This is a genomic window from Haladaptatus caseinilyticus, from assembly GCF_026248685.1.
Classification (GTDB): domain Archaea; phylum Halobacteriota; class Halobacteria; order Halobacteriales; family Haladaptataceae; genus Haladaptatus; species Haladaptatus caseinilyticus.
Genome location: NZ_CP111036.1, coordinates 330,485 through 385,985, shown reverse-complemented (window position 1 = coordinate 385,985; position 55,501 = coordinate 330,485). Strand labels below are relative to the sequence as shown.

The 55,501-nt window shown below is 59.7% G+C and carries 58 protein-coding genes and 1 tRNA gene (1 of these 59 only partly in view); 27 read left to right on the top strand and 32 right to left on the bottom strand.

The features are described 5' to 3' along the window. Positions 1-45 precede the first annotated feature (45 nt). Positions 46-969 (bottom strand): HhH-GPD family protein, encoded by a 924-nt coding sequence (locus OOF89_RS02170; RefSeq protein WP_266078022.1) that lies wholly within the window; start codon positions 967-969, stop codon positions 46-48. A gap of 152 nt (positions 970-1,121) precedes the next feature. Here OOF89_RS02170 and OOF89_RS02165 point away from each other — a divergent pair, with 152 nt between their 5' ends. Both OOF89_RS02165 and OOF89_RS02160 read left to right on the top strand, forming a co-directional pair. Further along, positions 1,122-1,397, top strand: a complete 276-nt coding sequence (locus OOF89_RS02165; protein ID WP_266078021.1) for a hypothetical protein — start codon at positions 1,122-1,124, stop codon at positions 1,395-1,397. Between the two features lie 50 nt (positions 1,398-1,447). Continuing rightward, the gene (locus OOF89_RS02160) at positions 1,448-1,771 is read left to right on the top strand and encodes a hypothetical protein (protein WP_266078020.1); all 324 of its coding nucleotides are present in this window, start codon (positions 1,448-1,450) and stop codon (positions 1,769-1,771) included. Between the two features lie 9 nt (positions 1,772-1,780). Here the strand turns inward: OOF89_RS02160 and OOF89_RS02155 are convergent, their stop codons facing one another. The 4 genes from OOF89_RS02155 to OOF89_RS02140 form a co-directional block, all read right to left on the bottom strand. Continuing rightward, positions 1,781-2,140, bottom strand: coding sequence for a DUF7344 domain-containing protein (locus tag OOF89_RS02155; RefSeq protein ID WP_266078019.1), 360 nt, complete (start codon positions 2,138-2,140; stop codon positions 1,781-1,783). A gap of 68 nt (positions 2,141-2,208) precedes the next feature. Continuing rightward, the gene (locus OOF89_RS02150; protein ID WP_266078018.1) at positions 2,209-2,871 is read right to left on the bottom strand and encodes a helix-turn-helix domain-containing protein; all 663 of its coding nucleotides are present in this window, start codon (positions 2,869-2,871) and stop codon (positions 2,209-2,211) included. Positions 2,872-2,911: 40 nt separating this feature from the next. Then, a complete protein-coding gene (locus OOF89_RS02145) occupies positions 2,912-4,243 on the bottom strand; it encodes an aminotransferase class III-fold pyridoxal phosphate-dependent enzyme (RefSeq protein ID WP_266078017.1) in 1,332 nt (443 codons plus the stop codon). A 46-nt stretch (positions 4,244-4,289) separates the two neighbouring features. Continuing rightward, positions 4,290-5,561: an MgtC/SapB family protein gene (locus tag OOF89_RS02140; protein ID WP_266078016.1), complete on the bottom strand. Its 1,272-nt coding sequence runs from the start codon at positions 5,559-5,561 to the stop codon at positions 4,290-4,292. A gap of 93 nt (positions 5,562-5,654) precedes the next feature. Between OOF89_RS02140 and OOF89_RS02135 the strand changes: the two genes are divergently transcribed. After that, entirely contained in the window at positions 5,655-6,932 is a 1,278-nt protein-coding gene (locus OOF89_RS02135; RefSeq protein WP_266078015.1) for an AI-2E family transporter, read from the top strand. Positions 6,933-6,982: 50 nt separating this feature from the next. On the opposite strand, the gene OOF89_RS02130 is transcribed toward OOF89_RS02135, so the two are convergent. After that, positions 6,983-7,258 carry a PadR family transcriptional regulator gene (locus tag OOF89_RS02130; RefSeq protein WP_266079831.1) on the bottom strand — a complete coding sequence of 92 codons (276 nt, stop codon included), beginning with the start codon at positions 7,256-7,258 and terminating at the stop codon, positions 6,983-6,985. Positions 7,259-7,360: 102 nt separating this feature from the next. Between OOF89_RS02130 and OOF89_RS02125 the strand changes: the two genes are divergently transcribed. Then, positions 7,361-7,639 carry an amphi-Trp domain-containing protein gene (locus OOF89_RS02125; protein WP_266078014.1) on the top strand — a complete coding sequence of 93 codons (279 nt, stop codon included), beginning with the start codon at positions 7,361-7,363 and terminating at the stop codon, positions 7,637-7,639. Between the two features lie 309 nt (positions 7,640-7,948). Here OOF89_RS02125 and OOF89_RS02120 read toward each other — a convergent pair whose 3' ends face one another. The 3 genes from OOF89_RS02120 to OOF89_RS02110 all read right to left on the bottom strand — a co-directional run bounded on the left by OOF89_RS02120 (position 7,949) and on the right by OOF89_RS02110 (position 9,542). Then, positions 7,949-8,095 carry a hypothetical protein gene (locus tag OOF89_RS02120; RefSeq protein WP_266078013.1) on the bottom strand — a complete coding sequence of 49 codons (147 nt, stop codon included), beginning with the start codon at positions 8,093-8,095 and terminating at the stop codon, positions 7,949-7,951. A gap of 91 nt (positions 8,096-8,186) precedes the next feature. Next, positions 8,187-9,110 (bottom strand): DUF1028 domain-containing protein, encoded by a 924-nt coding sequence (locus OOF89_RS02115; RefSeq protein ID WP_266078012.1) that lies wholly within the window; start codon positions 9,108-9,110, stop codon positions 8,187-8,189. Positions 9,111-9,143: 33 nt separating this feature from the next. Beyond that, complete coding sequence (locus OOF89_RS02110; protein WP_266078011.1) at positions 9,144-9,542, bottom strand: DUF7528 family protein; 399 nt, start codon at positions 9,540-9,542, stop codon at positions 9,144-9,146. Positions 9,543-9,831: 289 nt separating this feature from the next. Here OOF89_RS02110 and OOF89_RS02105 point away from each other — a divergent pair, with 289 nt between their 5' ends. Next, on the top strand, positions 9,832-10,548 hold the full coding sequence (locus OOF89_RS02105) for a DUF7117 family protein (protein WP_266078010.1): 717 nt from the start codon (positions 9,832-9,834) through the stop codon (positions 10,546-10,548). Positions 10,549-10,658: 110 nt separating this feature from the next. After that, entirely contained in the window at positions 10,659-11,666 is a 1,008-nt protein-coding gene (locus OOF89_RS02100) for a peptidoglycan hydrolase (RefSeq protein ID WP_266078009.1), read from the top strand. Positions 11,667-11,714: 48 nt separating this feature from the next. Here the strand turns inward: OOF89_RS02100 and OOF89_RS02095 are convergent, their stop codons facing one another. The 3 genes from OOF89_RS02095 to glyA all read right to left on the bottom strand — a co-directional run bounded on the left by OOF89_RS02095 (position 11,715) and on the right by glyA (position 14,338). Next, entirely contained in the window at positions 11,715-12,608 is an 894-nt protein-coding gene (locus OOF89_RS02095) for a bifunctional methylenetetrahydrofolate dehydrogenase/methenyltetrahydrofolate cyclohydrolase (protein ID WP_266078008.1), read from the bottom strand. Positions 12,609-12,851: 243 nt separating this feature from the next. Beyond that, complete coding sequence (locus OOF89_RS02090) at positions 12,852-13,022, bottom strand: hypothetical protein (protein WP_266078007.1); 171 nt, start codon at positions 13,020-13,022, stop codon at positions 12,852-12,854. 68 nt (positions 13,023-13,090) lie between these two features. After that, positions 13,091-14,338, bottom strand: coding sequence for a serine hydroxymethyltransferase (glyA, locus tag OOF89_RS02085; protein ID WP_266078006.1), 1,248 nt, complete (start codon positions 14,336-14,338; stop codon positions 13,091-13,093). A gap of 105 nt (positions 14,339-14,443) precedes the next feature. On the opposite strand from glyA, the gene OOF89_RS02080 reads away from it, so the two are divergent. The 4 genes from OOF89_RS02080 to OOF89_RS02065 all read left to right on the top strand — a co-directional run bounded on the left by OOF89_RS02080 (position 14,444) and on the right by OOF89_RS02065 (position 19,949). Next, complete coding sequence (locus tag OOF89_RS02080) at positions 14,444-16,564, top strand: hypothetical protein (RefSeq protein WP_266078005.1); 2,121 nt, start codon at positions 14,444-14,446, stop codon at positions 16,562-16,564. A gap of 472 nt (positions 16,565-17,036) precedes the next feature. Further along, positions 17,037-17,861 (top strand): transcriptional regulator TbsP, encoded by an 825-nt coding sequence (gene tbsP, locus OOF89_RS02075; RefSeq protein WP_407661577.1) that lies wholly within the window; start codon positions 17,037-17,039, stop codon positions 17,859-17,861. 81 nt (positions 17,862-17,942) lie between these two features. Continuing rightward, entirely contained in the window at positions 17,943-19,655 is a 1,713-nt protein-coding gene (locus OOF89_RS02070) for a YcaO-like family protein (protein ID WP_266078003.1), read from the top strand. A gap of 123 nt (positions 19,656-19,778) precedes the next feature. Then, on the top strand, positions 19,779-19,949 hold the full coding sequence (locus OOF89_RS02065) for a hypothetical protein (protein WP_266078002.1): 171 nt from the start codon (positions 19,779-19,781) through the stop codon (positions 19,947-19,949). Here OOF89_RS02065 and OOF89_RS02060 read toward each other — a convergent pair. The 3 genes from OOF89_RS02060 to OOF89_RS02050 all read right to left on the bottom strand — a co-directional run bounded on the left by OOF89_RS02060 (position 19,946) and on the right by OOF89_RS02050 (position 22,474). Continuing rightward, positions 19,946-21,079, bottom strand: coding sequence for a DUF63 family protein (locus tag OOF89_RS02060; RefSeq protein ID WP_266078001.1), 1,134 nt, complete (start codon positions 21,077-21,079; stop codon positions 19,946-19,948). The two genes, OOF89_RS02065 and OOF89_RS02060, sit on opposite strands and share 4 nt — an antisense overlap. 39 nt (positions 21,080-21,118) lie before the next feature. Next, entirely contained in the window at positions 21,119-21,586 is a 468-nt protein-coding gene (locus OOF89_RS02055) for an Lrp/AsnC family transcriptional regulator (RefSeq protein WP_266078000.1), read from the bottom strand. A gap of 87 nt (positions 21,587-21,673) precedes the next feature. Beyond that, on the bottom strand, positions 21,674-22,474 hold the full coding sequence (locus tag OOF89_RS02050; RefSeq protein WP_266077999.1) for an inositol monophosphatase family protein: 801 nt from the start codon (positions 22,472-22,474) through the stop codon (positions 21,674-21,676). Between the two features lie 88 nt (positions 22,475-22,562). Here OOF89_RS02050 and OOF89_RS02045 point away from each other — a divergent pair. Further along, a tRNA-Leu gene (locus OOF89_RS02045) sits at positions 22,563-22,647 on the top strand. A 189-nt stretch (positions 22,648-22,836) separates the two neighbouring features. Here the strand turns inward: OOF89_RS02045 and OOF89_RS02040 are convergent. Continuing rightward, positions 22,837-23,037: a hypothetical protein gene (locus OOF89_RS02040; RefSeq protein WP_266077998.1), complete on the bottom strand. Its 201-nt coding sequence runs from the start codon at positions 23,035-23,037 to the stop codon at positions 22,837-22,839. Positions 23,038-23,132: 95 nt separating this feature from the next. On the opposite strand from OOF89_RS02040, the gene OOF89_RS02035 reads away from it, so the two are divergent. Next, positions 23,133-23,498, top strand: coding sequence for a HesB/IscA family protein (locus tag OOF89_RS02035; RefSeq protein WP_266077997.1), 366 nt, complete (start codon positions 23,133-23,135; stop codon positions 23,496-23,498). Between the two features lie 133 nt (positions 23,499-23,631). Here the strand turns inward: OOF89_RS02035 and OOF89_RS02030 are convergent, their stop codons facing one another. The 5 genes from OOF89_RS02030 to OOF89_RS02010 form a co-directional block, all read right to left on the bottom strand. Next, positions 23,632-23,832: a dodecin gene (locus OOF89_RS02030; RefSeq protein ID WP_266077996.1), complete on the bottom strand. Its 201-nt coding sequence runs from the start codon at positions 23,830-23,832 to the stop codon at positions 23,632-23,634. Between the two features lie 67 nt (positions 23,833-23,899). Further along, positions 23,900-24,565 (bottom strand): hypothetical protein, encoded by a 666-nt coding sequence (locus OOF89_RS02025; protein ID WP_266077995.1) that lies wholly within the window; start codon positions 24,563-24,565, stop codon positions 23,900-23,902. Further along, entirely contained in the window at positions 24,562-25,173 is a 612-nt protein-coding gene (locus tag OOF89_RS02020; protein WP_266077994.1) for a hypothetical protein, read from the bottom strand. The genes OOF89_RS02025 and OOF89_RS02020 overlap by 4 nt, the downstream gene beginning before the upstream one ends. A gap of 33 nt (positions 25,174-25,206) precedes the next feature. Beyond that, positions 25,207-26,154 (bottom strand): metal-dependent hydrolase, encoded by a 948-nt coding sequence (locus tag OOF89_RS02015; protein WP_266077993.1) that lies wholly within the window; start codon positions 26,152-26,154, stop codon positions 25,207-25,209. 193 nt (positions 26,155-26,347) lie between these two features. Next, positions 26,348-26,968: a four-helix bundle copper-binding protein gene (locus OOF89_RS02010; RefSeq protein ID WP_266077991.1), complete on the bottom strand. Its 621-nt coding sequence runs from the start codon at positions 26,966-26,968 to the stop codon at positions 26,348-26,350. Positions 26,969-27,161: 193 nt separating this feature from the next. Between OOF89_RS02010 and OOF89_RS02005 the strand changes: the two genes are divergently transcribed. After that, positions 27,162-28,346, top strand: a complete 1,185-nt coding sequence (locus tag OOF89_RS02005; RefSeq protein ID WP_266077989.1) for a pyridoxal-phosphate-dependent aminotransferase family protein — start codon at positions 27,162-27,164, stop codon at positions 28,344-28,346. A 29-nt stretch (positions 28,347-28,375) separates the two neighbouring features. Here OOF89_RS02005 and OOF89_RS02000 read toward each other — a convergent pair whose 3' ends face one another. The 6 genes from OOF89_RS02000 to OOF89_RS01975 all read right to left on the bottom strand — a co-directional run bounded on the left by OOF89_RS02000 (position 28,376) and on the right by OOF89_RS01975 (position 34,782). Continuing rightward, complete coding sequence (locus tag OOF89_RS02000; protein WP_266077988.1) at positions 28,376-28,711, bottom strand: HalOD1 output domain-containing protein; 336 nt, start codon at positions 28,709-28,711, stop codon at positions 28,376-28,378. Positions 28,712-28,771: 60 nt separating this feature from the next. After that, entirely contained in the window at positions 28,772-29,425 is a 654-nt protein-coding gene (locus OOF89_RS01995; RefSeq protein ID WP_266077986.1) for a helix-turn-helix domain-containing protein, read from the bottom strand. 85 nt (positions 29,426-29,510) lie between these two features. Continuing rightward, a complete protein-coding gene (gene hisD, locus OOF89_RS01990) occupies positions 29,511-30,779 on the bottom strand; it encodes a histidinol dehydrogenase (RefSeq protein ID WP_266077985.1) in 1,269 nt (422 codons plus the stop codon). Between the two features lie 217 nt (positions 30,780-30,996). Next, the gene (locus tag OOF89_RS01985) at positions 30,997-32,487 is read right to left on the bottom strand and encodes an extracellular catalytic domain type 1 short-chain-length polyhydroxyalkanoate depolymerase (protein ID WP_266077983.1); all 1,491 of its coding nucleotides are present in this window, start codon (positions 32,485-32,487) and stop codon (positions 30,997-30,999) included. Then, positions 32,484-33,476 carry an extracellular catalytic domain type 1 short-chain-length polyhydroxyalkanoate depolymerase gene (locus tag OOF89_RS01980; protein WP_266077981.1) on the bottom strand — a complete coding sequence of 331 codons (993 nt, stop codon included), beginning with the start codon at positions 33,474-33,476 and terminating at the stop codon, positions 32,484-32,486. Before OOF89_RS01980 ends, OOF89_RS01985 begins: the two co-directional genes overlap by 4 nt. Positions 33,477-33,585: 109 nt before the next feature. Then, positions 33,586-34,782: a glycoside hydrolase family 18 protein gene (locus OOF89_RS01975; protein WP_266077979.1), complete on the bottom strand. Its 1,197-nt coding sequence runs from the start codon at positions 34,780-34,782 to the stop codon at positions 33,586-33,588. 65 nt (positions 34,783-34,847) lie between these two features. Between OOF89_RS01975 and OOF89_RS01970 the strand changes: the two genes are divergently transcribed. Next, complete coding sequence (locus tag OOF89_RS01970; protein ID WP_266077977.1) at positions 34,848-35,012, top strand: hypothetical protein; 165 nt, start codon at positions 34,848-34,850, stop codon at positions 35,010-35,012. Between the two features lie 239 nt (positions 35,013-35,251). On the opposite strand, the gene OOF89_RS01965 is transcribed toward OOF89_RS01970, so the two are convergent. Beyond that, positions 35,252-36,622 (bottom strand): NAD(P)/FAD-dependent oxidoreductase, encoded by a 1,371-nt coding sequence (locus tag OOF89_RS01965; RefSeq protein ID WP_266077975.1) that lies wholly within the window; start codon positions 36,620-36,622, stop codon positions 35,252-35,254. A gap of 109 nt (positions 36,623-36,731) precedes the next feature. Here OOF89_RS01965 and OOF89_RS01960 point away from each other — a divergent pair, with 109 nt between their 5' ends. From OOF89_RS01960 to OOF89_RS01945, 4 genes are all read left to right on the top strand, one after another. Further along, positions 36,732-37,511 (top strand): enoyl-CoA hydratase/isomerase family protein, encoded by a 780-nt coding sequence (locus tag OOF89_RS01960; protein WP_266077974.1) that lies wholly within the window; start codon positions 36,732-36,734, stop codon positions 37,509-37,511. A 77-nt stretch (positions 37,512-37,588) separates the two neighbouring features. Further along, the gene (locus tag OOF89_RS01955; RefSeq protein ID WP_266077973.1) at positions 37,589-38,791 is read left to right on the top strand and encodes an amidohydrolase; all 1,203 of its coding nucleotides are present in this window, start codon (positions 37,589-37,591) and stop codon (positions 38,789-38,791) included. Between the two features lie 192 nt (positions 38,792-38,983). Then, positions 38,984-39,301, top strand: a complete 318-nt coding sequence (locus OOF89_RS01950) for a hypothetical protein (protein ID WP_266077971.1) — start codon at positions 38,984-38,986, stop codon at positions 39,299-39,301. A gap of 71 nt (positions 39,302-39,372) precedes the next feature. Continuing rightward, positions 39,373-40,356 (top strand): D-2-hydroxyacid dehydrogenase, encoded by a 984-nt coding sequence (locus OOF89_RS01945; protein ID WP_266077970.1) that lies wholly within the window; start codon positions 39,373-39,375, stop codon positions 40,354-40,356. A 239-nt stretch (positions 40,357-40,595) separates the two neighbouring features. Here OOF89_RS01945 and OOF89_RS01940 read toward each other — a convergent pair whose 3' ends face one another. Further along, positions 40,596-40,748: an HVO_A0556 family zinc finger protein gene (locus OOF89_RS01940; RefSeq protein ID WP_266077968.1), complete on the bottom strand. Its 153-nt coding sequence runs from the start codon at positions 40,746-40,748 to the stop codon at positions 40,596-40,598. A gap of 87 nt (positions 40,749-40,835) precedes the next feature. Between OOF89_RS01940 and msrB the strand changes: the two genes are divergently transcribed. From msrB to OOF89_RS01915, 5 genes are all read left to right on the top strand, one after another. Next, the gene (gene msrB / locus OOF89_RS01935; RefSeq protein WP_266077966.1) at positions 40,836-41,237 is read left to right on the top strand and encodes a peptide-methionine (R)-S-oxide reductase MsrB; all 402 of its coding nucleotides are present in this window, start codon (positions 40,836-40,838) and stop codon (positions 41,235-41,237) included. A 128-nt stretch (positions 41,238-41,365) separates the two neighbouring features. Continuing rightward, positions 41,366-43,462: a ribosome rescue protein RqcH gene (gene rqcH / locus OOF89_RS01930; RefSeq protein WP_266077963.1), complete on the top strand. Its 2,097-nt coding sequence runs from the start codon at positions 41,366-41,368 to the stop codon at positions 43,460-43,462. Between the two features lie 104 nt (positions 43,463-43,566). Beyond that, positions 43,567-44,259 carry a DUF4013 domain-containing protein gene (locus OOF89_RS01925; protein WP_266077961.1) on the top strand — a complete coding sequence of 231 codons (693 nt, stop codon included), beginning with the start codon at positions 43,567-43,569 and terminating at the stop codon, positions 44,257-44,259. 418 nt (positions 44,260-44,677) lie between these two features. Further along, positions 44,678-45,763, top strand: a complete 1,086-nt coding sequence (locus OOF89_RS01920; protein ID WP_266077959.1) for an mRNA surveillance protein pelota — start codon at positions 44,678-44,680, stop codon at positions 45,761-45,763. 73 nt (positions 45,764-45,836) lie between these two features. Further along, positions 45,837-46,391: a hypothetical protein gene (locus tag OOF89_RS01915; protein WP_266077957.1), complete on the top strand. Its 555-nt coding sequence runs from the start codon at positions 45,837-45,839 to the stop codon at positions 46,389-46,391. Here the strand turns inward: OOF89_RS01915 and OOF89_RS01910 are convergent. Continuing rightward, positions 46,388-47,119 carry an MBL fold metallo-hydrolase gene (locus tag OOF89_RS01910; protein WP_266077955.1) on the bottom strand — a complete coding sequence of 244 codons (732 nt, stop codon included), beginning with the start codon at positions 47,117-47,119 and terminating at the stop codon, positions 46,388-46,390. The genes OOF89_RS01915 and OOF89_RS01910 overlap by 4 nt on opposite strands. Before the next feature lie 61 nt (positions 47,120-47,180). On the opposite strand from OOF89_RS01910, the gene OOF89_RS01905 reads away from it, so the two are divergent. The 4 genes from OOF89_RS01905 to OOF89_RS01890 all read left to right on the top strand — a co-directional run bounded on the left by OOF89_RS01905 (position 47,181) and on the right by OOF89_RS01890 (position 52,390). Further along, positions 47,181-47,303 carry a hypothetical protein gene (locus OOF89_RS01905; protein ID WP_266077953.1) on the top strand — a complete coding sequence of 41 codons (123 nt, stop codon included), beginning with the start codon at positions 47,181-47,183 and terminating at the stop codon, positions 47,301-47,303. Positions 47,304-47,359: 56 nt separating this feature from the next. Beyond that, the gene (locus tag OOF89_RS01900; RefSeq protein ID WP_266077952.1) at positions 47,360-47,773 is read left to right on the top strand and encodes an SRPBCC family protein; all 414 of its coding nucleotides are present in this window, start codon (positions 47,360-47,362) and stop codon (positions 47,771-47,773) included. A gap of 111 nt (positions 47,774-47,884) precedes the next feature. Then, entirely contained in the window at positions 47,885-50,677 is a 2,793-nt protein-coding gene (locus OOF89_RS01895) for an ATP-dependent helicase (RefSeq protein WP_266077951.1), read from the top strand. 108 nt (positions 50,678-50,785) lie between these two features. After that, positions 50,786-52,390, top strand: a complete 1,605-nt coding sequence (locus OOF89_RS01890; RefSeq protein ID WP_266077949.1) for an SLC13 family permease — start codon at positions 50,786-50,788, stop codon at positions 52,388-52,390. A 63-nt stretch (positions 52,391-52,453) separates the two neighbouring features. Here the strand turns inward: OOF89_RS01890 and OOF89_RS01885 are convergent, their stop codons facing one another. Together OOF89_RS01885 and OOF89_RS01880 are read right to left on the bottom strand one after the other, a co-directional pair. Next, the gene (locus OOF89_RS01885) at positions 52,454-53,665 is read right to left on the bottom strand and encodes a lactate racemase domain-containing protein (protein ID WP_266077947.1); all 1,212 of its coding nucleotides are present in this window, start codon (positions 53,663-53,665) and stop codon (positions 52,454-52,456) included. 33 nt (positions 53,666-53,698) lie between these two features. Continuing rightward, positions 53,699-55,501, bottom strand: partial view of an AAA domain-containing protein gene (locus tag OOF89_RS01880; protein ID WP_266077945.1) — the 3' portion only. Its footprint extends 846 nt past the window's final position; only the last 1,803 of its 2,649 coding nucleotides appear in the window; its start codon lies off the right edge, out of view; its stop codon occupies positions 53,699-53,701.

Genomic DNA, 55,501 nt, shown 5'->3' with positions numbered 1-55,501 from the left:
AGGCGTGGAAAATGAATATAGCTACGTGTCAAATAGATTGTTCCCCTACTGTCTGAGACTGGCGACCCACTCTCCACTGTCGCCGTCTTCCCCGCCCTCCAATTTCACCAGCCCGTCGCCGTCCAAATCCGAACACAACTCGCGAAGCCACTCCTCGCCGTGTTCGCCGCCGTAATCGACGCGGACGCGCGGTCCGAGTTTCGAGAGCGGAAGTTCGTCGTACTCCTTCAGAATCGAGATGACGCGCCCGCGGAACTGCCTTCGAGAGCCGTCGAATTTCGGCTGTGTTGGAACGTCGGGGGCGGTAAAGTCGCCGATTTCGTATGCGTGACACCACTCGCGCCACGGGCATCCAGCGGCGTCGCAGGACGGTGTTTTCTCGCAGGCGACCCCTCCGAGTTCCATGATGGCGTTGTTCCAGACGCGCGAGCCGCCGTCCGGCATGAGTTCGCTCGCGGCCTCCTCGAAGGCGGTGTCGTCGTCCGGTACGTCGAAGGCGCGGTAGAGGACGCGCTTGACGTTCGTATCGACCACGGCGTTCCCGTTGTTGAAGGCGAACGAGGCGACCGCGTTCGCGGTGTAGGGGCCGACACCCTGGAGGTTTTGGAGTTCCTCGGGTGTCTCGGGGAATTCGCCGTCGTACTCAGCCGTGACCTGTTTCGCCGACTCGTGGAGATATTTCGCCCGGTTGTTGTAACCGAGGCTGTGACTCGTCCAGAAGCCGACCACGTCCGAGCGGTCCGCGTCCGCGAGGGCCGTGGCGGTCGGCCAACGGTCGAGAAACGCCTCCCACGCGGTGACGACGCGTCCGAGTTGCGTCTGCTGGCTCATCACCTCGGAAACGAGGATGGCGTAGGGGTTGTCCGTTTCGCGCCACGGGAACGTCCGGTGGTCGTCTTCGTACCACGAGACGAGGGTGTCGCGCACCGCTTCGATATCGTCAGGTAGCGACCACGACGTGTCGGTCATTACCGGCGCTTTGGGCGGGTTCGGTTTACCGGTAGCGATTCGGGAAGGCGTATCCTCCCGTTCGACCCGCCACGCCGATACCACGAGAACGCGTGACACGCGGAATCGAACAACCTGAAGGCTTATTGCCCGGTCGTCTCAATCTTCGGAAAATGCGCGTACGGCCCTCCACACTTTTTCTCATCGGCGTGGGTATCATCGTTGTCCCCGTTGCGCCGGTCGTCTTCTTCCGTAGTCCGACCGCGTGGCTGGCGCTGGGTGGTGCGTTCATTCTCGCCGGAATCGGAACGGCGCTCCACCGAAACCGCAGACCCCGGTCGGCGCGCGAGTCGAGCCCACAGTCCCAGCACTTTATCATCTGTCCGTACTGTGCGACCCGCAACTTCGCGAGCAGGGACGTCTGTCGATACTGCGACGAGGAGTTTTAGCGCGACCCGAGAGCGAAAGCGGTATCCCGCGCCCGCTCTACCTCCCGGCCATGAGCCTGGACGACCTGAACGACGATGTAAAATCCGCCTACACCGACCTCGACGACGAACTATCGGTCTCACTCGATCGGGAAACGCGCAACGAACTCGCCATGCTCTCCGCGTCGCTCGACCCCGACGACCCCGACGAACTGGTTCGCAGGGCGGTTCATCTGCTCTTCCAATCGACCGTCGAAACCGGGAAACTGGATTTCCATCTCCGAAACGCCTACGACGTAACGTACGACGAGTATCTCTCGGGAATGACCTTCGAGGAGATGACTGGTGCGACCCAGTATCCCCAGCGGGACGATGAGCGCCGCTATCAGTTCTAACCGACGACTTCACTCGTGGACGTGCCCGAACACCACGGTCTCGCCTCGGGGCGTCCATTCGACGAACCCCTGCTCGGCGAGTTTCGGGAGGTGATTGTGTCGGAGTGCGACCCGTGCTCGGTGTTCGTCCGCCTCGACATCCGTCGTGACGAGGTGCGTAGCCAACTCTCCCACCGTGGTTCGGCTATCTACTTCGTATCCGTAGCCGAGGACGGCACGTCGATGCTCCGACGCCAACGTTTCGTACACCTCCGAAGGAAGACGAAGGAGCGCGTTCACTCCGAACGTCCCTACTGCCTCCTTCAATGAGGTTCCGGCCCCATCTTGCGCTCGAACATCGGTATGGTCGTTTCGTTGGTCGTCTCGCATTCTGGCCATCGTATTCAGTACGAGTAGGTTGACGAGAATAGGGCCATTGCCTGTTATTACAACCTCCTTTAACCCGATCGTTCTTCCCGAGTGCTCGCTTCGAGGAGCACTGACTCGAGCACCGAACCGGCACCACGCCGCACACGTTCCGACACGGATTGCTGTGTGACGCCGATTTCGTCCGCGAGTTCGCCGAGTGTGACTCCGCGAGGAACATCGAAGTAGCCCTGTTCGACTGCTAAAACGAGCGTTTCCCTCTGTTCTGCCGTCAGCCCGAAATCGTTTCGAACGGTGTCCGTTTCCGTCGTCACTCGATCGAGATGAAAGTCGATATCGTGTTCTATACAGTACTCCTGAAATTCGGAGAGCGCGCTATGATCGTTGAATCGGAGCCGAAACCGCCACTGATCGTTCCCCTGCGCTTCGAGGATGGTCGCACCCACCTCGGCGATACCGTAAATGAGGCTTTCGACCGCCTTGCTCCATTCGACTCGATAGAGCACCCGATTTTTGACTCTATCCAGTGAGACGAGGTTCTTGACGTTCGGGTTCGACTGTACGTCCCGCTCGAATGCCTCGAACTCGGTGCCGATGGCCCAAAAAAACGGGAGCACTTGGCGCGACGCCGGAACCACTCGTTCGAGTTCGACGTAAACGTCAGTGTCGGTAAGCAGGGCAGTTCCAAGCAGGAACTCTTCACTAGGGATCGAGAGATCGGTCGTGACGCTCATACGGAGGGGACGCCACGGGAGAACATAGCCTTGTGTGGGCTTATGCCGCGTCCTCAATGGCGTCGAGAAGGAGGTTGACGCCGATGTCGATCTCACGCTCGGTCACGTCGAGCGGCGGGAGGATGCGGAGCGTTTTGTACCCACAGCCGAGGGTAAGTAGGCCGCGCGAAAGCGCACCGTCTACGACTGCCTCTCTGCGGTCTTTCGTGTCGAACTCGACGGCGAGCATCAGGCCGCGTCCCCGAACGTCGATGACGTTCTCGGGGTTCGCATCTTCGATGAGTTCCCGTGCCTGTTGTCCGCGCGCATCGACGTTCGCGAGAAGGTCGTACTCCTGAATCGCATCCATCGTGAGGACGCCCTGGAGGGACGAGAGCACGTCGCCAGCACCCCACGTGGAGGAGAGTCGGCCTTTTTCCTCGGGGAACACGTCCGAACGCGAGATGGTGGCACCGACGCGGAGGCCCTTCGCGCTGGTGATAACGTCCGGTTCGAGGTCGAGGTGGTCGATTGCCCACATTTCGCCCGTTCGTCCCATGCCCGACTGGATTTCGTCCGCGATGACGTTGATGTCGTAGGTCGCTCGAATTTCGGCGATGTCCGCAACGAACTGGGGATTCGGAACGCGGTAGCCTCCCTCCCCCTGTACGGGTTCGAGGATGATGTACGAGACTTCTTCCGGATCGATAACGCCCTGTGCGGGGTCGAGTTTGTCGGCGATGACGTTGCCGCCCGGCCCGTTCGTCCGCCATCCACACTCACATTCCCCCGTGCAGGAGCAGTACGGAACGCTCACGACGCCCGGAATCTCGGGATAGCCCTTTCGATGGGCGACTTTCGAGCGGTTGAGCGAGAGCGCGCCGAGCGTCCGACCGTGGAACGCGCCATCGAAGTTGAACGCGCGGTGGCCGCCGCGGTTGTAGCAGATTTTGATCGCGTTTTCGACGGCTTCCGCGCCGGAGTTCGACAGAAAAACCGTGTCCATGTCGTAGTGACTCGTCGCATCGACGAGTCGCTCCATCAGTTGCGTCGGCCCAGGGAACTCCGGGTCTTCCGGTGGCCATCCACCGGCGGCATAGAAGTCCTGTCCCGCGATTTTCGTCGGGTCTGGGAGATCGAATGCACGGATTTTGTCCATGATCTTCGGATTGTTGTACCCCAGCGGGGCGGCGGCAACATGACTAGTAAAATCGAGGAGAACGTTGCCATCGACATCGGTACAGAACGGCCCAGTCGCGTCTTCGGTGATGTCCCAGACGAAATCGTACACGTACGTCGTCGGGGCGGCGAACTGGTGATGGTAGTCGGACCACTGTTTTGCTTTCTTTCCGGGCATCTCCCGGACCTGTGGCTCGGCTGTTTCCCGGTCCATGCTTCCGCTACGAAAAGGTCCGGTTTAAATAGTTCGTTATGAATTCTCACACGACGGCGACGACTGCAGTTACGGCCGACCCAGCGAGCAAGACGCCACTCCATATCGCGATTCGATAGGCGAACTCTCGGTTCGGTGACGAGATTGTGAGCGCCGCTTTGACGATGATGCTGGATGCGGTCGCCAGCAGAATACCGAAAACCGCGGTTTGTTGGTCTAAGTTTCCACCACTGTAGAGGGTCACCGCGGACGCGGTGACGCCCGCGCTCGAAACGAGCCCCGAAAGCAGGGCCGTGATGTAAAACCCGGTTTGTCCGAACTGGCTTTTCGCCAACGCACCACCGATCACGACGAGCAGAAAGATGGCGCCGAAACCGAGGACGTTCCGAAGGGAGAACGGACTTTCGAGGTCGAGATCCATCTGTTGTGACCAGTCCGCCGAATAGGCTGCTATCGCGACGCTCCCGACGATTATTGTCCCGAGAGGGATGATCGCACCGTACAGCGTTTTGTCCGGATTTCCGACGGTGAACGCCAGCGCGATAACGAGGTTTCGAACCGCCATGGCGGCGTCGGCAAGCAGGATAGCGGCGACGCCGTAGGAAGCCGCCTCCGGTCGCTGACGGATGTGGTCCAGCATGGTACCGACGACGGCGGTCGAGGATGCCAAACCGCCGAAAAAGCCGGTAACCGCGATACCGCGGCCACCGTACGTTTCGACGATTGCGTAGTTGGCGATTCCGATCCCGGCCACCGTGACGACCATCAGCCAGACGAGACGGGGACTCACCATGACACCACCGAACTCGATCTCACCTGGCGGAAGCAGGGGATAGATGACGAACGCGAGGATGGCGAACTCCCCCGCTGACCGAAGTTCTTCGCGCGACATCCCCCATGCGAAACTGTGAAGCTCGCGCTTCAAGACGAGGAGGAGCGACGACACGACGGCGACGGTGACCCCGACGAGGATGAAGCCTTCGGCGACGAGGACGCCGACGCCGAACGTCACGAGCATCGAAACGGAGGTCGTGAGGGATAATCCCGTATCCTCCTCGTCGTCCATCAATCCCTGTACTGCGAGGAGGATTCCCTGAACGATGACGAGGAGACCGCCGAGTGCGAGCAGGATATCCTTGTTGACGATGGTGAAGGCTGCACCGAGAAGGCTGATGAGTGTAAACGTCCGAATTCCAGCGGATTTTTGTGACCATTCGCGCTCCAGTCCGAGAAAAAGACCTAACGCTCCCGCGATGGCGATACGGACGACGTGGCTGTCCAACGTCGCCGATGCGAGGACGTTTTCCAATCCATTCACTCTGTAGAATAGATAGTCGTGCGGATAAAAGAATTGCTGCCATCGCCACGCGTTGCGCGAAATCTTTATATTCTGCGAACAAACTTCACCCGTATGGTCAGCGGATGGAATATTGACAAATCTCGTGCCGCATGGTGGTCAGCGGGTGCGGCACTCGGACTGGCGGCGCTGTACGTCGTCTACTCGTTTATCGGGACCTTCGTCTTCGGTCTCTTTCTCTACTACGCGACCCGTCCGGTGTACCGGCGTCTGAAGCGACGCATCAGACCGCCAAGTCTCGCTGCCGCGGTTGCGCTATTGGCACTCGCACTTCCCGCGATTTTGCTCATCGTCTACACGCTCGCCATCGCGGTGCAGGAGCTTTCCACCGTCGCGCAGACGACGAACGTAGCAACGCTTCCGGAACCGATCCAGCAGTACGCGAACGTTTCCCAGATCGCCCAGCATCCCGAAGCGTTCCTCACCGACGGGAACAACACGAAACTGATCGAACAGGCCTTCGGTTCGGTGCTCAAGTACCTCACTTTCATCGGAAGCGGTGCCCTGCATCTGTTCGTGATGATCGCCATCGCGTTCTACCTGCTCCGTGACGACCACAAACTTTCGCGATGGTTTCACCGGACGTTCTCCGACAGCGAGGGCGTCCTCGAAACGTACGTCCAGCGTGTCGATACCGATTTCAACAGCATCTTCTTCGGCAACATCCTGAACGCCTTCATGACTGGGACTATCGGTGCGATTTCGTACAACGTGCTCGACGCAGTCGCACCTGTCGGGTTGGGAATCCCGTATCCAACCGTCGTCGGGTTGTTGACGGGTGTCGCCAGCCTCATCCCGGTGGTCGGAATGAAGCTCGTCTACTTTCCGGTCACCGCGATTATCGGCGCGAACGCACTGATGGATGGCGACCCCGGGGTACTGTGGTTCCCCGCGGTGTTCGCGCTCGTCTCGTTCGTTATCGTGGACACCATTCCGGATCTCATTCTGCGTCCGTACGTTTCGGGGCGAAACCTCCACGTCGGGATGGTGATGTTCGCGTATATCCTCGGTCCATTACTGTTCGGTTGGTACGGTATCTTCCTCGGGCCGATGGTTCTCGTACTCGTCGTCCATTTCGTAGAAGTCGTCCTCCCGGAACTCATCGCTGGCAAGCCGATTCAGCCGTGGGCGGTGGACCCGACCTACATCCGTGGTGGCGACCCCCTCCCGAAACCACCGCGCGACCCGGAAGAGACGGTCGATAGCAGGGAGGCCACCGAGGCCGGAGTAGATACTGATGGGGGACGAGCGGGTAAAGCGGAAGAACGCGAAAAACCAGCCACCGAACCGGCAGAAATGACGCCCACCGACGGGGACGAAACCCGCAATTGATTTCGTGCTCCCCCCGCGAATTTCCCCGGTTGCTAACGAACAAGGACGTTTCAGCGGTCGATGTACTGTCGCTCCCACTTCCGACGCGATTCGAGCACCTTCTCCCCCCGGTCGGTGAGCATATAGTAGTTCGTTCGCTGGTCGCGCTGACCCTTCTCGACCAACGCTTCTTCGACCAGCGTGTCGAGGTTCGGGTACAATCGACCGTGATGAACTTCCGTGTCGTAGTACTGTTCCAAATCCTCCTGAATGGCCAACCCGTGTGGTTCGCCCTGCCCGGCGATCACGTACAAAATATCGCGCTGAAACCCCGTCAGTTCGTCCATTGTCAATATTGTTTTTTATAATTTGAATGAAATAAACATAACGGTCGTCTCATATCGATGATCGGGACTGTATTTATCCCTGTGCGTCGCCTTTGGAGATGTATGCCGGAAGAAGTCCTCTTCGAAACTGAAAACACGCAGAGCCGAACGGACGTTGCTCAGTACCTTCGCACCGTCGCGGACAAACTCGAGAGCGGTGAGCCCATAACGCTGAGTGCTGGGAGTCAATCGGTCACGCTCGACCCACCGACTCGGCCAGTGTTCGAGGTGAAAGCGGAGCGCGAGACGTCTTCATCCGGTCGGAGTGAGCTCAGCATCGAGTTCGAACTCGAATGGAAGGAGGGAGAAGATGGAAGGGACGGATCGCTCGAAATTGAGTAGTTGGGGCTACCCGTGCGAAAAGACGCGTTCGTCGTTATCAGACGGGATATCGTATAACTGGTGAGTAGTCCGAAACGTATCGGCTCGTCCATGTATTACGGTTAGTAGAACAGTACTGTTGCTCGGCAGTTTGCTTCGAAAGGAAAGCGGAACACGCGGGGGCGAAAAGACCCCGCGTACCGCTTGCCGCCCTGAATTGGTCCCCGCTGACGCTTCGGCCCTCCAAAGCGAAGCGTCAACTGCAACAAGACGGTGTAATGACTTAAAGGTAACGATTTAGATAACTCCGGCAGGATGGTCGAAAGAAAGTCAGATATACTCTTCTTCGAGCACCCAACCCAGTGCCCGCTTGTAGTATGTGAACATTTGGCGGATGGCTTCGTGGTTCATCTCCTCGCTTTCGAGTTGTTCTTCGAGGTACTCGTACTGCTCGCGGATTTCCGCTTCGTCTCTCATGCGTGGGCTGTTTATGTTGTCGTTCGGGTTAGCAGTATCGGCGTTTCGGTATCGTGGGCCACGAGTCGATTGTCGGTTCATCCGGACAGTGTCACTTCCGCTCCAAACGGGACAGTCCGTGCCAGATCGCATCGACCATTCGCCCTTCGCCGTCACCCTCGGTATCATCCCACCCGCGAACCAGCGCATCCTCGAGGACGGCGAGCGAATGGTTCTCGAAGTTGTTCATTCCGCGGAAATCTTCGAGGGCATCCCGTTCTTCCTCCCCGAACGTCTCGTCCGGCGTTCCATCGAAAAAGCCGAGTTCGACGAGCGCTGCTCCCACTTCGATGGCAGTTTCACCGGACAGCTCTCGTGTTTCGTCGGGTTCCTCGCGTTCCAACAGGGTCACGTCGTAGATTTTGAACACGCGTTCGAGTTCGTCGATCGGTCGCTCGTGATCGTCTACGCGGACGTCGATCCAGCGGTCGTTGCGCCCGTCGTACCCACCTTCCGGTTTAGCGACGGAGAGTGCCGCGCTCTGTTCGCCGCGCTTGTCGCCGCCTGCTTCATTTCCTGCGTGGAGTGCGGCGATGAGTCGTTCGGGGAGCCCACCACTCGCCTCCTCGAACGTCTCGGCCATCGCCTCCAGCGTTTCGCGGTTCTCCAGAATGTTTCCTTGAACGCTGTAGTTCTCGCCCTGAATGTCGCCCGCGTAATCGAAACAGTCCGCCCCAGTAAAGGCCGCAACTGAGCCATCTTGCCCGACGACCCCGACCTGTCGCGATTCGAACTCCGGGTCCGCTCCGGTGAGTTCCATCACGACTTCCTCGGCGGGTCGTCCCGATCGAAGCAAGTCGAGTCCGTCCGGCCCATAAGCGACGTTCGCGTAGCTCTGTGTAGCTACCGCACCGGCATCGGCACTTACGAAGGGGACGACGGCTCCGACGCTGACGAACTTCGATTGGACGCCGACGCCGACCGCGTTTTGCTCGGGGTCCCGTGCGACGATGGAGAAGGTCGATGGTCGTGGCATACACGTCCCGTGGGAGGGAACCCGGAAAAGCGTTCACCCCTTCCGCGCGGTGAGCGGTTGGCGTGAGACGAGTTCGGCCTCGAACTCGGGGTGTTCCACAAAGTGGTGAACGAGCATGTGTCGTCGCCCGCCGGTCAGTCCACCTTCTTCGGCGTCTTCGGCGGTAAACTCGGCCGGAAGCCGGTCGTACAGTGCTCCAACTGCCCCGAAGCTTTCGAACACTTTGCGGTGACCCGACGACTCCGCACCGCGCCGGGAGACGACGTAACTTCCGTCGTCCCGGTGTTCGCCGACCGTGTTGAGAAACTCGGTGCGCTCGGTCAGTGCCTGTCCGAGCGCCGCTCGCAAACGGTCGGCCTCGCGTCTGGAAAGGTCGTGACGTTCGCCGGAAACGGTTACTGAAACCCCATCTTTCGTGCGCTCGGCGGACACGTGTGACTCGTCTGGGGTGCACGTTTCGGAAGGATTCGGGGTGCTATCCGTCGTCGAGGATTTCTCGACCAGCCGCCACGGGGCGACTTACTCTATCCTCGGAGTGAGCATCACTCGACATCGTACTACTACGAAGGGAGAGACGACGCATAAATCTACGGGAGGCGTTTCGGCGGAAAAGCGGTTTCCAAAATCGGTTGCTACTGGCGTCCGTGACCAACCGACGGGGCCAGCGTCTCTCGACGTCGACCACGTGAACGTTTTCACCCCAGCACCACAAGGGGTGGGTATGAAGGTTCGTGGAACCCGCGAGTGCCAAAGCTGTGGGACACGGTGGACGTACTACGAGACGGGAAGCGTCGCCTGTCCGAACTGTGAAAGCATGCGGAGCGTCGGACTCGAAGATAACCGGGTCCAGCACACGGATAGTCCCGTGACCCTCGAACTGTCGAACGCACGTGAGGCCGTCGATTCGGAACCCCTGCGGGAAGTCGCTACGCTGGCGGCGGATGCAGCAGGCGAGTACGTCAGAAAACGCGGGTTCATCAAGGGTGGAGAGCTCCGCCCGTTGGACGATCGATATCTCGCGGCACAGGAGCTGCGCCACGCGTCGGACGTGTTTTCTCGAACGCTCCAGATAGCCGACGACGAGGAACTGTACTTCCTCTCACTGCTCCGCGAAGCAGACGCAGGAGAGCGTCCCCCAATCGAGGACGTGCCGCAGTCCATGCACGACGTTCGCGGACTCGCCGATGCGGAAGCACTCCACGATTACTATCAGGAGATGAGCGACTGGGTGCGGGAACACGAGGTGAGCCGTCCCGGGCGAAACACGCTCGAAACACTCGGCGAACACGTCAGGCGCGCACGTGCTCTCGAAGGTGGGCTGGATATCGAAACGACGAGCATACTCATCGAGACGACGCGCGAGCTCGCGCGCTCCGTTCGAGAGGGCGACGAGGATGGGATAGTGAGTGCACGCGAACGGCTCGGTCGAATCGACTAAGTATCGAGTCGGCGGCTGTATATCACATATCGATTCCACATTGGACGAGATATTTTATCTGTAAGGTAGAAAGATTAAATATAATTTGCCCCCATTGGAGATACGGAATAATGGACTATTCACGACGAACGTTCCTCAAAGGCGCAACTACGAGCATCGCGACCATCGGTAGTCTCGGAGCGCTATCCAGCACGGGTGCTGCAGCACGATACTCCATCGATAGCGATCTCACGAATACGGAGGACATCTCCGGCGGTGACCTCGATTATGCGATTCGACAGGTTCGATCCGACAGCCCGCTCATCGGGCTCGGCGATACGTGGATCGACGTCAGCTATCAAGAAGGTATCAATCCGGTGTATATGGCCGCCCATGCCGCGTGGGAGTCGGCATGGGGAACCAGCAACATTGCACAGGACAAGAACAACATCTACGGCTGGAAAGCCTACGATAGCTGTCCGTACTCCTGTGCTGAATCGTTCTCCACGAAGTCACAGTGTATTCGACAGGTCATGCCGGTCATACGGGACGAATATTTGACCCCCGGCGGCGACCACTACTACTCGTCGTACGGGCCGACGCTTCGGGGCATGAATCAGGACTACGCAACAGACATCAGCTGGGCCGAAGGTATCCGCGACGTGATGAATTCGCTTGCGGACCACATTGATTTCGGTGGCGGCGGTGGTGGCGGTTCGTACAGCTGGCCGATTTACTCGAACGGCGATGAGGGTGAGGCCGTCTACTCCATCCAGTATCTGCTTCAAGAACACGGCTACGACATCCAGTACCACGACGGGATCTACGGCTCAGAAGTGACGAACACCGTCCAAAGTTTTCAGTCCGCCAACGGGCTCAGCGTGGACGGCGTCGTCGGCCCGAACACGTGGAGCGAACTCGTCGTTACCGTCCAGGACGCAAACAACGACCCGTATTGGGCGACGTATGCCGCCCAGCACCACCTGCGCTACGACGAGGGCTACAGTATCGCCGTAGACGGTTACTACGGTCCGGAAACCGAAAGTGCCATCGAGAGCTTCCAGTCCAGCGCGGGTATCGCAGTGGACGGTATCGTCGGGCCGAACACGTGGCAGGCGCTCGTCGATATCGGCAACTGAGGGAAAACGGTCGCTTCACGGCGTGCGGCTCTTTTGACCGCATCTACGCTACGGCAGTACAACTTCGATTTCGGCCTGCTGACCGGCGGCTTTCACCGTGTTGTACAGCAACATCGCTCGAGTCATCGGTCCGACGCCGCCCGGCACCGGCGTAATCGCGTTCGCTTTCTCCTTCGCACTGCCGAAGTCCACGTCGCCGACGAGTTCGTACCCTTTCTCCGTATCGGCATCCACACGGTTGACGCCGACGTCGATGACGGTCGTGTTCTCCGAGAGCATCGAACCGTCGATGAGTTCCGGAACCCCACAGGCCGCGACGACCACGTCCGCGTCACGAGTTTTTGCGGCGAGGTCGTCTGTGCGGGAGTGACAGACAGTGACAGTCGCGTTTCCGCCATCGGCCTTTTGAATGAGCAAGTTGGCGAGCGGTTTGCCGACGATGTTCGACCGACCGACGATGACCACGTCCTTGCCCTCGGGGTCTACGTCCGCCGATTCGAGGAGCTTTTGCACGCCGTGGGGCGTGCACGGTTTGAACCGTGGATGTCCCGCAACCAACATTCCGACGTTTTCGGGGTGAAAGCCGTCCACGTCCTTCGCCGGGTCGATGGCTCGGATGACCTTTCGCGAATCGACGTGCTCGGGGACGGGCATCTGGACGAGCATTCCGTGAACGTCGGGGTCGGCGTTCAGATCGTCGATGGTGTCGTACAACTCTTCGGCGGGTGCATCGGGATCGATTTCGACGTGAATGCCGTTGATCCCGACCTCCTCACAGTCGCGCTGTTTCATCGAAACGTAGGTCTCGCTCGCGGGGTCGTCGCTCATGAGGACCGTCGCCAATCCCGGTGTAACACCCGCATCTTTCAGTACCCCGATGCTCTCACCGAGGTCAGTTCGAATCCGTTCGGCGACCGCGTTCCCGTCGATGATATCTGCCATTGTCGAATCGTGGGGTACGAATCCCCTTCAACATTCGGATTTGTGCTCATTTTTGGGAAATATGGGGATTAAATATACACATACTTGCTCATTAGAGTCGAAAATATGCCGAGTTGCCGCGGCGTAGTTCGACTGAAATCGTCCACATCTGGTCCGACCGTCGTGGTTCCCGACCGTCTCGCTATCGACGCGATCCGTGGCGCTGAGTACGGTAGAATCGTCGGTTTTCGTGAGGGGTGTTCCTTACCGATTCGACTGAATCCGGTCTATCCGTTCGCGTGGATGGAACTGATTTGCCGATTCCGTCTGGATTCGAATCCAACCCGGATAGATGCCGACAGTCACGTCGGTAAGCGTTTTCCCATCGGTGAAAACGATGTCCGCACTTTTGAACCCCGCCAATTGTTCCGTCATGTCTAGTACTCACCGCGTGCGTAGATAAGCATCCGCAAAAATCCGAGGACGACTGCCAACCCGCAGCCTTACTCGTACAACGGGTTCTCGTCGCAGAGTGCCTGCACTTCCTCAGCGACTTCGGCTTTCACGTCCTCGTCGTCTACGTTATTGATCACGCGTGCGATGAGGTCGCCGACGCGTTCGATGTCCTCCGTATCGAACCCGCGGGTCGTGAGCGCGGGCGTTCCGGCGCGGATTCCGCTGGCGACGAAAGGAGAGCGTGTTTCGCCCGGGACGGTGTTCGCGTTCAGCACGATTCCGACGTCTTCGAGCGCCGCTTCCGCGTCTTTGCCGGTGACGTCCTCGTGGGATTCGCGCAAATCGACGAGCACGAGGTGGGTGTCGGTGCCACCGGACACGAGTCCGAACCCGTGGTCCTTGAGCGTCTCGCCGAGCACTTCGGCATTCTCGACGGTTCGTGCGGCGTACTCCTCGAACTCCGGTTCGAGCGCTTCTTTGAATCCGACCGCCTTGCCAGCGACGTTGTGCATGAGGGGACCACCCTGCATGCCGGGGATGACCGCCGAATCGACGGCATCGGCATACTCATCGTCGCACATGATGATGCCGCCGCGTCCCGACCGAATCGTCTTGTGTGTCGAACCGGTGACGAAGTCGGCGATGCCGACCGGCGATGGATGTTCTCCCGCCGCCACGAGGCCAGTGATGTGGGCGATGTCCGCGAGGTGGTACGCGCCGACTTCGTCCGCAGCCTCCTGGATTCGCTCCCATTCGACCGTCCGGGGATACGCCGAGTAGCCGGAAACGATGATGTCCGGTTCGAACTCGACTGCGTGGTCGTATATCGCGTCGTAGTCGAGGTATCCGGTCTCCGGGTCCACCTTGTACTGTTCGACTTCGTACAGCTTTCCGGCAAAGTTGACTTTGTGGCCGTGGCTCAGGTGGCCACCGTGCGTCAGGTCGAGCGAGAGGATCTTGTCTCCCGGTTCGAGGACGGCGAGGTAGACGCCCATGTTCGCCTGCGATCCGCTGTGGGGTTGGACGTTGACGTGCTCTGCACCCCACAACTCCTTTGCACGCTCGATGGCGAGCGATTCGACGGTATCGATGTGCTCACACCCGCCATAGTATCGCTCGCCGGGGTACCCCTCGGCGTACTTGTTCGTTAAGGTGCTGCCCTGTGCTTCCAGCACTGCCTCGCTAACGAAATTCTCGCTGGCGATCATCTCCAGCGTGTCGCGTTCGCGTTCGACTTCCGCTTCGAGAGCATCTGCGACTGCCGGATCGACCGCCCGAACGTCGTCGTACTCCATGTGCAAATCCGGGATACCACGGCGTATAAGTTTACCTCTCGGCTAGTCGGGTTCGTCCCCGACAGAAATATAAACTAACGGTGAGATACCGTTCTTATTACCGGTATGATAGAATGGGAGGAGACGGATACCGGCCTTCGGGCGTTCGACCGGACGAAAACCGGGATATCGATATGCGCGCCTGATTGGCAAAGTGGGGGACAGGAACAGGGAATCGATAGACCCATCGACGAAACCGTTTCGGGATACGCGTCGAAAGTTCAATTCCCGCCGAATCTGGTAAGTCTTACCGAATTACAGTCGGACGAGAGACATTTCCATGGGGGCGATACAGATGACCTCGAACTCCCCGATGGCGAGTATTTGGCGAACATTCACGGAAACATCAAGACGTATCTCCGGTTTTCCGGTCCCGCGACGATCCGAAAAACCCCGGATTTCGACGCGTTGATCATCGAGTTCGACGGCAACATTCCGATAACACTCGGGTTTCGGAGCCACCACGAAACGCCCGTCGATACGATAACTATTCCACCGACGACTGACGGGTTGGCGACGGCAATTTCGTACGCCTCCTCGTCACATAAGACGACCGGCCCCGACCGTTCATTTCCGACCCTTCGGGGACACCCACCCCGGTTCGAGGTGGGCAAAGAGCTGCATATTCCGAAGGAAGTTCGTACCAACAAGAAGGACGTCGGTATCGAAATCCGTGTTCCCGATGATCTTCGGACGCTGTTCGTTACTGCCCCCCTCGCGTACTACCTTCAGGCGAACCTCGTCGTGGAAACCCGCGCGACACCGGTTCTCGAAGTACCGTCAGTTAACTTCTCATATTCGTTCAGCTCGCTTCCGAGCTACCAGCACGAAGTGGCCGAGATGCTTCGACGGGTGTTCTTCCTCGACTGTCTCGTCCGCAACGCCGGTCCACATGGATGGAACCTCGCGGAACTACCGCTTCTCGACGAGTTGGATATCGATCGAGGGGAAACGTACGAAGCGACGCCCGCTGAGCAACTCGTTACCTACGACCTGATCGATTTCGACCAGATCAGCGATGAGTTGCCGGATTGGCATCTCTCCATGTATGTCGAACCCTCGTTGGAGAACGTCTCGACGCTTCCGTATCTGCTTTCGAACCTCAGCCTCATCTACCTGCCTGACTCCTCCGATTTGAACCCGAACGAACTGTTGGATGCCTCGCTCGGCGATTTTTATCGGAACGGACCGCAGTTCTCGACCCCCGCTCAGCGTGCCGTTGCAGGCGACGGGTTGTATCGGGTAACCCGAACGGAGGACGTGAGTGCCGTCGAACGGATCAAACCGACGTTGCACCGCGGCCGCGTTCACGGGTGGCTCGCCGACGGCGTTCCCATCGACGTGTTCAAAACCGATCCCAGTGCCTACGAAAACCGATTCAAGTATCTCGACCGTGAGAGTGACGAAATCGAAGTGGCGCTGATACTGAACGACGAGGGAATGGATGCGGAACGGGAGGACGCGGCGGACATCTACTTAGACCGTGCGAAAGACCTTCCCATCGAGGTCACCGTCCACGAACACTTGACGCGCGATGAACTCGCCGACCTGTTCGAGACGCCATGTGATTACGTCCACTATATCGGTCACTGTGAGGAGAGTGGCCTCCGATGTACGGACGGCAACCTCTCCCTCGAGAACATCGATGAAAGCAACGTTCAGACGTTCTTCCTCAACGCGTGTGGTTCGTACTACGAGGGAATGGAACTGATCAGAAAAGGGACCGTCGCGGGTGCGATCACGTTCAACAAAGTGTTGAACAAGCAGGCCGCCAGAGTCGGCATCTCGTTTGCACGGCTGCTCATTCACGGATTCAGCATCCAACACGCGCTCCAGCTCGCGCGGCGGCGTATCATGATGAACAAGGATTACGCTGTCGTCGGTGACGGTGCACACACTTTGACTCAATCGGATAACTATATCCCGGTCTCGGGAAATATTGAACGAATCGACGATGGATTTCGTTTATCATTTCAATCACTCTCAATATCCATGGTTGGAAGTTGTTACCAACCATATATTGACAGCAATGAGCAATTATATTTGCACGGTAACGATGCGTCTTTCATTTTGAATACGGACGAACTCAGCTCGTTTCTCAAACGGGCTGAAATGCCGATGCTCTACGATGGGGAACTGTATTGGTCGGAAGAAAACGAGTTACTCGATCAAATTAATCTAAGCTAAGGTCCTTGCGTGCCGCCCGATCCTGCGAGGGGATCTATCGGAGTGTTTTGGATGTACGAGTAGCCCAGCGCGAAGCTGAAGGCGACATTCAATACTTTTGGATGTCCTGCGAGATACTGCTGAATTTCACTTCGCATGTCACATGTTGATACCTCACAAGCATACTTCATTCTTTCGGACTGTTAGCTGAAGGTGTAATTGGTAACTATCGATTACTCTCCGTATTCATCACGAGGAGTGTGTTCAGCACCGCCTGTATGTGTCGAAAAATATCAAACGTGATGTTTTCGAGCGCTGTCGGATCGGATTCCGGAAGTTATAGTATTTCGAAGAGTTTCCGGTTTTCAGGGTGGTATTATACGAATTCGGCGGTAATAATTACGTCATTGACTAATTGTTCATGCTACATAACCTATGATTTCCGTTGATTTTTCCCGTTAAAATTAAATAGATGAATCTCGTCCGACCGACTATGGAAACAAAATCGAACCTCTTGAACCAAAGCGTCCACGAAATCCTTCGTGCCGTTATCGACGAAAATCCCGAAGTCATGGTCGTCGTCAACCCGTCCGCTGATGCTATCGAAGAACTCATCGATGCAGCGACGGATTACGACGGCGATCTCCCCGAGATGCGCATGCTCGCGGACGAAGCTACGTTGAAGGACGTGATGGAGGACTTCATCATCGCCAGCAACGCTGCCGACCTCATCGACGAAGGCGTTCTCACCCTGCGAACGACGGACGATTCCTCCGGGAACTCCCTCCTCGTCACCGACGACGTGGTCATCGCACTCGTCACCGCGGGCGACCGCGTGGGCGGTCTCACCTCCGACGACGGCGACTTCGTCGATGCTGCCTACGGAACGTACACATCCCACTGGGAAGACGCGGACGACTTCTCCCTGCGCACGCCCCCGATCACGCGTGTCCGCGAGACGCTCGGAGAAGAGATCAGCCCAGAGGCGGAGGACGACTTCAACAGCGTTCTCTCGTCGCTCGAAACCGCGCGCGGTGACGGCGATGGTCTCGATGAAGTGACTATCAGCCTCCTCGTTGCGGCGAAAAACGAAGCCCTGCTCTACGACATCAGCAAATGGGGCGAGGATGTCGGTATCGCCAGCAAAGCGACGTTCTCCCGCACGAAAACCAAGCTCGAAGACATGGGCCTCATCGGTACGGAAAAGGTTCCCATCGACGTCGGCCGTCCACGTCTCCGTCTGAAGCTCGCCAACGATGAACTGCAGACCGCGGACACCGACCAGCTTGCGAGCGTCGCGCAGGGTATCCTGCACTAAACTCCGAATCCCTCCGTTTTTTACATCCTCTAGCGATTGCTATCCGTCGCCCTTTTGCCAACTGCCCGTTTCGTCTCGCGCATGAGCACCTTGCTGGGCGTCGTCGGGACCGGTCCTGCGGCCGACGCTGTATGTGCCGCACTTTCGGATGCGGACGGAACTGTCACCGAAATCGAGGCGAGCGACGTGGCCGATGTTGATTTCGCCGTGGTCGTCGGCGAAGTCGGTTCGAAGGATTTCGGTCGTGCAAACCGTTCAGGAACGCCATGGCTGGCCGTCGAACTGGGGGGTGTCGGCGGATATCCGCTTCCGAACGTGGACGCCGCGGTTTCGGGTTTCGAAGCTGAAACCGCGTGCTTCGACTGTTTGCGAACGCGTGTGGCATCGAATGTGACGGACGATAGTACCGGCGTCGCCGGTACTATCGATACTGCGACCGCTCGATTCGCCGGGGCGCTCGCTGGACGCGAAGCGGTGACGCTTCTCGCCGGTGGTGAATCGGCTGTTCTCGGCGGTATCGTGGAACTGCCGCACGCCGAGCGTCGATTGCTTCCGGTTCCGAACTGTCCGACGTGTGGCAACGCGCGTGACAGAACGCTCGGTATCGAGCATACGGAACGAACGCTGGACGAGGCGGTCGCACACGCGGAGATCGCGCTGGACGAAAGAGTCGGGGTCGTCCGGTCGCTCGGCGAGGTTTCGTCGTTTCCGGTGCCGTACTACTTGGCAAACCTGTGTGATACGACAGGGTTTAGCGACGCTCACGCCGCGGAGCAGTCGGCGGGCGTTGCAGGCGACTGGAACGAAGCGCTGATGAAAGCGCTGGGTGAAGGGATGGAGCGGTACTGTGCGGGCATCTACCGTGAATCGACGTTCGGCGTGGCACGACCATCGGACCTCGAAGACGCCATTTCGCCCGCCGAATTCGTCCGACCGACTGGATGGGCGGACCCGAGGAACGACGAGTTGGCGTGGGTTCCCGGGCGGAATCTCGGTACGGGCGACCCAGTTCATCTCCCAGCGGAGTTCGTCCACTTCCCGCCCCGAAACGCACGATTCAAGCCAGCGATAACGACGGGGTTGGGTCTAGGTAACTCCAGTACGGAGGCCCTGTTGTCGGGGTTGTACGAGGTGATAGAACGCGATGCGACGATGCTCGCGTGGTACTCGTCGTTCGAACCGCTCGGACTTCGAGTCGAGGACGATAGGTTCACCGAACTCACGAAGCGAGCGCGTGCGGAGAACTTGGACGTGACTGCGCTCCTCGTAACCCAGGACGTGGACGTTCCGGTGGTCGCTGTCGCAGTGCATCGGGAGGACGAGTGGCCGAAGTTCGCAGTCGGGTCGGGGGCGGACCTCGATCCGGACTCGGCGGCACGGTCCGCGCTCGCGGAGGCGCTCCAGAACTGGACGGAGCTGAACCTGATGGGGCCGGACGAGGCGGCGAACGCCGAGGGGTCGATCGCTCACTATGCTGACTTCCCGGAACCGGTTCGCGCGTTCGTCTCCCCTGATACGACGATTCCGAGCGAAAGCGTCGGCAATGCGGTTCCGTCGGGAATCGACGAACTCCACACCGTCGTTTCCCGGGCCGCCGAAGCGTTTTCCGTGTACGGTGCGCGTCTCACGACGCGAGACGTGGAAACGCTTGGGTTCGAGGCAGTACGCGTCCTCGCACCGGAGGCACAACCGCTGTTTACCGATGAAGCGTTCTTCGGCGAGCGCGCTCGTGTCGTTCCGGATGCGCTCGGATTCGATCCGAAACTCGACCGGGAACCCCATCCGTATCCATAATGTGAGCCAGTTGTACTGTGCTAGCGAAACACACAGTATTTATGTTGGATGTGGTCGTATCTGCCGAACTGGTGGACTATTAATCATGCATGATTTGCCGTATACGTCGGTTTGGGTGATAGTATGACGACCGAGTTCGACCTGACCTGTGCCACGTGTGGGTCACCGTTATCGAGAAAGAGCGTCTCGGTTGACCGACTCGGTTTTCGTAACGTCGGGTCGGTCGATGTCGCGGCCTGCCGAAACTGTGGCGACCAGTATTTCCCCGAATCGACGCTGGAACGTCTTCGTTAGATCCCGAACGCGGCTCGAAGCATGTCGCGCGTTCCGGGGCCGAGACCGACCGCGAGGATAGCGATAAGCAACAGGATTGCATAGCGAGGGCTCTCCTCGAATATCCGTTCGTCGAACACCCACACGACTGCGAGCGCGGCGACGATTTTGACGAGCAGGAACGGCCATGCCGTACCGATGACGGACGTTATCGATGCCGGGAGGACGGCGGAAGTGATATCGATGATGCCCCGGTTGACCGGATGCTTCGCGGTGTATTCACCCGCTAGTCCCAGCGCCAGCGCCCAGTCGAGGACGGCGACGTTGGCGACGCCGTCCACCGCGTGACCCCAAATGATGACCGCTCCGATACCTTTGGTTCCGGCATTTACTTCGGGCGCGAACCGTTCGACTGCTGCCCACGTAATCGCGGTGACCAACGTCGCACCGCCGAGAACGACGACGAGGATTTGTGGAAAGAGGTTGACTTGTTTGGTCGTGACTGCCAACACGAACAGATAGCCGACGGTGATGGCGAGCACGACCGTTCCGATTCCGGCGAGCGGATACTCGTACTCGTCGACGATTCCCCTGCGCGCCAGCGCGACACTCGCGACGACTGCGGCCAACGTCATGGCGAAGACGGTAAAGTAGATGATGGGGCTGATGATGAGCGTGTTCCAGGGGAACGGAATCGCTCCGTTTCCGGCCTGCTGAAGCGCATTGTCGGCGTCTTCGACTACACGGAGAGCGCCGCCGAACAGCATGAAGGGAAACAGGGCATAGAAGAGACTCCTGTCGCGCCCGATGTCGAGTCGGCGGAGGAGAAAGACAAGTCCGAGCAACGCGACGATGAGCGTTACCGCGTAGCCGACTTCCGATACGAGCGTGTAACCCGGTTCCGCGACCGGTTCCGCGAGTCCTGCACATGCTCCACGGTCATAGATGTATTTGGTCGCTCCGCCCACGCGAATCGCACACTCCGCGCCCTTCGCATCGGCCGCGACCGGTCCCCAAAAGTAGTGCCAAATAAAGCCGTCGTACACCTGTCTTGGGAATGCGAGTGCGCCGCCGACGAGTGCGACGACCGTGACGGCGACGACTCCCGCCCAGGTTCGTTCGTTATCTATTCCCTCGCTTGCAGTGTCCATACCGCACGAACCGGAGCGAGCGCGTTTTATAGTTCCGGTCTATTCCGGGTCGTCGAGGACGAGCGGCAATTCCTCGCTCTCGAACGGTGACCCGAGAACCACCATCGTCTGTGAGCGGGCGAACCCATCCATCTGGGCGATCGTGTCGAACATCAGTTCGCGGAGGCTGTCCGCGTTCTCGGCGTACACCCGTACCATCACGTCCCACGACCCGGTCGTGAGATGGACTTCCTGAATTCCATCGATGTCTTCGAGTTTTTTGAGCGTGTCCTTTTCCCGACCCTGTTCGACGCGGAGGCCGACGAACGCGGAGATACCGAGCGAGACTTCTTTCGGGTTGACGTTGGCGTGATACCCGGTGATCACTCCGGCTTCTTCCATCCGGTTAACCCGGTCGTGAACCGTCGCGCTGGACATGTCGATCTGTCGGGCGATTTCGCTGAAGGGCGTCCGAGCGTCTTTTTGGAGTGCGTGGAGGATAGCGCGGTCCGTGTCATCCAGCTTCATACCGCTACCGAAATGCCCCACTACTAAATATTTGTACCACTCGCCGGAATGCGATCGCAGTATTTCGAACTGCGGACGACCGTCGTTCTATTCTCTACGGTAGGCTTCGGCTTCGCGGGCCGCGGCGAGCACCGCTTCGTGAGCCTCCCCGTTGGATGCGACCAGCCCCCTTCTTTCGGTCGTCCACCGGTCCCCGTGAATGTCCGTTACTCGCCCACCGGCCTGTCGAACCATGTGCACACCTGCCACGGTGTCCCACGGGTTCGGTTCGACGTTCGTAATGGTGCCCTCCAACGCGCCGCTTGCGACCATTCCAAGGGCGATTTGGGCACAGCCGAATCGACGCATGTCGCCGAACCGTTCGAGAATCCCACGAACTGTCGCGCTGTATTCGTCCCGGCGGTCGAAGTCCCACCAGATGGTCGGGCAGACGGTGAACGTCTCCGGGTCGGTGCGGTCGCTGACCGAAACCCGTTCGCCGTTCAAGTACGTCCCCTCCGCGTCTGCCGTGTAAACGTCTCCGAGTGCCGGACAGACGTTTGCGGCGGCCACAGTCTCGCCGTCGCGGACCGCGGCGACGCTGGTCGTCCATATCGGTATCCCGCGGACGAAGTTGTTCGTGCCATCGATGGGGTCGATTATCCAGACGTCGCCTTCCGCCGGAACGTCCTTCAGTGCGTCCTCTTCCTCGCCCACGACCGCATCGTCGGGATACACCTCCTGAATCACGTCGATGACTCGGCGTTGGCTCTCCCGGTCGGCTTCGGTCACCACGTCGGTTTTGTTCGCTTTCGTTTCCACCGCGAGGTCGGTTCGAAAGCCGTCCAGGGCGATTTCGCTTCCCGCCCTCGCCGCACGTTCGGCGAGTTCGGGTCGTGATTCGGTCATGGTTCGACAGGTGAGGTGGGATGGAAAAGGAGTGTCGTTTTCAGATTCGGAACGTTTTAACTTACCCAGTGCAGAATAACGAATGCGTGCGAGGGTAGCCAAGCTCGGCCAACGGCGGCGGACTCAAGATCCGCTCCTGTAGAGGTCCAAGGGTTCAAATCCCTTCCCTCGCACTCATAACAGAGTGCAGGAAGACCGCATCGGAGCGCTCTTCCCTCGCAAAAACCTCATAAGGGCCAACAAACAGGCTCTCGCAAAACCTTCTACGAAGCCGACGATGTGGGTAGAGAGTTCTTTGAAACGAGACTGGATTTCTCCGGCCAGATCCACGTCCCTGCTTCTGTTGCGATGGGAAACGACGTCTATTCTTGCCGTCGGGAATTGCCGACACCGAACAACCGCCACCGCACCGCGACCGCCCATACTCTCCCCATCGACCCCTTCGCTCCTTCGTCGCTCAGTCGTCCCTCCGGCGAGCATCGTCCGTGAGAGCTTTCTGGGCCACTACCGTTGAACCAGAAGAACCAGTGGCTCTCCACGAGGGGGTTTTCCGGAGCACACATAGCACGCCGTTGGACCCGACGAGGACAAATACTCCATCACGGAAATCACTGCCAGCGGGCGAACGTTAATGAGGCCTGACCGACAAACACCAGCTATGAGTACTGACTCCGCCCAAGGTGGGGAAACCCCACAAATCGAGGTGACGGAGACTGCCGCCGAGCAAGCACTGAACCTGCTCGAAAGCGAAGGTCTCGACCCCGGGGTAGCGGGACTGCGTCTGTTCGTCCAACAGGGTGGCTGTGCCGGGCTCTCCTATGGAATGCGGTTCGACGACGAACCGGAATCCGACGATACGGTGTTCAACCACCACGACCTGCGAGTGTTCGTGGACCCGGCGAGCATGAACTACATCGAAGGGAGCGTCGTGGACTACGAAACCGGTTTGCAGGGCGCCGGGTTCCACGTGGATAACCCGAACGTGGTGTCCGAATGCGGCTGTGGTGAAAGTTTCCGCACGTAATCGGCTCGGGACCATCGTTCGCAGCGCGGGCGAAACCTGTGGTGTCACTTTTCGACGCTCGTCTTCCGGATAGCGGCCGCTGTATGGCTGCCTCTCGTTGTCTAAAAAGTGAGGTTTCCCGCAGGGTCCCGTCTTACTCTTCGAGTTCGAACGCAACCGTCACTTCGGCTTGGTACTCCCTTCCTTCGACGGAGGCGACTTCGACGCCGAGGTGGTCCACTTCGACCCATTTGACGTTGTCGAGCGTCCGCTCCGCTCGATCGATGGCATCATCGGCGGCGGCATCGAAGCTCTCATCACTCGTTCCGATAAGCGTGATTTTCTTGAACACCATGGCATGTGCTGTTTTCCCGTCTCAGGTAAAAGTCGCATTGGCCGTTCGTCGGTATGTTTGCTGGGGGTCAGTCATCTCGTCGCTGGTGCTCCGACACTCGCATTTTACTATCGAGACGGTCGTTGATGGCTCCAACGACGTCGGAGAGGTAGGCAGTGCCCCAAATCGCCGTAATGAGGCCACCGATCGTGTCGAACATGAGGTCCAGCATCGTGTCGTCGAGGCCGTACTGCGTCAACACCGCTCGCCCGCCGAAGACGACCGCCAGTCCGCTCACGCCGAATTCAATGACCTCCCAGATGACGCCGAAGGCGACGACGAACATGAGGATGAAGACGAACATGAATCGGGGTGGAAGGTACACGTCCTCGTAGTGGGCGTCTACCGCCCGAACCGTAGCGTAGCCGACTGCCGCGACGAGTGACGCCGACAGGACGTGCGTGACGTGGTCCCACCACCAGACGTTCTGGTAGGGACCGAGGGTACCCACCGCGTGTAAGAAAACGGCGGTCGTAATCCACAGCGTGAGTCCTGCATCCATCGGAATCTGGTAGTCCCGTTCGATGATTGCCGGGATGTGCATAATGGCGAACGCCACTGCGGAGTTGATCATGATTCCGAGGTTGCCCTTGTACAATCCGATGAAAAAGATACCGACGAGGCTCAACTCCATCACACGCGTCAACTGACGCTGCCGTCGGTTCGAAATCCCGAGCCGTTCACGAACCCTCATTCTATCTGCTCCTGCAGATCGCTCGGGAGGCGCGCTTGCGCCGGTGCGACCCGCCGGAAGTACAGTTCGAAGACGATGCCAGCGACGATGCCAACGACCGTCGCATAGACGAAATCCCACATGAGTAGCTGTTCGCTCCTGATGAACGTCGTGCCGAGATATACGTCGGACAACCATTCGATGACCGCCAACACGCCAGCCGTCGCAATCGTCGCGATGACGACGAACAGGATAGCAAACCAGTGTGTCATTCGAACGGGCGTGAAAACGTGCAGTTCGACGGCGACGATGAGCGCGAGGGCGGCCACCGAGAGATAGGTGGCTACCCGCGTGGTGAGCGCGAGCGTTGCGAGCGCGCGCCCGAGGACTGGAAGCGCGGCGAGTAGCAACACTTCCCACGGGAGCATGGCCTCTGCATTCCGGTAGGCGAGCGGCGGAATAACCGCCAGTGTGAAGACGAACCCGGTGAATATCGCCCACAGGAAATCCGCACGAAGCAGACTCGCCACAGCGACTGCAAACAAAAACACGACGAGAACCCATCCGAGACCGGCGTTGACGCGCTCGTCCTCGACGAGTGCGTCCATCCGACTGCTTCGCTGTGTCATATCGCTCGATAAGTGTGCGACCCGTAAGAAAGGTTAGGCTGTGATGTAGGCACCGGCGTACGCCAGTATCGCGAACGTAACCGCCGCCATTCCTGTGCACAGCCACGTTTTGGGGTCACGCTCCACGTGGAACGGTTGGAGTGGGTACAGTTTCGGACCGACGCCCACGGCACCGACCGCGAGCACCGAGAAGACGAAATGGTACGATACGTCCAGCGTCGGTGCCGGGAGGAACACGACTGCCAGCGCGTACCCTGCGCCAAGCGTTGCTCGCCCGTGAATGTGGCCCAGTAGACGTTCGTCGTGACGGTGGTCATCCCGAACGTGGAAATATACCACCACGGCGAACCACGCCATCGTTAGCTCCAACGCGAAAATGGCGAGCAAGTTCAGCGTCGGGTCGGAAAGCAAAGCGATCCGAGAGTGGAGGAGCACCGTGTCGAACGGGTAGAGAAACTGTGGCGGTTCGCCGGTAAACAGGTCGCCGAAGGGGTGCGATAGCAGGCCAAACGCCGCTGCGACCAACAGTGCCCGTGGTTCGAGGTCGGTACGCCGCACTGCAACGAGTGCGACTGCGGATCCCACCAGCACGAAGATGAACATGACTCCTGCGCCGATGACGCCGCTTTTCGCGAACGCAATCCAGACGAGTATCGAGAGGACAATCGTGCCAATCGCTCGTCGAGAGCGGTCTCCAGTAATCAAAACGAACCCCGGAGCGGCGATGAGTGCGACGACGAGCGAGTGTGTTACCGCTCGATGGGCGAGCTGTGAACTGCCCCAGAATGCGGCCGTCATCGTCCAGACACTTCCGAGCCCGGCCTGTGCGAGGCCGATTACTGCGTATGTCATGTCGACGTCGGGAACCGTCGCAAACGCACCCGCGACCACACCGAACAGTAGCGCACGCTCCGTGGGCCAGTATCGGTGGGCGACGAGCGCCGTTAACGCAAAGGCTAACAGGGCGTGGCCGACCATCATGGATGTTCCCCTTCGCGTTCAGCAAGCATAAACTTCTCTCCCAAAATTGGTGGCGCTACCGGAACAGGCCGTCCCGGTGACCCGTAGAAATCGCTCGTGAGAGTGACTGTACGGATCGTTCGAGAACCCACGTCGTGTCTTGGACGCCCGGATACGATGTACTCACTGTCGGTTGCTACTAAAAAATGCGACCTTAAAACGACTGCTGTAGTGACGATTGCTGTTGGGTGGGCGTTCCGATTTGACCACTCTGCAGTTCGTCTAGCAGTCGGTAGGTCGAATCGACGGCTCGGGATAGCACGGACGCACACTCCTGACAGTGCGCGTTCGAATGCTGTATACACTCGTCCGCACATTCCTCGGCGGCGCGTGCGAACACTTCCGCGAGTTCCGGTCCGAAGACCGAATCGCGGGCGATGAGCTTCGCGTTCAACGTTCCGAGGTCTGCGACGTCGCGACAGAGTCGGATACAGTTGGCCATCTGTGGCCCTTCGTCGATGCACTGGTCGGCACACCAGTCACATACTTTCGCGGCCTTCTCGAAGTCCTCGAGTGCGATTCGCATCTCACCCGGCAGTTGGTCGTCGAACTGGCCAACCTGTCGTGTCATTTGCTCCTGACCGGTCTGCTGCTGCTGCCCGCCGGTCATCTGTGTCTGCTGTTGTGGCTGGCCGATCTGTTGCTGTTGCGGTTGGCCATACTGCTGTTGCGGTTGGCGATACCGTTGTTGTTGCGGTTGACCGTACTGCTGACTCTGGCCGTACTGTTGTTCCATCTGTCCTCGTGAGTGCTGCATGTCTCTCTGGCGTGTCATTGTTTTTCACCACCCAGCAACGTGCTGGGATATCCTTGCCTACACTGATAACCCGGATAAACCGGGGAGACCGTTTCCTACCGTTTGGAAACCGTTCGCCTGGAGAAACGCTACGTTGTCCGGTTCAACGACGCGTTGGCTATCGGGTTCCGGGAAGGCGGGATTTTTGTGACCCCACGTGATACTGTGGCCCATGGAAAAGCCCACGGTAGACGAACTGACACCACCCGACAGAACGCTGATGGGACCCGGCCCGAGCGAAGTACATCCCCGCGTACTTCGAGCGATGAGCACGCCGTTGGTCGGCCATTTAGATCCGTCGTTTATCGAGGTAATGAACGACGTGCAAGACCTGCTCCGATACACCTTCAGAACCGATAATAAGTGGACAATTCCGGTATCCGGCACGGGGTCGGCCTCGATGGAAGCCGCGATCGGTAACCTCGTCGAACCCGGAGACACGATGCTGGTTCCGACGAACGGTTACTTCGGCGGGCGCATGGAATCGATGGTGACCCGAGCAGGTGGAAACGTCGTTCACGTCGACGCTCCGTGGGGAGAACCGCTCGACCCGATAGACGTCGAAGCCGCGTTCGAGGAACACGACCCGGACGTGTTCGGATTCGTCCACGCCGAGACGAGTACCGGGGTGCTTCAACCCGACGTTTCCGAACTGACCAGCATCGCTCACGACCACGATGCGCTCGTCGTCGCAGACTGTGTGACCTCCCTCGGTGGTGTCGAACTGCGGGTTGACGAATGGGAGATCGACGTGGCCTACTCCGGGCCTCAGAAATGTCTTTCCTGCCCGCCGGGTGCGAGTCCGCTGACGCTCAACGACCGCGCGATGGAAAAAGTCCTCTCGCGCGATGACCCTACCCGATCCTGGTATCTCGACCTTAGTTTACTCGAAGGCTACTGGGGCGACGAGCGGGCCTATCATCACACGGCACCAATTACGAACGTCTACGCGCTTCGCGAGGCGCTCAGGCTTGTCGCCGAGGAGGGAATCGAGGCACGGTGGGAGCGTCACCGCGAGATGGCAGGTGCGCTCAAAGCGGGCGTCGAAGCGATGGGCATCGAAATGAACGCGCCCGACGATTACTGGTTGCCCAGTCTCAACGCGGTTCGTGTGCCCGCGGGGGTCACCGACACCGACGTGACGGACTACCTGCTGAAGCAGTACGACCTCGAAATAGCGACCGGACTCGGCGACTTGGACGGCGAAATATTCCGAATCGGTTGCATGGGCTACTCCGCACGGCCAGAAACGGTCTCCTATCTCGTGAGTGCGTTCGGCGATGCACTGCGAAAACAGGGTGCCGACGTCGATGTGGAGGCCGGATTGTCGGCGACGAGCGAAGCACTCGGTCAGTAAGACCAGTCGGCAAAAAATAGTCGCGTGGATCAGAGTCCGTCGTGGGTCGACGGATCCGAGACCAGTATCGTTCCCGTCCTTTCGACGGTCACTTCGTAGCCACAGTAGGTGAACGTCACGCTTCCAGAACTGTCAGTGTCGTTCTCTGACGAGGTGAACAGCGCGTTCAGTGCGTCCGGATCGATGGCGTGATAGAGCGGTTCCAAGGAATCACCGTCGGCATCCGTCGAACGAGGAATGACGTTTCGGTTGGAGACTTCGGAGACCGCGGAGAGGACCGCTTCACTCGGTGCCTCGTTCTGCGCTCGCTGATACCGGAACTGTTCGTTCCGGGGGTCGTTCGGTGTCGTTGCTTTGGGGGACATCTGTTCGCTCTGACGTAGCGGGCTGATTGGGGTATCGCCTTTCGTTGGCTATTCAATGTTTTAAGTATTCGAGGGGGATGCCAAAGTGTGGTCGAGGAGGTTGGTTAGCCCCCGCCGGCAGAGCGTCGAAGCGGCTTGGTCGGAGATGTCGAACTCCGCCGCGATCTCGCCGAGCGTGATTTTTCGCGGTATCTCGAAAAACCCGTTTTCCGCGGCGTAGAGTAGTATCTCTCGCTGTCGGTCGGTGACCCCGTAGGCAGTGTCGTCGGCGTCGTCCGTGCGATAGATGCGTTTGAGGCGAAACGAAACGTCCCGCTCCTCCATCGATTTGCGGAACGAACTCAGAACGCCCCGGTCCGGTATTCGGGCGCTGATGTGCGTGTTTCCGTCGATTACTTTCACTTCGAGAAACGTGATTCCGTACTCTATCGCCGCGGGATAGACCAGGGACGCTTCGCCCTCTTCGGAGAGCGCAACGCGATAGAGTCGCCGGTCGTTGCTCGTCGCGAGGATTTCGAACCCCTCGACGGTCGGGTCGGTCGGCAGCATTTCGTCGATGATTTCGAAATCGTCACATTCGACCCAGCAGACGAGAATCGGGGATTTTCCGGACCGAAGTTGCAAATCCTCTACATCGACGACTAATCCGGGAACCGCGTTTCTGGTTTCTCTGAGTATCGGCGTGGAGATGTCGAACTCGGCTATGAAGTCCATCGCTCTCCAGTGAGCACGAACTACGGACTGGAACCGTAAAACAGTACGGCGAGCTGCTCGCCGAGTCGGGTTTTTCTCGACGACGCTACTCGAACCGCTTTCGAACGCTTTCAGCGTGTGCTTCCAACCCTTCTGCCTCCGCGAGTGTGGTAATCGTCCCGGAGAGGGAGTCCAGTGCACCCTCGTCCAATCGCTGAACCGTGGTCGAGCGGACGAAAGTATCGACGGACAGACCCCCCGTGATTTTCGCCAGTCCGGTCGTCGGCAGTACGTGGTTCGTTCCCGACGCATAATCACCCGCCGCGACAGGTGTGTAGGGTCCCAAAAAGACGCTTCCTGCGCTCTCGATTCGGTTCAGTAGCTCCTCGTCGTTTTCGACCTGGATCGAGAGGTGCTCCGCGGCGTACTCCTCCGCGAAGAGGAGTCCCTCGCTCATGGACCGAGCGACGAATACGCCACTCGCGTCGTTGTCGAGCGCGGCCCGAATCACGTCTTTACGTTCTCGTTCGCCCGTTTGTTGGTCGATTTCCTCGACGACTGCTTCGGCGAACGCGGCGTCGTCGGTTACGGTGACCGCTGATGCGTTCTCGTCGTGTTCGGCCTGCGCAATCATGTCGCTGGCGACGTATCTCGGGTCGGCCGAGTCGTCCGCGAGGACGAGCAGTTCGCTTGGCCCGGCGAGGAAGTCGATTGCCACCTCTCCCTGTACTTCTGCCTTCGCCGCCGTCACCCATCGGTTTCCGGGGCCGACGACCTTCTGAACACGGTCGATTTGCTCCGTACCATACGCCATCGCGCCGATGGCCTGTGCGCCGCCGACGCGATACACTCGGTCTGCACCCGCGGCGTGAATCGCTGCCAGCGTGATCGTATTTTGTGGGTCGCCGGGCGGCGTGGCCACCGCGACCTGCTCTACACCGGCGACTTTTGCGGGGATGACGCCCATCAACGCGCTGGAGGGATAGGCAGCGGTGCCACCCGGCGCGTACACGCCGACGCGCTCGATGGGTCGGAATCGGCGGCCGAGCTCCCGCCCGTCGAACGTCTCGCGCCAGTCGTCCGGTAGCTGAGCCTCGTGGAACTCGCGGATGTTGTCGGCAGCGTCCTCGATCGCCTCGCGCACGTCCGCATCGATTTCTTCGTATGCACGTTCGGCTTCGTCCGTGATGTCGATGTTCCCGACTTCCACGTCGTCGAACTCACGGCTGAACTCCCGAACCGCGACGTCGCCCTCGTCGCGCACTCGTTCGATAATGTCGCGCACGTCGCTCCGGATGCTCTCGATTCCGGCATCTCGGTCGAACAGCGCGCGGCGCTCGTCCGGCCCGAGGTCCGCGATATCCTTCGTGTTCATGCGTTGGTGTTGGTGGGGGTGGAAAAAACGACTTGCGCTCTCGGATGGCGTCCGAATGGCTTTGCTCGCGGGGTTGTTCGTCTCCGCGCCATTCGTTGGCGATCGTACCCGTCCAGTGAGGGATGGTTCCGATTAGCACCAGCCAAGGGCCGGGATTCGTGGCGATTCTCACGGGATCCAAGAACGGAATCACAGCCACAAAACGCAACCCGACCTGCTAGCACGAACTGACTGTTTCGAAGTACCCTTCCGACGTCTCCTTCAGCGTGCTCGTGTAAGCAGGGTACCCGAGATAGTCGTCCGATCCGACGGCGTAGTACGCCCCGGTCGAGGTGTCCTGATACGCTCGGCCAGCGGTGCCGTGGTCGTAATTGGTCGCCGATCCGCAATAGCCCGAAAATCCATCGCCGACCGTGACCGTCACCGAATCGGTATCGGTGGTTCCGTCGTCGTCGGTGACGGTGAGCGTCGCCGTGAACTCGCCTTCCGAATCGTATGCGTGACTGACCGTTTCCCCGCTCCCGGTCGAACCGTCGCCGAACGCCCACTCGCAACTCGCTATCGACCCGTCGGAGTCGGCCGACCCGCTTCCATCGAAGGTCACCGACTCGCCGGTTGTGGTGGTACTCGGGGTTGCGCTAGCGCTGGCCGTCGGTGCGCTATTGTCGCCGCCTCCGCCGGACCCATCACGGGGGTGGTCGGCGAAGAAGTCCCAGATGAGTTGGCTCGCATCCGGGCCGCCGGGTGCGGTGTACGCACCGCCCTGTGCGCCGCCCGACCATGCGTGGCCCATTCCGTCGATCATCCACTTCTCGACGACGGTCGTGCCGCTCCCGTCGTGATACTCCGAGACGGTGTAGCTGAACGACTCGGACTGGCCGTTCGTCGTCACGTCGGCGGTGTAATCCGTGCTTTCGTCGTCAACACCGTCCGCCGCGAGGTCGTTCGTCTGTGTGGCTTGTTCCGTGGCTTGATGGCCGTTTTTCGGGTAGACGGTGTAGTCGTCCGTTCCGTGGAAGACGACGGTCGGTACCGTGTCCGTGACGCCGTTCGATTCCATCGCCTGATATGCTTCGGTACCTTGCTGTTGTGGGTCGGGGCCGCCCTGGGTCATCGCCGTGTTCGCACCGCTCACGTTCTCGGCGGCGTCGTATTCCAGACCGGAGTGAATCCCACCTGCGGCAAACACGTCCGGGTAGGCTGCCAACAGATTCGGCACCATCGCTGCGCCCGCGGAGAGTCCCGCGACGTACACCCGGTTTTCGTCGATCGAATGATTCGACATCACGTTTTGTGCCATCCCGGTGATGAGCGCGGCTTCGCCGCTTCCACGCGTCGTGTGTTGGTCCTGAAACCAGTTCCAACATTCGTTCGCGTTGGCGCTCGACGTCTGGTCGGGATAGATGACCGCGAACGTATCGCGCTCGGCAACCTCGTTCATTTTCGTCTCGTCTTTGAACTGGTCCGGATTCTGCGTACAGCCGTGAAGCATTACGACGAGGGGAATCGCGGACCCGCCCGCACCGGTTGGGATGTACTTCGTGTACGTTCGATCGTCGTAGGATTCGGTCGTATACGAACCCGGTGCCGCGCCGGCCGAACCGCCGAAAACCGCACTCATACCGACTCCGGCACTGACCGATTTCAACAGGGTTCGTCGCTTCATGCGAGTTCGTCGTTCCGTCGTCGTTCGTCGCTCCATTTTCATTCGCTCCTCGTGTGTTGGGCGAAGAACTCCCACATCCGTTGGTTGGCGTCAGGCCCGCCGGGTGCGGTGTACTCCCCACCGACAGTGCCGCCTGACCATGCATGGCCCATCCCGTCGATTTCCCAGTATTCTACCAGCGAATTGCCGGACTCGTCGTGGTACTCGGAGACGGTGTAGCTGAACGATTCGGACTGGCCATTCGTCACCGAGTCAGCCGTCGTATCGACGTTGTCGTCGTTTCTGCCGTCGGATGCGAGGTCGTTGGTCTGAATCGCCTGAATCGTCGCTTGGTCGCCGTTTATCGGTGCGACCGTCCTGTCCGCCGTCCCGTGGAAGACGATGGTCGGAAGACGACTCGTGATACCGTAGTATTCCATCGCATCGTACGCGTCGATACCCTTCTCATAGGGGTCCGGTCCACCGTAATCCATGGCCACCGTCGCACCGCTCGCACTGTCGGCGGCGTCGTATTCGAGTGCGGAGTGGATGCCCCCGGCGGCAAAAATATCGGCGTACTCGGCGAGCAAGTTGGGGACCATCGCCCCACCCGCGGAGAGGCCAGCGACGTACACCCGTTCTTCGTCGAGGTCGTGAGCATCTATCGTCTCCTGCGTCATTCCCGCGATGACCGCGGCTTCACCGTTTTCACGCGTCGTGTTCGAATCGTAGAACCAGTTCCAGCACTGCTCGCTGTTACGCGCGTTGTACTGGTCGGGATAGATGACCACGAAGCCCTCCCGATCGGCCACCTCGTTCATTCCCGTTTCGACGCGGAACTCGTCGGCGTCCTGTGTACAGCCGTGGAGCATCACGACGAGTGGGGAATCCGTCCCCGCAGAATCGGGGACGTATTTCCAGTAGTCGAACCCGCTGTAGTAATGATTCGTGTACGACCCTGCCGCCGCTGCAGTCCCTCCGCTCCCGATGATTCCTGTCGTGGCAATCGTTCCGCTGATTGACCGCAGGAATGTGCGTCTGTCAAGTTTCATGTTATGGCGATACGTACCAATGTCATCGAATAAAATCTAACCAGAGGTTAATATGTAAATATAGGGTTGAAGCGAAAAGGAAATTCCCACGAACTACCAGTATCGCCTACTATCGGTTGTACCGCCCGAGAACGGTGTGTATCGCACCGATCAGTGTGTTACTGGGGTCCTGGGAGAGTTCCCAGCACATCATTCCGCCGAAGCCGTTTCGACGAACGTACTTCGCCTTCTCCATGGTCGAGTGACGGTCGTCGTAGGTGACGAAGACGTCGTCCTCTTTGGAGTACAGCCACGGCACCCGCGCATCCGGATGCCAGTGATACTGATAATGTGGTTTCGTTTTCAGGTTCGTTCGAACGTCGTCGTACGTCCGAGTATCGGCCCCATCGAACGGTTGGAAGAGACCTCTGTTTTCGTTCGTGACACCATCGAAGACGAATCCGTAGAACGGCGTTCCGAGAACGAGTTTGTCGCGCGAAATCGGTTGTTCGGCCCAATACTGCATGGCGTGGTCGACGGTGAGCAAGCGCTGCCAGTACGTCGGGTCGTCGTAGGCGGCGTACAGCGGCGCGTTGAAATTGGTCTCGGAACTCCAACTGCCGTAGAAGTTGTAGTTCATCACGTTGATGAAATCCAACACGTCCGCGATTTTGTCCACTTCCAACGGGTCGATGTTCGACGGGATAGGTGCCGCCGCGATGCTGAGTTCGTATGTCTTACCATCATCCTCGCGCTCGGCTTCGTCGAGTTGTCGCCGCAACTCCTCGAGAAGTAGTGTGAAGTTTTCCGGGTCCTCCTCCCGAACCGAGCCGTCGGGATACTCCCAGTCCACGTCGATACCGTCGAAGTTGTACTTTCGCATGTGCTCGATAGCAGTCCGAGCGAATCGTTCGCGATTTTCGGGCGTCAAGGCGGCACTCGACATGTTACTGCCGAAGTCCGCAATCGAGAGCATGAACGATGTCTCGGGGTGTTCGTGTGTTACCGCCTCGAACTGTTCGAGGACCTCCGGTGCGGAATCACCGACTACGGCGAGTTTGACCTCGCCGTCGGCCTCCGTCTCGAGAAACGCGTAGTTCAAATGTGTCAGGTTATCGTATGGAACATCGTGGGGTGTGTAGTCTCCCGCCCACGAGGGGTAGTAGCCGACGATCCGCTTGGTCGTCGATGGTCGGTGGTGGTCGTCTTCATCATCTTCATCAGCGCCGCTCGCCCCGACAGTCCGGGATGCGAGCGGCGTCGCCGCCAGCAGTCCTGCACTCTGGAGATATCGTCGTCGGCACGTAGTCACGTTTTTGTTTCGCATTGTATTCTTATAATTAAGAATTCATATAAATGGAGTACCTAGCATGATAATCGTTGACGAAATAGATGACGAGACGCATCGCTCACGAATCGTTGAATGTCGCCCGGAACACTAACTTCCAGCCTCATCCCGAGGCAGCGTGCCGCGTCGGCTGGCAAACCCTCGTGCCGGGCGGGTGGATAGAACCACCGAGCGCCGAGACGCAGTTACCATCCCGGCGGGCGATTTGAGAACCGCCACGTTCGAGCCGGTTCGACCGGCTCAAAGGGTGATTTGAGAGTTCACCGAACTCGTTGAACTGTCGCGCGCCCGGGTTCTCCGCTCGGTCATCGCTCCCAAAGTGGGATTACTCCGGCGGGGACTAAGGCGCGCAACGGGACGGTAGGTGACGAGTCCGATAAGGCCTTTCGGGTTGTCCCTACCGGACGGTGTCACCAAAACGGTCACACCGCCGTCCACTGTCGGGGGATCAAATCGTGTATTCCGACGCTTTCAACTGGACGTAGCCGCCGTCGCGGTAGCCGAACTTGGTCTTTTTGTACTTCGCGGCGAGCCTCGCGGCGCGGACGCCGGAGCCGAATTTCGATTTGAGGAGCCCCTTCCCCTCGTCCTTGAGGAGGCTGTCCGCCATCGAAAACGTATCGTCCCAATCGTCCGGACCGTAGTCGGCGACGATGTCCGCGAAGGTGACGTTCCGAAGGAGTTCGTCACCGATCGCTGCTTTCCACTCGTCGTTGTACGATTCGAGGGAATCGGTCGCCGCGAGTTTTCCGGCGATCTTTCCGGTTCGAACTGCGACGTGGTAGCCGCCTTCGTGAAACGCGCTGGTGGTTCCCATCGCACCACCTGCAACGGCGATCCCCGCCTTGACCGGCGATTCGATGGGCTTGGTCGAGGAAATAGGATAGGTTTCGGTCCCCCCTGTTTTGCCACGGTCTTCGACCAGCGGGAAGTCGGCTTCGATGTCGTACTCGCCGCCGTATTCGTGTTCGAGGAGTCTTCGGATGTACTCCCCGGCGCGCGGCAGGCTTTCGTCGTCCTCGTTCAGGAGGACGTACGATTCGGGATTCTCGACGTTTCCGATATTCATTCCGATTGGCATCGTGAGGCCGACACGGGCTACCGTCCCGTCGTTCGGGAACACCCACGGATACGCCGTTTCGCCGGGGATGTACCCCCACCAGAACTTGAGTGCGGAAGCTTCGAACAGTTCCTCGGGGAACTCCCGGTACTCCTGATAGGCGATGTGGTTCGCCTTCGGCGGGCTGAGGTGGTCGCTCACCGACCTGCCATCGGGCATGAACTGGTCCAATACGTCGAGCGTGACGCGACGCTGTGGTCCGTCGGCGAGAACGAGATACTTCGCCGCGATGTTTTCACCGTCGGCGAGGTGGAGGGTGTGGCGGTACTCGGCGTCGAGGTCGGTTTCGGCGCGCTTGACGCCGACACCGACGCGGTAGTCGGCACCTGCGTCTTCGGCACGCTCCCTGAGCCAGTCGTCCATCCACGTTCGGTTGAACGTAAACCCCAGCTTCGGGTACGAAGATTCGATACCCGTGCGCTGGAGAACAGCGCTTTCGTTCGGGCCGAGGAAGTCCACGCGGTCGAGTTCCTGCAGGATGATGTGGTCGGGTATCTCCCGATAATCCTCGTCCATGATGTCCACCCAGTAATCGAGCATCCCGGCGGCGTCGGTCGAATCCGGGCCAAGGAATTCCCGATCAGCGCGGGGAACGCCCTGTTCCAAGACGACGGCGCTCGCGCCGTGCTTCGCGGCTTGGTCCCCTGCCGACATTCCGGCGGGACCGCCACCGACGATAGCAACGTCAAATCGCTCCATACGGCTACCGTACTCAACATGGGGTACTAAATTCTTGACCTTCTGTTCGGCGAATCAGTGTTCGTTCAATCGCGGTACGGTTTTGAGGATACCTCTCGCAGAAACTGGCATGGCAGAGTTCGAATATCTCGATATCGAACGCGTCGGGGACGTTGCCCGCGTCACGATGAACCGTCCGGAAACGCACAACGCGATGCACCGTGAAATGGCGAGCGAACTGCGTACGGTCACGATGAATCTGCACGACGACGATTCGCGCTGTATCGTTCTGACTGGGACTGACGGCGTGTTCAACACCGGAGCCGACCTGTCGGTGCTCTCCGGCGATTCGGATGACGCGCGTACCCTTCGCAAGATCGCATCGAACCTCCACCGAGCAATCGAAAATCTCTCACGAGCGTCGAAACCCGTCGTAACGGGCGTGAACGGCGTCGCAGCGGGCGGTGGATTCGGTCTCGCGCTCTCGGGAGACCTCGTCCTTCTCGCGGAGGATGCGCGACTGGAATTCGCGTACCCACGGATCGGACTGACCGGTGACGGCGGCTCGACGTACTTCCTGCCGCACCTCGTCGGATTGCGACGAGCGAAAGAAATCGCCCTCCTCGATGAACCGATCCTGCCGAAGGAGGCAGTCGAGATGGGTCTCGCCACGGAAGTGACGGACGATTTCGATGCCCGACTCGCCGAACTCGCCGCGGACCTCGCGGACGGGCCAACTCGCGCCTACGGTGCGACGAAACGCCTGCTCAACCGTGGATTAGGTCGCGACCTCCCGGCACAGATGGCGAGTGAGACCGACACCATCGCCCGGATGACGACTACCACGGACTACGAACGAGGGTTGGATGCGTTCGTCTCGAAGGGGACGCCGGAGTTCGAGGGGCAGTAATCCCCGACGAATCGCCGGTTGCCGGGGGTGTATTTCGGACCGAAATGCTGATTTCCCTCCTTGCGAAGGGTTGTGCAATGCAGGCAATTGTCAATGGTGAGGTTCACACAGTGGCCGACGCAGGGACGATCGAGAACGGAACCATCCTGTTCGAGGGTGGAAAAATCGTCGCAGTCGGTGCGGAGGCCGACGTTGACGTTCCGGAAACCGCTGAGGTCATCGACGCGGGTGGGAAGCCGGTTACACCCGGTCTCGTCGAGGCCCACAGCCACGCCGGGATGGGCGAGTGGGGGGAACCCGAGGACGGCGACGTAAACGAACTCACCGACCCCGTCACGCCGCACGTCAACGCGCTCGACGGCTTTCACCCCCGTGACGAGGAGCTACAACACGCCTATCAGGGCGGCGTGACGACCGTCAGCGCCCGGATGGGGAGCGCGAACGTCGTCGGCGGCGTCATCTGTTCGATGAAAACCTACGGCGATATCGCGGACGAGATGTTGATTCAGGAGGACGGTATGAAGGCCGCGATGGGCGAAAACCCGAAGCGCGTCCACGGCGACCAGAACGGACGCGAACCGACGACCCGGCCCGGAATCGCCGCGACCCTCCGGCAGGCGCTCATGGACGCCGAGGATTACGTCTCCCGACGTGAGAAGGCCGAGGAGGAGAGCGACCCCTTCGACCGCGATTTGGGGCTAGAAAATCTCGCGCGAGTCGTGGAAGGCGACCTCCCGCTTCGCGTTCACGCCCACCGCGCTGACGACATCGCCACCGTGTTCCGCATCGCCGACGAGTTCGGCATCGAGGACCTCTCCATCGAGCACGCGACGGAGGGACACGTTCTCGCCGACGAGTTCGTGAAACGAGACGTGCCTGCCATCGTCGGGCCGTCGCTCTACTCCGGCGCGAAGTACGAACTCTCCAATATTACCTTCGAGACGGCGGGCATCCTCCACGAGGCGGGCGTGAAAGTCGCCATCCAGACCGACGCACCAGTTCTCCCGCAGGAACACCTGGATGTCTGTGTCGGTTTGGCGATTCGCGAGGGACTCCCGGAAGACGTCGCGTTGGCCACTGTTACACGCAACCCGGCCGAGATTTTGGGTATCGAAGACCGTGTCGGGACGCTGGAGGAGGGGACCGACGCCGACGTGGTCGTATGGGACGGCCAGCCGTTCGACATCACCGCCGACGCCCAGCACGTCTTCGTGGACGGCCACCACGCCTACGATTCCGACCGCGACGACCGCGACCCGCGCGAGGAGTACGCCTGGTGAATCCCTGGTGAATCCTCGTTAGAGACGTTCGGGAAACACTTCCTGAAAAGCGGTCTCGGAGATTCCGGTGACGACAGCACGGACAAATCGTCCCATTGTTTGTGCTCAACGTACTGAATCGAGCCGAGAGATCGGTTCGTTCCCGACATCTCCCGAAGGAGATCGATACCGCACTCCCTCGCGGACTATCACATGTCGAACGACCTCGCTGCCCTCGGATTTCGGGACATCATCCACACGACGCCGCGACTGCGAGGCCAAGCAGTCGCGGCGGAAAATCTGGTCTTTCGGCCGACGAATCGATTCCGGCTTCGGCAGGCAGCGCGGTCCGTCGTGATGGTCATCGGGGGCGTGCTGACCTTCGCGATGGCGGTGCTGGGCGTCGCGCTGACGCTCCGCGATTGGGCGCTGTCGAGCGGATTCTGTGTCTCAGTTCCTGTGTCACTGTCCGCGATAGATCTTCTGAAAGACTGGGTTCGAGCCGAACTGCAGTCGTCGTCCACCCCGTAACCAGCCCTGTCTCGACGCCTTGATTTCCGCGACAGCCAGTTCTATTTCGTTGCGCGAGAAATTCGCGAACCATGACCGATTCCAAAGCAGACGCAGACCCCGACTCGCCTACGGTTCTCGTCCTCCGCAGAGGTACCCACGGAATGCCCGTCTCCGACTACGTCGGGGAACTCCGCGACCGTCTTCCGCACCACGATATCCGACGCGCTCGAACGCCGCAAGCGGAACGCGAGCACATCGCCGACGCCGACATCGTGACCGGCATGACCATCGACGAAGAACTGCTCAGCCATGCCGAAAACTTGCGTTTATTCGCCTGCGCTTACGCCGGAACGGGCCATCTCCCGCTCGATTCACTCGAATCGAAGGATGTCGCAGTGACGAACGCCTCGGGGGTCCACGGCCCGAACATCGGCGAACACGTTCTCGGCGCGATGCTGACGTTTACCCGTGATTTCCTCCGTGCTCGGCGTCAGCAGTCACGTCGGGAATGGCGACATTATCAGGCGAACGAGTTGCAGGGGAGCACCGTAACGATCGTCGGACTGGGTGCGATCGGGGAAAGCGTAGCCGAGCGACTGGAAGGATTCGGGGTCGAAACGATTGGCGTTCGATACTCGCCCGAAAAGGGTGGTCCGACGAACGAAGTGCTGGGATTCGATGACCTCCACGACGCGCTCGCTCGAACCGACTATCTCGTACTGGCCTGTCCCCTGACTGACGAGACGAGGGGGCTGCTCGACGATGCTGCGTTCGACACGCTCCCGCCGAATGCCATACTGGTGAACGTCGCTCGCGGGCAAGTCGTGGGGACCGATGCACTCCTTTCGGCTATCCGCGGCAATCAGATTCGCGGGGCGGCGCTGGACGTGACCGACCCGGAACCCCTGCCGGAGGACCATCCGCTGTGGAACTTCGAAAACGTGCTCATCACGCCCCACATGGCGGGCCACACGCCGAGATATTTCGCCAGACTCGCGGACATCGTCGCCGAAAACGTTCGTCGTGCGGGCGAGACGGGGTCCTACGACGAGTTGACGAATCAGGTTCGGTAGTCGGGCGGAGAAGCAGCACTTCGAACACACCGACTACCGACCCGGACAAGACGTCAACCGTTTCCTGCCCAGGGTGACGACCGACGACGATGCCGACGACCAGCAGTCCGGACGCGACGAGTTCGATCGGCTCACTTCTGGGGCGAACCATCGACGAATCGTCTAGTCAGTAGGGACAGTTTACGACTCGCTTGTCGGCGAGATGCATCCGGCTAGAAGGAGGAGGGCAGTGGGTTTCGTTACCAAAGCTGTGCGGCGGGCGTCCCGCAGGCGTCACAGACGACTGCGTCGTTTCCTTTGTAGGTGCCGTGTTCTAACGTTCCGTCGTGGCACCACTGACAATCCTCACCTTCGAGGTGTCCGATGACGCTCTGCTGGGTCGTTAAACTCATCTCGGTTGAACGTTACGCCGCACCCGGCATGAATGTGCTGGCCTACCTTGCAGGGAGTTTATCTTTCGCGGGGCGCTATACGGGAGTATGAGCGAACAGAAATCCGACCTTCCTGAAAGCGAGGACGAGTGGCGCGAGCGCCTCTCGGACGAGGAGTATCGCGTCCTGCGCGAGCAGGGAACGGAGCGTCCCGGAACCGGCGAGCATCTCGATAGAAAAGACGACGGAACGTACGTCTGTGCTGGATGTGGTGCGGAACTGTTCGACTCGGACACGAAATACGACTCCCACTGTGGCTGGCCGAGTTTCTACGACGTGCCCGAGGGGAACGTCGAGACGCGAGAGGACAGAAGCCACGGAATGGTGCGAACCGAAGTCGTCTGTTCGAACTGCGGCAGCCATCTGGGTCACGTCTTCGACGACGGCCCGGAACCGACCGGACAGCGCTACTGCATCAACAGCGTTGCGCTGGACTTCGACGAGGAATGAGCTCTCTGTCGGTTCGTTTTTTTGGGAACTCTGTCGCCCAGTCTCTTGGATGCTAAACTGAGGAAAGGAGGGTGGGGGACTCGCCCGCCGAACGACACGCCTTTCCTCCCGCCCGAGAAAGGCCGAATATGGACAGAAAGCGAGAGCTTTCGAGCATCGACCTCGCCGCCGTCGTTCGCGAACTCGCGAGCTACGAGGGTGCGAAGGTCGACAAAGCGTATCTCTACGGCGACGATCTGCTGCGCCTCAAGATGCGGGATTTCGACCGAGGTCGGCTCGAACTACTCATCGAGGTGGGTGAAATCAAACGAGCCCACACCGCGGCACCGGAGCACGTCCCGGCCGCGCCCGGCAGACCGCCGAACTTCGCCATGATGCTGCGAAATCGGCTTTCTGGGGCGGACTTCGCGGGCGTCGAGCAGTTCGAGTTCGACCGCATCCTTCAGTTCAACTTCAAACGAGAGGACGGCGATACGACTATCGTCGCGGAACTGTTCGGGCAGGGCAATCTCGCCGTGTTGGACGAGAACAACGAAGTCGTGGACAGTCTCGACACGGTTCGACTCAAATCCAGAACCGTCGCGCCCGGGTCGCAGTACGAGTTCCCCAGTTCGCGGGTGAACCCGCTCGAAATCGACTACGAGGAGTTCGAATACCGGATGAACGATTCGGACACCGACGTGGTCCGAACGCTGGCGACGCAACTCAACTTCGGCGGGCTGTACGCCGAAGAGGTCTGTACCCGTGCGAACGTCGAAAAAGCGAAGGACATCTCGGATGCCGACGAGGAGGAGTACGAACGACTCTACGCCGCCATCGAACGTCTGAAAGAACCGCTGGAAACGGGGAACTTCGACCCCCGGGTTTACTACGAGGATGATACTCGCGTCGATGTGACGCCGTTCCCACTCGAGGAGTACGAGGACCGGGATGCGGAGGCGTTCGACTCGTTTAACGCCGCGCTGGACGATTACTTCACGAATCTCGATTTGAGCGGGGACGACGACGCCGCGAAATCACAGGAACCCCAAAAGCCGGACTTCCAAGGCCAGATCGAGAAACAACAGCGCATCATCGACCAGCAGCAGGGTGCGATAGAAGGCTTCGAACGGCAAGCGGAGGCCGAGCGCGAGAAGGCCGAACTCCTCTACGGCAACTACGGGTTCGTCGATGAAATCCTCTCGACGGTTCAAAATGCCCGTGCCGAAGACACCCCGTGGGCGGACATCGAAGCCCGATTCGAGGAGGGCGCGGAACGCGGTATCGCCGCGGCCGAGGCCGTACGGGGAATCGACGAAAGCGAGGGCACCGTCGCCGTCGAAATCGACGACACCGAAATCACGCTGTTTCCGGAAGATGGCGTCGAAAAGAACGCGGACCGCCTGTATCAGGAAGCGAAGCGAATCGAGGAGAAGAAGGCGGGCGCACAGGCCGCCATCGAGGACACGCGCGAGGAACTGGAAGCCGTCAAGAAGCGAAAGGAGGAGTGGGAAGCGGAACCCGAAGCGGAGCGGGACGACGAGGAACCGGAGGACATCGACTGGCTGTCGAGAGCGTCCATCCCTATTCGTAAGCAAGAGCAGTGGTACGAACGGTTCCGGTGGTTTCGGACCTCGGACGGGTTCCTCGTTATCGGCGGGCGCAACGCCGACCAGAACGAGGAACTCGTCAAGAAGTATATGGACCGAAACGACCTCTTTTTCCACTCGCAGGCCCACGGCGGCCCGATTACCATCCTGAAAACGTCCGACCCGAGCGAACCGTCGAGGGACGTCGACGTGCCTAACAGAAGCAAGGAGGAAGCCGCCCAGTTCGCGGTATCGTACTCCTCGGTCTGGAAGGACGGACGGTTTTCGGGTGACGCTTACATGGTCTCGCCCGAACAGGTGTCAAAAACACCTGAAAGCGGCGAGTATCTTGAAAAAGGTGCGTTCGCCATCCGTGGCGACCGAACCTATTTCCGGGACACGCCGGTCGGCGTCGCAGTCGGAATCACCGTCGAACCGAACACGCGAGTTATCGGCGGACCACCGTCAGCTATCGAGTCGCAAGCAGAAACGTACATCGAAGTCGAACCGGGGCAGTACGCTCAGAACGACGCCGCCAAGCGACTCTATCGTCAGTTCCGTGAGCGGTTCGAGGATACCTCGTTCGTGCGCAAGGTAGCGAGCGCCGACCTGATTCAGGAGTTCCTCCCTGCCGGCGGTAGTCGGATGATAGACTGACACGTTTTCGTCTTGCTGAGAAGGGTTAAGCCCTCAGCGAGCGTATCAACCACAGAGTCGGTGTCCTGCGTTCGATTCGCGGGCCTGCACTCGGGGGAGAAATCATGTTCAACGAAAGCATCAACTATCTCAAAGACAGTGACGACGCCGCAAAGACGGTACTTATCGGGGGACTGCTCGCGATTTTTGGGTTCCTCATCATTCCGGCGCTCATCGTTCAGGGTTACACGATCCGGGTCCTGCGCCGCGTTTCGGACGGTGACACCGAAGCACCGGTCTTCAGCGACTGGGGAAAGCTCACGGTCGATGGCTTGAAAGCGGTCATCATCGTGCTCGTCTACTCGCTCCTCCCGGCCCTTCTCGCCGTGGTATTCATCGGTGGGGGCGTGGCACTCATGGACCGTGTTCCGTTCATCGGCGGGTTCGTCGCCCTGTTCGGGAGCCTGTTGACGTTCGTGATCGGACTCGCGGTCTTGTACGTCGTCCCCGCTGCGCTCGTCCGATTCGCGGAGAAAGGAACGATGGGATCGGGATTCGAATACGAATCGCTCGTGCCGATCGTCCGTGACCGGGAGTACGCGACCGGATGGCTCCTCGCGTTGGGTATCCTCGTCGTGGCCGGTGTGATTTCGAGCGCGGTCGCGGTCGTTCCGCTTCTCGGGTGGCTCCTGGCAGTGTTCATCGGCTTCTATGCGCAGGTGACGGCGGCGTACATCTACGCTCGGTCGTACGCGGAGGCGACCGAACACCGACTGCGCGAGGGACCGGAAGTGGACGACACCAGACCAGCGGTCTGAGTGTTTCGCTTCTTTCGGTTGTCTATGTTGTAGCCAGAACAACTAATTAGCTGTGTAGTTAGTTTTAGATACTGAGATGACGAATCGTGATAGCTGACGCGCTTCGATATCCGGTTTCGGGCGACGAACCGCGAAAAACGGTTGCCATCGGTATCGTATTGAACGTGGTCGGCCTGTTTGCTCTGCCGTTAGTGTTGGGGTACTGGGAGAATAAACAGAGAAAATAACACCAGTGTACTGCCGATGATGGTTCGCGCGATTCCATCGTTCCCCCTTCGTCGGATACGACAACGCGTCTTCTAACATATCGACCGAACCATCCTATGCAGAGTATTTGATTTCATATGATGATTGTCGAGAGCCAAGGTATGGACGCCGAATAGCAGGGCACTTATCACGGGAAGACACAGTTTCTGTCATGCGAATAGACGACCGAACGTCCCTCGACGGGAACCGCGAGCGAATCACGCTCGTTCCCGAAAGCGTGGACGACCTCTGGCATCTTACCTACCTCCTCGAACCGGGTGACAGCGTCTCCGGCGACACGACTCGACGGATTCAGCGCGCAGACGACCAGATGCGCGATACGGGCGGCGAGCGTGAGCACATGCACATCACCCTCGACGTTGAGGACGTGGAGTTTCATCGATTCGCCAATCGCGTCCGGGTTGGTGGCGTCATCACCGACTGTTCGCGGGAAGACCAGTTGGGTCTCCACCATACCATCAACGTCGAAGAACGCGAGAAGATCTCCATCGAGAAGGTGTGGAAACGCGACCAGTTGGACCGACTCGACGACGCCGTCGAGGCGACGGAAAATCCGGACGTTGCCATCGCCACCGTCGAAGAGGGTGCGGTGTACATCCATACCGTCGCGCAGTACGGTGCCGACGAGTACACGTCGTTCACCGGAACGACCGGAAAGGGTGAATATGCGAGTGGGCGAACCGAACTGTTCGACCAGTTGGGGTCGGCGCTTTCCCATCTCGACGTGGACGCGATCATCCTCGCCGGACCGGGATTCACGAAACAGGACGCGTACGACCACATCGCCGACAACTACCCCGACCTGACCGACCTCATCACGCAAGTGGACGTGAGTTCAGTCGGTGATAGGGGGGTTCACGAAGTCCTGAAACGCGGTGCCGTCGCGGACGTGCAGGAGCAGACGAGAATCGGCACGGAGGCGGAACTCATCGACGAACTCACGAGACGTATCGCGGAGGGTGCGAAGGCCGCCTACGGTATCGAGCAGGTGGCGAAAGCCGCGGACTTCGGGGCGGTCGAACGTCTCCTCGTGTTGGACGAACGTCTGCGCAAGGAACGCGGTGCGCTCGGCGAAGACGAGGACGGCGGCGAGTGGGCCATCGACGTGAACGAAGTCATCACCGACGTGGAGCGCAAGGGTGGCGACGTAACCGTCTTTTCCCACGAGTTCGCGCCGGGGGAGCAGCTGTCGAACCTCGGCGGAATCGCCGCCTTGCTCCGCTATCGGTTGGAATAATCGCTCGAAGACACCATCGGTTTTACTCGTCGGCAAGAACGCTTAACCGATCACTAACCGAAATTTCGCCACGATGTTCCTGTATTTGGTCGGGAAACTGGCCATCGTTGCAGTTTATTATCTGGTCAGGCTCATTCCAGTCGTCGGTCTGAAACTCTCCGATCGCTACGAACACGAACTGTTCGGGCCACTGGTTGACGATGTCTCGGTCGTCGAAACGCGGGTGGACCGGTCCGGCCGCTCCGTCGTTGTCGAACTCCAGTTCGACAACGACAGCACCCTGGACGCCCGAATCGTCGGCGGAAGCGTCCGACTGGGATATACGACCAACGGCGAGACCGCCTGTAATCTCGTTTGGACCGACGATTTCGAGTCGCTTCCCAAAAACATCGACCTGTCGAAAATAGAGAGTGAGGGAACGGGGACGCTCCGACTCGAACACTGCATCGACGGCGACGAACTCCACTTCGATGGCGAACTTCGCTTGCGCCGGATTTTCACGGTTCGAGACCGAGAACTGCCCCTCGGCGTCGCTAGTTTTACCCTCCCCGAGGAGTCGATTCACGTCGAGACGGGGAGTGAAGAGGAGACGGCAGGAACGGAACGACGGGCCGCAGTGGAGCGCTAAATCGTGACCGAAAACAAGTCTTCCGCGAAGCGGACGTCGCCGTCGTAGTGCTCTCCCACCGAGGAGACCATGGCTTCGTGCTTTCCGTCGGTGTGTGGGTACAGATGTGTCAGGTAGACGCGGCCGATATTCACCCCGGAGAGCGCCTCGCCGAGCTGCGTCGGCGTCGGGTGGTTCGCTACGTCCACGTCATCGGGGAACGAACAGTCGTGGACGAGGACGGAACAGCCATCCGCGAAATTGGCCAGCGCGGAAAACGCCTCACTGTCGCCGCTGAAAGTAAACTCATCGCCGAACCGGTAGGCCAAACACGGCATCGAATGCCGCGTCTCGAACCCTTCTACGTCGAATCCTGCGACCGAGAACTCCTGTTCGCCGACTTCGCGAACCTGAAGCTCGACTTTCCCATCGAGATAGTCGTGGACCGAGAGAAGTCCGTCGAGCAGGGCTTTGGTTCCCTTCGGTCCGACGACTTCGAGATGCTCTTCCCCGGCAAGCCAACGGGCTTTGAGGAGGGGGAGAAGGTCGGAAATGTGATCGAGATGGTGATGGGTAAGCAGGACCGTCGAGATGTTTTCGTAACCGATTCCCGACTGCTGGAGACGGTGGAGGACGCCACTGCCACAGTCCACGAGGAGACGATTCTCGTCGTTTTCGACGACGATTCCGGTTTGAAATCGTTCGCCGGTCGGCATCGCGCTACCCGTGCCGAGGAACGTGACTCGCATGTGTAAACGGGCGGGCGGGAAGGTCAAAAAGGTTCAGCCATGATGGAAGCCCCTTGTGGTCGTGGGAAACGTCATGCTCGTCGCCGGAGAAATCAGTCCCAGCGATGACGAGCAACACGATCAGGACGGGGATATGCCACTCGCTCGTGACTACAGAAGGACGACGAACGTAACAAACGAATAGGTACGAATCCGGACTCCCACCACTAACGATTTCGTCCAGCGTATCGTGGTTCGAGTATGCAAAGCGACGTCCGCCTCGAACGTGGTTCCGGCGGCCGCCGCCTCGCGGTTTCGCGCGTGATCGACGCCCCGACGGAAGTCGTCTGGAATCTGCTAACGGACACCGCGTACTGGCCCGATTGGGGTCCCTCCGTGCGGGCCGTCGAATGCTCCGATGGGACCATCACCGCCGGTTCGACCGGCCGGGTGAAAACGTCACTCGGCATCTGGATTCCATTCGAAGTCACATCCTGTGATGGCTATCGCTGGACGTGGAACGTCGCGGGGATTCCCTCGACGGGACATCGGGTGGAGGGGTTGGAAACCGACAGTCGCGTCGTGTTCGAACTCCCGATATTTGGGGCTGCATACGTTCCGATCTGCCAGCGTGCGCTCGAAAAAATCGCTCGTCTCGCTGACGAAGGGTTATAACGAATGCCGGAGCCACTCCGGACCATCCGATGGCCTTGACGTTCGACTCGATATTTCACTTTCACTCCGCTGGCACAACCCTCTTTGTCGCCGACTTCCAAGTCGGAGCAAATGGATGGGCGAGCGCTGTTGGCCCGCGAAGGATTCGAGTTCGACCCCGAAGCGATCGAACTCGCGGACGAGGCGGTGCTAGATCTCCTCGAACCGGCAGTCAAGGAGTGGTGGGTCGAAGCGTTCGGCGAGTTCGTTCCGGAAAATGGCGGGTTCTTCACGCCGCCACAGCGCGAGGCCATTCCGCTGATTCACGGCCACGAGAACGCCCTCATTGCCTCGCCAACTGGGAGCGGAAAGACGCTTGCCTCCTTCACCGCGATTTTGAACGAGTTGTTCCGTCGGGAGCGCGAATCCGGGCTCGAAAACTCGGTCTACTGTCTCTACGTCTCGCCGCTGAAATCGTTGGCGAACGATATCCACCGAAACCTCGAAGTACCGCTGTCGGGAATCCGGGAAAAGATGGCGGGCGGCGAACCGCAACCGTCCGAATCGGTGGCGGTCACCGATTCGGAGCCAGCCGAATCCACAGCGGCTGTAAGCGAGGTTCGTCACGCGATTCGACACGGCGACACGGACTCGACAGCGCGCCAGCGGATGTTACAGGAAACGCCGCATATCCTCAACACGACGCCGGAAACGCTCGCCATCCTGCTCAACTCGCCGAAGTTCAAGGAAAAGCTTCGAACGGTCGAATACATAGTCGTGGACGAAATCCACAGCCTCGCGGATGGAAAACGGGGAACACATCTCTCGGTCAGCCTCGAACGGCTCGAAAATATCGCGGAGACGTCGCCGACGAGGATCGGCTGTTCCGCGACGGTCGAACCGCTCTCTACCATCGCGGAGTTCCTGGTCGGGCAGGAGTCACCAGACGGTGGGAGTCGGGAGTACGAAATCGTGGACACGCGATTCGTTCGCGAGTTCGACCTCGAACTCAACTGTCCGACGGACGACCTCATAAACACGCCACGGGATTCGGTGCAAGATCGATTCTACCGGCAGTTGGACGAACTCATTCGGGACCACACGAACACGCTCGTGTTCACCAACACGCGTTCCGGCGCGGAGCGCGTGTTGCAAAACCTCCGCGACAGGTTCGAGGGATACGACGAGGACAACTCCGGCTGTCACCACGGCAGCCTTTCGAAGGAAGCTCGCCAGCGAATCGAAGGACGATTGAAGGAGGGCGATTTGGACGTGGTGACGACCTCCACGAGCCTCGAACTCGGAATCGACATGCCATACGTCGATTTGGTGGTCCAGGTCGGCTCTCCGAAGAGCGTCGCCTCCCTGCTCCAGCGAGTTGGACGTGCGGGTCACCAACTCGGGCAAACCGTCACCGGGCGAGTCATCGCCCTCGACAGGGACGAACTCGTCGAATGTGCGGTCATGTTGAAGAAGGCGGAAGAGGGCTTCGTGGATCGCGTGTTCGTCCCCGAAAGCGCACAGGACGTAGCTGCTCAACACGTCTACGGGATGGCGATAAACGATGTTCGGCGGGAGGCCGACATCAAAGCGACACTTCAGCGCGCATATCCCTACCGAAACTACGACGACGACGCGTGGGAGTCGCTCCTCCGCTATCTGACCGCGGACTACGACGGATTGGAGGACAAAAACGTCTACGCGAAGGTGTGGCGAGACGGGAACGACCCGCCGGACGGCGAGTATCATTATTCGGACTACCCGGTCGGCGAACCGTTGATGGGAAAGCGGGGTCGCCTCGCTCGCGTCATCTATATGACGAACATCGGGACGATACCCGACTCGTTTTCGTGTGACGTGTTCACGCGGGCGGACAACGAGTGGGTCGGTGATTTGGACGAGAACTACCTCGACACGCTCGAAAAGGGTGACGTGTTCGTCCTCGGTGGCCAGCATTTCGAGTACAGCTATCGGCGCGGGTCGAAGGTGTACGCCGACCGTACCAGTGCTCGTCCGACGGTTCCATCGTGGTTCTCGGAGCGTCTGCCGCTTTCGTACGACCTCGGGCGAGAAATAACGGCGTTTCAGGGGGAACTCCTCTCGCGACTGTCCGACCGTGGCAAACCCGGTGTTCGAGTATGGCTCCGGACGTTCCCACTGGACGAGAACAGTGTCCGCGCTATCGTCAGAATGTTCGACGAGCAGGTTCGATACGCAGGCCCCGAAAGCATCAGCACGGAAGACCGCCTCGCGGTCGAAATCGAGATGGATAGGGACGAGTACAAACGCCACTACTACGTTCACTCGAACTACGGCCGGAAGTTCAACGACGGCCTCTCCCGCGTCGTCGCGTATCGATGTGCACAGTCGGCCAACACGAACGTCTCCGTCGCTGTTGCCGACAACGGCTTTACCATTTCCATGCCGCTGAATCGGAAAGTGGACGTTCCGGGCATCCTCCGTGATATCTCCCCGGACGAACTACGCGACGACTTGCGGTCTGCTCTCTCCGGAACCGACCTGCTGCAACGATATTTCCGAATCAACGCGACGCGCTCGCTGATGATACTCAAACGCTACAAAGGATACGAAAAATCCGCGAGCGAACAACAGGTGTCGAGCGAGATGTTGCTCGGGTTCGCCGACGATCTGGACGACTTCGCCGTCATCGAGGAAACCTACCGCGAAATTATCGAGGACAAACTCGCGCTGGAGCCCATCGAGGATGTCCTCGAAGCGCTACAGGCGGGTGATATCGACGTCGTCCAGAATCGGGTGCAGTCTCCGACACCACGGGCGTTCGGACTCGCAACTCTCATGGCGAGCGACGTGGTGCTCGCGGAGGACGAGAGCGCAGTCTTACAGGCGTTCCACGGGCGCGTTCTCGACGAAATCGAGGAAGACGAAGGCATCGAAACGGATTGAAAGCGAATCCATCGGCCGGACCGACTGGGTCGTCTGTTAGCCGTTTTAAAATTCGTGGTAAAAGGCCAAAAGCTTAATTAAACCGCACTCAATTGCATGTGGTTACCAATGACAGGGCAGTCGAATCCACGTCACCGTCTCATGATCTTCGTCGTCGCACTGTTCGGAACTGCGCTCATCGCAAGCGTACCGAGTCCGGCCGGTCTCTCGGTCCGGGGGCAGTTCGCGCTCGCGACGATGTTTTTCGCCGGACTGCTTTGGGTAACGGGGGCGTTTCCCCTCGCCGTAACAGCGCTCTCGATACCCATCCTCCTCACCGTCTTCGGCGTCTACGCCGATTTGGACGAAGCGTTGGTCGGATTCGCCGACCACCTCATCTTCCTGTTCATCGCCGGGTTCATGCTGGCGAACGCGCTCCAGAAGTACGACATCGACCGACGAATCGCGTTGTGGATGATGTCGGTGATGGGGTCGTCACCACGGCGACTCGTCCTCGCCGTCATGCTGGCGACGGCGTTCCTCTCGATGTGGGTGTCGAACACGGCGACGGCCGCGATGATGACGCCCATCGCACTCGGCGTCCTATCGCAGGTTCTCGGCCGTGAAAACGTTGAAACCGCGAGCGAGAGTCCCACAGGAACGGATACCGCCGCCACTGACGGGGGAATCGCGGCGGCGGACGAGTTTTCGAACATACAGGTGTCGATGCTACTGGGAACCGCATACGCTGCGAGCGTCGGGGGTGTTGGAACGCTCATCGGAACGCCGCCGAACGCGGTTCTCGCGTCCCAGCTGAACGAAATCCTCGGCTACGAAATCGGCTTCGCGCAGTGGCTGATCATCGGCGTTCCGATAGTGGCCATCACCCTCCCGGTCGTGTGGTACGTCCTCACGTACGTTCTCTATCCGCCGCAGATAGAGGACGTAAGCGATGCTCGCCGACAGGCACGCCGATATCTCGCCGACGAGGGTGAACTGAGCACGCGCGGCAAACGGGTTGCGGCTATCTTTACCGCGACGGCGTTCCTGTGGGTCGTCGGCGGATTGGGTGATTTCCTCGGTCCATACCTCCCGTCGGCGTGGGAGGTCACGCTCTTCGGCGGGGAGGGAACGAGCGTTTTCGGTATCGATGGTCATCAGGGTATCCTCTATTACGTCGTCGTCGGACTGCTTGCCATTCCGTCGCTCGTGCTGGCGGACACGATGGACTGGGACGACCTCGTGGATATCGATTGGGGAACCATCCTCCTGTTCGGCGGCGGTATCGCGCTCGCGGACGCTCTCGCTACGACCGGGGCGACGAAATGGATCGCCGACTCCGTGTTTCGTTCGCTTACGGGTTCCCCCATCGTCCTCGTCGTCGGCGCGGTCGTCCTCCTCGTCATCTTCCTCACCGAGATGACTTCGAACACCGCCACCGCGACCATCATCATTCCGATTCTGATCAGTATCGGGAGCGTCTTCGCGGCCACACTCGGCCTTACCGACGTGGCCGCGGCCGTCTTCCTTTCCGTTTCCGGAGCCATCGCCGCCAGTTTCGCGTTCGCACTGCCGGTAGCGACGCCGCCCAACGCCATCGTGTTCGGAAGCGGCTATCTGAAACAGAGTCAGATGATGCGTGCTGGTGTGATCTTGAACCTGCTGATGACGGTCATCCTCACCGGACTCATCTGGTTGCTCTTTCAGTTCGTCTGGCCACAAGTTCTCTGGTGACGGGAATCGGCTTGGAACCGATCGATTTCGGAAAACCGGTCTCGAATTTTCGGCGTTTTACCGTCACACCAACAGCGTTTCGAGTGCGTTCGGGACGACGAGTACGTCGCTTCCCGGGTCGACCGCATCGGCGACCGACTCCCTGGCGTTCATTAAACAGTCCTCGACGATGGTTGGGTGGTCGCTCCCGGCGATGTACACGTCGTGGTCGCGCAAGGCGCGTGCCACGACGAACGCCCGCTGTGCCCCCGGTTCGTAGCCCGAACGGAGTTCTTCGTACAGACTCGCGGGGTCACTCGCACCGGCGAGCCGGTCGTAAAACCGTCGTTCACCCCGACCTTCACCCGCACCTTCGGAGAGTTCGGCGGGGACGACGACGCGACCGCCGGAGCGTAGTGGATTTCGGTCGCCGAGGACGACGTACGTCGCGGCGCGAGTTGCCTGATAGAGGTTCGTCGCTTTCGCGTCGGGAACGCCCGCAACAACCGCGTCGAACTCGCCTTCGACCGGGACGGAAAGCACCTCCTTTGCAATTTCCGCGAGGTCGGCAACCACGTCACGGTGGTGTCCCGCGCTCGCTCCCAAAACTCCCTGTGGTCCGTGTGTGACGTTGAGACAGAAGTCGAGACCGAGGAGGTCGCCCGCTCGGTCGAGCGTTTCGCGGAAGGGGTTGTCCTCGATTCGTCCGAGTCGGACGCCGTCATGCGAGAGCATGTCCGGGCCATGCGTGTATCGGATGAGCGATTCGCCGCCCGCGCCGATCGCCACCGTCTTCGCTCCCCCGGAAAATCCCGCGTACTGGTGCGGTTCGACCATGCCCGTCGAAAGCACGCGGTCGGCGTCTGCGACGACCGCGTTCAGTTCGATGGGGACGTCGCTCGCACCTGCCGATACACGACCGATTTCGACCGCCGAATCGGCGTCGTGATTCTCGGCGAGGTCGGCGTGCTCGTCGAGCGCCGACGCGATCTCTTCGTCGGTCATCGGGCGGTGTAATCCGAGTCCGATGACGACTGTGATCTGCTCGCGTGGGACCCCGGCGTCGGAGAGTTCGGAGAGGAGCACGTCCAACAGCACGTCGTCCGGCGTCGCGCGAGTTACGTCGGTGACGACGATAGCGACGGTTTCGTCCGACGACACGATTTCGGCGAGATGGGGGCCGTGTGGGTTTTCGACCGCTTGCTCGGCGGCCTCGCGCGGGTCGACGGCAGAACCGCCAGGTGGTTCGAGAACCGTACTATCGCAGTCGGGGAGCGAGAAATCGAAGTCGTCCATGCGTCGGAGTACGAACGCCGGCCACGAAAACGTTCACGCCGCCCAATCGACCATTCGGTCGTACAGGGGGGCCGACCGAAGTGCGGCTTCGTCACCGACGAGGACGAGGGCTTTTTTGGCCCGTGTCAGCGCGACATTTACTCGGCGATAGTCGTCGAAGATGGGACTGTCCAAATCACCCGTCGCGACGAACGAGACGATGATGACCTCCTTACTCGACCCTTGGAACCGGTCCACCGTATCGACCGCCACCGAATCCGGAACCCTGCGCGAGATTTCCGCGACCTGCGCCCGGAACGGTGCGATGACGCCGATATCTTCGAGGTCAACTCCCGCATCCGTGAACTGGGAGACGAGGTCCCGGACACGCTCTGCCTCTTCTGGATTCGTGTTGCCGACGGCCCGCCCGTCGGAATCGAGGAACGTCACCCAGCCATCGATTTCCTTGGCGAGTCTCTCGGGAGTGACGTCGGGGAGGTCGGCCAGTCGCTGGCCAGCCACATCGCCGCTGGCCGGGCGAAGTACGCCGTCGTAGAACTCCTGCGACGAAAACGCTTGAATCTGCTGGGCCATCCGATACTGACGCTCGAGCATGACGGAGGCGTCCGGATACTGCTCTACCAGTCGTTCGAACAGCGATTCGGAAAGGCCGTTTTCGGCCCTCACAACCGGTGGCAGTTGGTGATGGTCGCCGACGAGCACGAACCGTTCAGCGAGATTGATGGCGGCGAGCGTGGCGGGTTCGGTCAACTGCGAGGCTTCGTCCACGAGTGCGACGTCGAACGCCTGCTCGCGCATGATACGCGAACCACAGGTCGCAGTCGTCGCCGCGACGACACTTGCGCTTTCGAGTTCGGCAGCGCGTTCTCCCGGTTCGCCACCGTACTCCAACCGAATGTCCTGCATATCTTCGCGGACGCCGTTTTCGGTACCGACCCGGACCACGTCTTCGAATCCTTGTTCACGAAGCGCTTCGAGCGCGTTGTCCACCGCGCGATTCGTGAAGGCCGAAAGCAAAACACGGTTGCCGTCCTCGACCAGCGCTCGAATCGTTCGCGCGATAGTGTAGGTTTTCCCGGTTCCGGGCGGCCCGTGGATGAGCGCACAGTCCTCGGCAGTGACCGCTCGATTGACCGCCGCATTCTGGGACTCGTTGTTCGGAATGTACTGCTCACGGTCGGTCGCGAATTCGGGCTTTTGCCGACCGAACAGGACGGCCTTTCGGCGAGGGTCCCCTTTCAGCAGACAATCGTGAAGCGCGGTGAGCATCCTGTCCGCGGACAGCTCGGACGGATAGACGTCGAGTCGCCGAAGTTCGACCGGTTCGTCGGTCGTGACGACGATTTCGTCTCCCAACTGCGTGACCCGCGCCAGTTCCGCGTGGCCGCTAACCGGATGCCCGTCACTGGCGAGCACCACATCGCCCTCCCGAATCTTCGACACTGCATCGTCCGTTTTTTTCGCGCGGAGTTCCCAGCGACCGCCGTCGACTTGACTCTGTCCCGTCGGTTCCAAGTCGATGAGTGCCCGGTCGTCGTCCGCACGCTCCTGCGCGGATTGCCGCCAGAGTTTGGCATACTCCGTGTGCGTCGCACGTCGTTCTTCCTCTATTTCCCGGTACTTTCGGTCGAAATACTCCCGCTCGTCCTCGGGAATCGGCGTTCCGATTTCCCCGGCTTTCGACTCCTGACCGAGTCGCCCCGAGACGACCATGCAGGTGTCCTTCTCGAAGCAGTATTGGCATTTGGCGTTCGCTTCGTAGCCCGTCGGGACGTCCATCTCGAACTCCATCGCGGCGATTTCGTTACGGGTTCGAACGACGAATTCGAGCAACCC

Bases quoted from the DNA above. Each gene is read 5' to 3' on its own strand.
- OOF89_RS02120 (WP_266078013.1), bottom strand. From the start codon at position 8,095: ATGAGAGACGAAGCGGAAATCCGCGAGCAGTACGAGTACCTCGAAGAA.
- OOF89_RS02090 (WP_266078007.1), bottom strand. From the start codon at position 13,022: ATGACGGAACAATTGGCGGGGTTCAAAAGTGCGGACATCGTTTTCACC.
- OOF89_RS02050 (WP_266077999.1), bottom strand. From the start codon at position 22,474: ATGACCGAATCACGACCCGAACTCGCCGAACGTGCGGCGAGGGCGGGA.
- OOF89_RS01925 (WP_266077961.1), top strand. From the start codon at position 43,567: ATGTTCAACGAAAGCATCAACTATCTCAAAGACAGTGACGACGCCGCA.
- OOF89_RS01945 (WP_266077970.1), top strand. From the start codon at position 39,373: ATGACCGATTCCAAAGCAGACGCAGACCCCGACTCGCCTACGGTTCTC.
- OOF89_RS02035 (WP_266077997.1), top strand. From the start codon at position 23,133: ATGAGTACTGACTCCGCCCAAGGTGGGGAAACCCCACAAATCGAGGTG.
- OOF89_RS01970 (WP_266077977.1), top strand. From the start codon at position 34,848: ATGACGAGACGCATCGCTCACGAATCGTTGAATGTCGCCCGGAACACT.
- rqcH (WP_266077963.1), top strand. From the start codon at position 41,366: ATGGACAGAAAGCGAGAGCTTTCGAGCATCGACCTCGCCGCCGTCGTT.
- OOF89_RS02095 (WP_266078008.1), bottom strand. From the start codon at position 12,608: ATGGCAGATATCATCGACGGGAACGCGGTCGCCGAACGGATTCGAACT.
- OOF89_RS01940 (WP_266077968.1), bottom strand. From the start codon at position 40,748: ATGAGTTTAACGACCCAGCAGAGCGTCATCGGACACCTCGAAGGTGAG.
- OOF89_RS02130 (WP_266079831.1), bottom strand. From the start codon at position 7,258: ATGGACGAACTGACGGGGTTTCAGCGCGATATTTTGTACGTGATCGCC.
- msrB (WP_266077966.1), top strand. From the start codon at position 40,836: ATGAGCGAACAGAAATCCGACCTTCCTGAAAGCGAGGACGAGTGGCGC.
- OOF89_RS02020 (WP_266077994.1), bottom strand. From the start codon at position 25,173: ATGACACAGCGAAGCAGTCGGATGGACGCACTCGTCGAGGACGAGCGC.
- OOF89_RS02080 (WP_266078005.1), top strand. From the start codon at position 14,444: ATGATAGAATGGGAGGAGACGGATACCGGCCTTCGGGCGTTCGACCGG.
- OOF89_RS01960 (WP_266077974.1), top strand. From the start codon at position 36,732: ATGGCAGAGTTCGAATATCTCGATATCGAACGCGTCGGGGACGTTGCC.
- OOF89_RS01915 (WP_266077957.1), top strand. From the start codon at position 45,837: ATGTTCCTGTATTTGGTCGGGAAACTGGCCATCGTTGCAGTTTATTAT.
- OOF89_RS02105 (WP_266078010.1), top strand. From the start codon at position 9,832: ATGAAGGTTCGTGGAACCCGCGAGTGCCAAAGCTGTGGGACACGGTGG.
- OOF89_RS02100 (WP_266078009.1), top strand. From the start codon at position 10,659: ATGGACTATTCACGACGAACGTTCCTCAAAGGCGCAACTACGAGCATC.
- OOF89_RS01910 (WP_266077955.1), bottom strand. From the start codon at position 47,119: ATGCGAGTCACGTTCCTCGGCACGGGTAGCGCGATGCCGACCGGCGAA.
- OOF89_RS02000 (WP_266077988.1), bottom strand. From the start codon at position 28,711: ATGTCCCCCAAAGCAACGACACCGAACGACCCCCGGAACGAACAGTTC.
- OOF89_RS02145 (WP_266078017.1), bottom strand. From the start codon at position 4,243: ATGGACCGGGAAACAGCCGAGCCACAGGTCCGGGAGATGCCCGGAAAG.
- OOF89_RS02070 (WP_266078003.1), top strand. From the start codon at position 17,943: ATGAGCACCTTGCTGGGCGTCGTCGGGACCGGTCCTGCGGCCGACGCT.
- OOF89_RS02155 (WP_266078019.1), bottom strand. From the start codon at position 2,140: ATGCGAGACGACCAACGAAACGACCATACCGATGTTCGAGCGCAAGAT.
- OOF89_RS01920 (WP_266077959.1), top strand. From the start codon at position 44,678: ATGCGAATAGACGACCGAACGTCCCTCGACGGGAACCGCGAGCGAATC.
- OOF89_RS02165 (WP_266078021.1), top strand. From the start codon at position 1,122: ATGCGCGTACGGCCCTCCACACTTTTTCTCATCGGCGTGGGTATCATC.
- OOF89_RS01985 (WP_266077983.1), bottom strand. From the start codon at position 32,487: ATGAAAATGGAGCGACGAACGACGACGGAACGACGAACTCGCATGAAG.
- tbsP (WP_407661577.1), top strand. From the start codon at position 17,037: ATGGAAACAAAATCGAACCTCTTGAACCAAAGCGTCCACGAAATCCTT.
- OOF89_RS02160 (WP_266078020.1), top strand. From the start codon at position 1,448: ATGAGCCTGGACGACCTGAACGACGATGTAAAATCCGCCTACACCGAC.
- OOF89_RS02005 (WP_266077989.1), top strand. From the start codon at position 27,162: ATGGAAAAGCCCACGGTAGACGAACTGACACCACCCGACAGAACGCTG.
- OOF89_RS01890 (WP_266077949.1), top strand. From the start codon at position 50,786: ATGACAGGGCAGTCGAATCCACGTCACCGTCTCATGATCTTCGTCGTC.
- hisD (WP_266077985.1), bottom strand. From the start codon at position 30,779: ATGAACACGAAGGATATCGCGGACCTCGGGCCGGACGAGCGCCGCGCG.
- OOF89_RS01885 (WP_266077947.1), bottom strand. From the start codon at position 53,665: ATGGACGACTTCGATTTCTCGCTCCCCGACTGCGATAGTACGGTTCTC.
- OOF89_RS02115 (WP_266078012.1), bottom strand. From the start codon at position 9,110: ATGCCACGACCATCGACCTTCTCCATCGTCGCACGGGACCCCGAGCAA.
- OOF89_RS02170 (WP_266078022.1), bottom strand. From the start codon at position 969: ATGACCGACACGTCGTGGTCGCTACCTGACGATATCGAAGCGGTGCGC.
- OOF89_RS01895 (WP_266077951.1), top strand. From the start codon at position 47,885: ATGGATGGGCGAGCGCTGTTGGCCCGCGAAGGATTCGAGTTCGACCCC.
- OOF89_RS01975 (WP_266077979.1), bottom strand. From the start codon at position 34,782: ATGCGAAACAAAAACGTGACTACGTGCCGACGACGATATCTCCAGAGT.
- OOF89_RS01965 (WP_266077975.1), bottom strand. From the start codon at position 36,622: ATGGAGCGATTTGACGTTGCTATCGTCGGTGGCGGTCCCGCCGGAATG.
- OOF89_RS02030 (WP_266077996.1), bottom strand. From the start codon at position 23,832: ATGGTGTTCAAGAAAATCACGCTTATCGGAACGAGTGATGAGAGCTTC.
- OOF89_RS02025 (WP_266077995.1), bottom strand. From the start codon at position 24,565: ATGAGGGTTCGTGAACGGCTCGGGATTTCGAACCGACGGCAGCGTCAG.
- OOF89_RS02060 (WP_266078001.1), bottom strand. From the start codon at position 21,079: ATGGACACTGCAAGCGAGGGAATAGATAACGAACGAACCTGGGCGGGA.
- OOF89_RS02150 (WP_266078018.1), bottom strand. From the start codon at position 2,871: ATGAGCGTCACGACCGATCTCTCGATCCCTAGTGAAGAGTTCCTGCTT.
- OOF89_RS02015 (WP_266077993.1), bottom strand. From the start codon at position 26,154: ATGATGGTCGGCCACGCCCTGTTAGCCTTTGCGTTAACGGCGCTCGTC.
- OOF89_RS02135 (WP_266078015.1), top strand. From the start codon at position 5,655: ATGGTCAGCGGATGGAATATTGACAAATCTCGTGCCGCATGGTGGTCA.
- OOF89_RS01995 (WP_266077986.1), bottom strand. From the start codon at position 29,425: ATGGACTTCATAGCCGAGTTCGACATCTCCACGCCGATACTCAGAGAA.
- OOF89_RS02125 (WP_266078014.1), top strand. From the start codon at position 7,361: ATGCCGGAAGAAGTCCTCTTCGAAACTGAAAACACGCAGAGCCGAACG.
- OOF89_RS02010 (WP_266077991.1), bottom strand. From the start codon at position 26,968: ATGACACGCCAGAGAGACATGCAGCACTCACGAGGACAGATGGAACAA.
- OOF89_RS01900 (WP_266077952.1), top strand. From the start codon at position 47,360: ATGCAAAGCGACGTCCGCCTCGAACGTGGTTCCGGCGGCCGCCGCCTC.
- OOF89_RS01980 (WP_266077981.1), bottom strand. From the start codon at position 33,476: ATGAAACTTGACAGACGCACATTCCTGCGGTCAATCAGCGGAACGATT.
- OOF89_RS02040 (WP_266077998.1), bottom strand. From the start codon at position 23,037: ATGTGTGCTCCGGAAAACCCCCTCGTGGAGAGCCACTGGTTCTTCTGG.
- OOF89_RS02065 (WP_266078002.1), top strand. From the start codon at position 19,779: ATGACGACCGAGTTCGACCTGACCTGTGCCACGTGTGGGTCACCGTTA.
- OOF89_RS01955 (WP_266077973.1), top strand. From the start codon at position 37,589: ATGCAGGCAATTGTCAATGGTGAGGTTCACACAGTGGCCGACGCAGGG.
- glyA (WP_266078006.1), bottom strand. From the start codon at position 14,338: ATGGAGTACGACGACGTTCGGGCGGTCGATCCGGCAGTCGCAGATGCT.
- OOF89_RS01950 (WP_266077971.1), top strand. From the start codon at position 38,984: ATGTCGAACGACCTCGCTGCCCTCGGATTTCGGGACATCATCCACACG.
- OOF89_RS02055 (WP_266078000.1), bottom strand. From the start codon at position 21,586: ATGAAGCTGGATGACACGGACCGCGCTATCCTCCACGCACTCCAAAAA.